We start from the raw sequence: 57,671 nt of genomic DNA, 5'->3' as shown, positions 1-57,671 counted from the left end.
CGTATGTACAGACAGCAGGAGCCCGTATGAAGAAATATGAGATAGACGAAACGGCCACCAAAGATGGCAAGCTGATGGAAAATGATATCGTTCTTTTCCGTTATGCAGATGCTTTGCTGATGAAAAGTGAGGCCAAAGTACGCAATGGCGAGAGCGGAGATACAGAACTGAACGAAGTACGTAGGCGTGTCAATGCCTCTTCCCGTACGGCTACACTGGAGAACATCCTTGCCGAGCGGCAACTCGAACTGGCTTGGGAGGGGTGGAGACGCCAGGACTTGATCCGCTTCGGGGAGTTCACGAGAGCATACAGCAGTCGCCCGCAACTTCCGGATGAAGAAAGTGGATATACCACCGTATTCCCGATTCCGGAGAAAATACGGGTGATGAATACAAAACTGAAGCAGAATCCGGGATATTAGCTCAATTCATAGTAAAATAATGAATAAATGTATAAACAGTATTCATATTATTACTATATTTGTGTGGTAATTAAGTCCGAAGTGTTATGAGTTACAAATCAATTAAAGACGTTGTAACTATGTTGCAAGAAAACGGTTTTGTACTAAAGAGTCAGAAAGGTAGCCATATGAAGTTTGAGAAAGACGACAAAATAGTTATTGTACCGAATCATAACAGCAAAGGCGTTGAGAAAGGCACTTATTACAGCATTTTGAGACAAGCGGGGCTGAAAAAATAGCCCCCTTGTTCTCTTGATTAAATAATAGGAGATGAAAATGAAAACAGTAGAAGTAATTGTGGAATACGCAGGGAAGAACTTGAGTGCTTATATCGAAGGTGCTCCGGTTATCACTGTTGGAAATGACATGAGAGAGATTGAGGAAAATATGAAGGAAGCGATTGAATTATATCTGGAAGATAATCCCAATCCTTGTGAACTATTGTCCGGAGAATTGGAATTGAAGTTTAAGGTTGACGCTGCTACCTTTATAAACTATTACAGTAATATCTTCACCAAAGCAGCCCTGAGCCGGATAACCGGAATTAACGAACGTCAGTTATGGCATTATGCCGCCGGTGTGCATAAACCGCGCAGACAACAACTGGAAAAGATTCAGAAGGGTATTCAAGCTCTGACGAAAGAGTTGTCATCCATTCATTTACTGTAATATCAAGTACGCACTATTGTGAAAATAATAGGCATGGAAAATTAAAAAGCTCCGGCATTCCCTACGAATGCCGGAGCTTTTATTGTATCTGTGTGGCAGGCTATTATCTCTTAAAGAAGAAAGCCTAGTCAAAGAAACTCTTGAACTTTTTGAAGATCTTCTCCTTCACCGACGTGCTCGGTTTGAAGTTATCCGAAGCCTCCATTTTTTCCAGCGTATTCTTTTCCTCCTTATTCAATGTTTCCGGCACATAAATACTGATGTTCACCAGCAAATCACCTGTACCGTATCCATTGACATTCGGCAAACCTTTTCCGCGCAGGCGGAGCACTTTGCCCGGCTGTGTACCCGAGTCGATCTTCACTTTCACCTTGCCGTCGATAGTCGGAATTTCCACAGCACCACCCAGCGCAGCCGTCGGGAAACTCAGCAGCAAGTTATAGATCAGATCATTTTCGTCGCGGATTAAGTCCGGATGCGGTTCTTCCTCAACGAGAATCAGCAAGTCGCCCGGCACGCCATTATGCTTTCCGGCATTACCCTTGCCGCCCATTGAGAGCTGCATACCTTCTGCCACTCCGGCAGGAATCTTCACCGTCACTACCTCTTCGCCGTATACGATACCGTCTCCGGCACACTCCTTACACTTGTTTTTGATGATTTTGCCTTCACCATTACAGGTAGGACAGGTGGCACGGGTCTGCATTGTACCCAGTATCGTCTGCTGGTTGCGGATCACCGAGCCGCTTCCTTTACAGGTCGGACAAGTCTCCGAACCGCCGTCGCCTTCGGCACCCGTACCATGACAGTGACTACACGGCACATATTTCTTCAGTTTGAACTTCTTTTCTACTCCTGTCGAGATTTCTTTCAAAGACATCTTTACCTTGACGCGAAGATCGCTGCCACGATAACGACGCTGCTGTGAACCACCGCCACCGCCAAAACCGCTGAAACCTCCAAAGCCACCTCCGAAACCGCCGCCGCGACCTCCGAAGATGTCACCGAACATGGAGAAGATATCATCCATAGACATACCTTCGCCACCGAAACCACCGAACGGGCCTCCGTTGCCGGCTGCACCGCTCACTCCTGCGTGCCCGAACTGGTCGTAACGCGAACGCTTGTCCGGATTGCTCAGCACGTCATACGCTTCGGCAGCCTCCTTGAATTTTTCTTCCGCTTCCTTGTCACCCGGATTCTTGTCGGGGTGGTATTGGATTGCCTTTTTGCGGTAAGCCTTTTTAATCTCTTCTACTGTGGCGGTTTTTGCCACCTCCAGCACTTCATAATAGTCTCTTTTTTCTGCCATGCTTCCTAACTAACTTTTGTATTTACTCCCCAACTACCACTTTAGCGTGACGAATCACTTTGTCGTTCAGCGTATAACCCGTCTGTACGCAGTCCAGAATCTTACCTTTCTGTTCTTCCGACGGGGCAGGGATCACAGCGATGGCTTCGTGATAATCCGTATCCAGCGGCTGGTCTTTCGTTTCGATGACCTTCACGCCATTCTGTGCCAGGACAGCCATAAACTTATTATAAATCAATTCTACACCTTCCTTCACGGCGCTCACGTCTTTGGCAGTTTCCATCGTTTTGATGGCGCGCTCAAAGTCGTCGATCACCGGCAGAATGCTGCTGATACTTTTTTCGCCACCATTCAGAATCAGTTCCGCCTTCTCCTTGATGGTACGTTTGCGGTAATTGTCAAACTCGGCAGACAGGCGCAGATACTTGTCCTTCTGCTCTTCGATGGCAGTCTGTGCCTCTTCCAGCTCCTTTTCCAACTGCTCCTCATGAGTCAGGGGAGCGGCCTCTTCTGCCTGATCGTTTTGCGGTTGCTCTTCCGCAGTATTCTGAGTTTCTTCCACATTCAGCTCTTCAGCCTTCATTTCTTTTTCTTTTGGATCCATCTTATTATTTATGATTTTATTATTTACGATCTATGATTTAAAATTTTCATCTGCAAAAACTTTGCCAATATGGTCATTTTGCCAAAAACGCTGCAAAGGTAATATATTTATGCCAGATTGACACATTCCGGATAGCTCATAATTCATTTTAAATGCCTACCTTTGCACACTCAAAAAAATAGTAGATAGCAAATAGTAAATAGTAAAATAGTAAATATCAAGATGATTACAGTTTCAAACGTTTCGGTGCAGTTTGGTAAAAGAGTATTGTTTAATGACGTAAACCTGAAATTTACAAGTGGTAACTGTTATGGCATTATCGGTGCGAACGGTGCGGGAAAATCTACATTCCTCCGTACGATCTACGGAGATCTCGACCCTACTACCGGTACGATTGCCCTGGGACCGGGCGAACGCTTGTCGGTATTGAGCCAGGACCACTTCAAATGGGATGCTTACACGGTAATGGATACTGTAATGATGGGACACACCGTGTTGTGGGACATCATGAAGCAACGCGAAGTATTGTATGCCAAAGAAGACTTCACGGACGAAGACGGACTGAAAGTGTCCGAACTGGAAGAGAAATTTGCCGAGCTGGACGGATGGAATGCAGAGAGTGACGCAGCCATGCTGTTGAGCGGTCTGGGCATCAAGGAAGACAAGCATTATACATTGATGGGTGAACTGAGCGGTAAGGAAAAGGTGCGCGTGATGCTTGCGCAAGCATTGTACGGCAACCCCGACAACCTTCTGCTGGACGAGCCTACCAATGACCTGGACATGGAGACAGTGACCTGGCTGGAAGAATATCTTTCCAATTTCGAGCACACCGTGCTGGTGGTAAGCCACGACCGTCACTTCCTCGACTCCGTATGTACGCACACCGTGGACATCGACTACGGAAAGATCAATATGTTTGCCGGTAACTACAGTTTCTGGTATGAATCGAGCCAGCTGGCACTCCGTCAGCAGCAGAACCAGAAGGCGAAGGCTGAGGAGAAGAAGAAAGAACTGGAGGAATTTATCCGCCGTTTCAGTGCCAATGTAGCGAAGAGCAAGCAGACTACAAGCCGCAAGAAGATGCTGGAAAAACTGAACGTAGAAGAAATCAAACCTTCTTCCCGCAAGTATCCGGGCATCATCTTCACTCCCGAACGTGAACCGGGCAACCAGATTCTCGAAGTTTCCGGACTGAGCAAGAAGACGGAAGAAGGCGTAGTGCTTTTCAACGACGTGAACTTCAACGTCGAAAAAGGCGACAAAGTGGTATTCCTTTCACGCAATCCGCGTGCGATGACTGCCTTCTTCGAAATCATCAACGGAAACATGAAGCCGGATGCCGGACAGTTCAACTGGGGGGTGACCATCACAACGGCCTACCTGCCTCTTGACAATACGGACTTCTTCAACACAGACCTCAACCTGGTGGACTGGCTGAGTCAGTTTGGTGAAGGCAACGAAGTGTACATGAAGGGTTTCCTCGGACGTATGCTCTTCTCCGGCGAAGAAGTGCTGAAGAAAGTAAGTGTACTTTCCGGAGGTGAAAAGATGCGTTGTATGATTGCCCGTATGCAGCTCCGCAATGCGAACTGCCTGATTCTGGATACTCCGACCAACCACCTCGATTTGGAATCTATCCAGGCTTTCAACAATAACCTGAAGACGTATAAAGGAAATATCCTCTTCTCGTCTCATGACCACGAGTTCATTCAGACGGTTGCCAACCGCATTATCGAGCTGACACCGAACGGTATCATCGACAAGATGATGGAATATGACGAATACATCACTTCCGACCATATCAAGGAGTTGAGAGCCAAGATGTACGGTGACAAGTAATGTGCTTCATCCGTCAGATACGCTGAATATGCATAGAAGGTAATACTGATATTACCTTACTGTTAAATAAAGGGAAATGCTTGTTGACTGTCGTCACATTGCTTTTCCCTTTCCTTTTCATTGCTTGTCAGCTGTCGTAGTATCCTGTCCGGCATTCACGGCTGGCTCATCACTCACCGCTCAGAGGTCATGATTCGAAAAGCTCTTCATCTACAAGTCAAAATTCCCCTGTTTAGGAATCTGCGGCAACGTCGAATTGGCTTCTCGTTCTTCCGGTGTGTATTCCACCACCTTATATTCCGTTACTCCGTAATTGCCGTTCCGATTTATAAAATGGTTCTTTTCGAGCACCGTCACCAATGTTTTCTGTGTCTGGGGATTGGACTGAGTACGCCCGTTCAGACTCAGGATAGAGAGCAGATAAGAGGCAGGATACCATTTCGCTTGTATCTCTCCGCCTTTAGCCGCACGGAAATAGAAAAACAGGTTTTCTTCTACCGGGTCTTTCTGGCGAAAACTTTCGTTGCGCTTGTTCAAGAAGGTTACCTCCTCCTTTTCGTACCAGTATCGGTAGCCTTGCCGGTAGAGGGCCAGTGCCTGCGCATAGATGCCTTTGTGATTGACCGGACCGCTGTTGTCAATGCTCAAAATGGTATTGATCAGGTAACGTCTGTTTTCGAGGATATCCACCAGGAAGTGCTGGTCGTTGGTGCTGGCTATAAACGAGGCGCGGCGGATGAAGTTATTCATCTGTAGGTCGAACACTTTGCGTTCCGTCACCACGCCTTGTACGATCAGCCGCTTCAGGCTTTGCATTTGCCAGGAAGGAAGGGTGTCGAACTCGTCCAGGTCGATGATGAGACTGGAAGAGAGTTGTAGCAGATGGTCTTTGTTTTCGGGTATAATCATGCCGCAACGGTAGTAGGTGTCCAGTTCCGGTGGGAGAAGTTTCCGGATAAAGGTACTTTTTCCGCTTCCCTGTCCGCCGTGGAGCAGCAGCAACTGCTGGTTCTGCACTTTATCGTCGATGGCGCAGGCCACCATTCCCACCAGCCAGTGGCGGAGGCTGTCTATGAAGAAAGCCGGGTCGGTGGTTTTGACCCTCTGTGCCAGTTGGGCGATATAATCGGTTTTGCCGTTCCAGGTCGGGAGAGAAAAGAAATAGTGGGTGAAGGGATTGAACGGTTTGGCGTAATCAGAGTCTACTAGTGCCTTGAGGCTGTTTTGCGAGCAAGAGATTCCTTTCATTTGTGCGTTGATGTAGAACGTATTGACGTCTTTGGCACGCAGGATGGCGAAGTCGGAAGACGCCTTTTCATCGGTTGTCGTCGGTTTACGACGGAACTCGATCAGCTCTTTCACGATGTTTCTGCGGATTTCGTAATACTCATCCATGAATCTGATCATCTTGCAGATTTTCGGTTCATGGCTTTCCTTTTCTTCCCGGTCCGTCTTCGAAGTATATTGGTAGGCATTGCGCAGGGGCTGTTCGAGATCGAAGTCGGGGATATCGCCGAAGCTGCTGCGTGTCAGGCTGACGGCTTCCTCTTCCGTGATGTGGCGACGGTAGCACTGGTTGCCGAGGCAGTAAAAGAAATTGTCCCGGTTTCCGGTTTCAAGGCGTTCTTTCCGTCGGGTGTATTCCATGGCTTTGCGGAAGTCTAGCTGCACCTGCAGGTCGATCGGAGCCGCGTTTCCCTGTGTGGGGAGGAGCGGAGGCTGTGGGGAGGATTTCCTGCGTTTCTTGTTTTTACATTCTTCTTCGGTCGGCAACGTCACTCGTACGGTCAGCGGCTTTACATTCTCCAGTCGTTCGGGAGAAAGGAAAGCCTCCGGATCGTGTGAGGCGAAGAATCCGCGGCTAAGGTCGCTTCCGCTGGTGTCGACCTTCGTGTGGAGCAGTTCTTCGTACTTCTGGCTTGCCAGGGCGTACATGCGGTGGTGGTAACGTTCCAGTGTGGGGAGGTCGATGGTTCCGAGCGCATTCAGTTCGGCGCGCAATGCTTCCGGTTCTTCACCGGTGAGATAGACGAAGATTTTCAGCCCGTGCATGCGGGGGCTGATGAAATCTCCCAACGTGTCGGGGCAGTCGTTCACCAGTTGGCGGTATCCCGGAATCTTTTCTGCCGGCATGTCATCACAGTCGAGTATGATGATATCCTGATACGTGACGAGGCTGTAAGCCAGTCTTTCCATAGCGTAGGTAGCCGTGACGGTGTAGTAGGGCAGTTGCTTCTTCATCCGGTCTGCTTTCGCTGTGTCTCCCGTTTCCATTGTCTCCCGGAGTCTCCGGATTTTGTCCCGATAAACACTTCCCCGAATAAATTCGAACAACTTCCGGATATCTATACTCCCTGACACAACTGATAACCCCCGGTAGGCGGTTATGGTAATAATTTCCATTTTTTTTGATAAGTTTTAATTGCTGTCGTTATTAACAGGCTGCAAAGGAATAGCTTTTTGTCGGATTAAAGAAACTGTTTTTAGGAAGCTAAAAACAGTTTTTTAACGTAATCTTCGAAATGTTAATCGTTAAGCAGAAGCCTTTTCAGCTTTTGTATCTCATAATCAATTTCTTCTATGCTCAGAGACTCATCCGGGTGATCGTTCTTCCGGAAATTTACTGTCAGAAACAGCAACTGTGCGAAGAATTTGGGACCTTTAATGTTAAATGGAGAGGAGGGGTCGTAGCAGAGGTGGACGATCGGTGTGAGAAATTTCTTTCTGTCAGATGGTTTTACCTCTATTCGGTTGAGGTACATGCTGTTGACATTATCCAGCAGTTGGGTGATGAACGGTGAGATAGCAGGAAATTCTCCCTTTTCGAGTGTTACAGCCTGCTTGTTTTGGTAAATGAAGCCTTCGGAGAAAATGTCTTTTTACTCATGTTTTTAATAATTAGTGCTTATTGTTAAAAGATGTTTCGTTTAAAAATGTCGCAAAGATACAACTTCTTTTTGTGTCTTCATCATCTCTGTTGTTTATTCTTTTTATATACTATTTAATACAGAAAAAAGCGTGTAACGGAGGGGTAAGTCCTACCCCTCCGTTACACGCTTTTTTTCTATAAAAATAAAATACTCTTTCGCGCCTGCGCGTATATAGTAATGTGTAAATCTCCGCATGGGGAGGAAGAGGTGCTTATGGAGTATCCAGGTACCTCACTAAAACAGCCACCTGCCTTTTGCTGTATGCCAGTTCATTCTTTCCTTCCGTGCCGGCATACAGTTCGTGGTAGAGCTCGGGGTTCCGGTGGATCCATTTTCGCATCTTCCTCAATGCGGCTTCGGGATTCAGATGGGGTGCATACAGTTGTGCCAGTTCCGTTTTCAGGTAGACCCGGACTTGAAATTCTTCTTGTGTAGTTTCCATAATCGGTGTTCTTTATATCGGCTATTCGCCTGATTATTATACTGTAAAGGTATGTATTTATTCAGACAAAACAAAGCGGATGAGCGGAATAATCACTTTGAACGGGAAAGAAAAAGATACCGTTGCCTGTCAGTAAAGAACAGTGAGAGTCAGTGAGTCAAAGTACGTGCCGCTGCACATCGCTACGTGTCGCTACGCACTTGTATGTAACCCCGTAGAGGGGCTATTCCCTATCTTTGTCGTGTTCCTGAGAGGAGAAGCCGGAAGACGTCACCGCTACCTTCACCCGGGCAACAGAGAGAAAATAACTGGAAATTCATTCATTAAAAAGAGAAGAAGAAAATTATGTCTGTGACATTTAAAAAGATTTTACGTAAGTCTCCTTTCGACAAAGAAGGTACGGGCAAATTCTATCCGCAGCTGATCACGTGGGGAAAGCCCGCCACTCTGGATACCATTGCCAAACAGATGAAGGAGAAGAGTTCGCTCACGCTGGGCGATATCAAGAGTGTACTAACAAACTTCGTGGAGGTGATGCGCAGTGAGTTGTACAACGGCCATGCCGTGAACATTGAGAATTTTGGAGTATTCAGCCTGTCCGCCACTACGGTGGGGACTGATACCAAGAAGGCTTGTCTGCCGGAGAACATCCACTGGGTCCGTATCAATTTCCGGGCATCCGCCAGTGTACGTCCCAATCTTGCCGCTACCCGTGCGGAAGACCGTCTGGATTTTGTAGACTTGGAACAGCAACTGAAGGCGCTGAATGGTGGTGAAGGCGGAAGTGAGGTTCCCGATCCTAACCCGGGCGGTGGGAGCGGAGGCGACGGCGGTGACGAGGAAGCTCCGGACCCGACTGTCTAGAAGCAACCGATCATGAACCGTACAACAGGTATGAGAAAGATCAGTCTGATCGTGATTCACTGTTCCGCCACCCGTGAAGACAAGGAACTGACAGCTTTTGATCTGGACACGATGCACCGTCGGCGTGGATTCAACGGTACCGGTTATCACTACTATATCCGCAGGGACGGTACAACGCTTCTTACCCGTCCTGTCGAGCGGATCGGTGCGCACGCACGTGGATTTAATGCGGAGAGTATCGGAATTTGCTACGAAGGCGGTCTGGACTGCCGGGGACGCCCGGCGGACACCCGGACGCCGGAGCAACGGGCAGCACTCCGGCTGCTGGTGCATCAGTTGCAAGTGAAATTCCCCGGTTGCCGGGTGTGCGGCCATCGTGACCTGTCACCGGACCGCAACGGGAATGGAGAGATCGAGCCGGAGGAGTGGATCAAGGCATGTCCGTGCTTTGAGGTAAAGGAGGAAAGTTTTCAGGAGTAATCAATCATTTAGTGATGATTGCCTAGTAATCAATCATGTAAAGAGTCGGAAAGGAGGTGTGTAAAGTTATGGCAGTCAAAAGATCCCTCTGGGATACCATTTTGAAAGTAGTCATCGCGGTGGCTTCGGCAGTGCTGGGAGCGCTGGGCGGTAATGCGATGAATCTGTAAGTTCGTAAATCACAGGTGTACAAAACAGGAGGCTAGTTTTATTCATAATAGAACGAAGCGATAGCATTTTGTATAACCTGTGATTTTTATTTAAAAATAAGCTTATTGCAATTAATATAAAAACAGCATATGAAAAATAGTTTTAAATATCATAATTTGAATCAGTATTGTACTGTGTTAACATATACATCGGGACCAACAGAACGAAAGATACGATATTTATTCATGTTTCTTTTTACTTTCCTCTTTCAGCCTATATTTTCGCAGTCAATGCTAAAATATGATACTCCGAGTCCGGGAGTTGGTTCATTGCTACGAGTACAGTCACTGCCGGTTGACTTGCATTCCGGAAGAGCAAATATTGCTATCCCTCTGTATTCCATAGCACTGAAAAATTATTCTTACGATATACAATTGCTATATAATTCGGAAGGCAACAAAGTTGATCTTCCTGTTGGTAATGTAGGCTTAGGTTGGTCCATTACCGGTGGACAAATATACAGAGTTGCTAATGGGATGATTGATGAAGTCTATACATTTAATGAGTATATGGACAGAACTGCTAATACGAACTGGGATCAGGAATCTAATTTAAATAAATATTATAATCCTTTCATTTATAATGAAGATTATCTTCATGAGCCCGACTTGGATGAATTTATAATAAATATAGGAAAAATAAATGCTTCCTTCTTTATGTATAAAGATAAGGAAGGAGAAATACAAACAAGAATCTCATCGCAAAATAGTTCGTACTTTAAGGTAAAGGATGTGAAAGTTGGGAAAATACCTGATGTGTTACTTGCAGATACGGAATGGACTAATGCTCATCTAAACAAAACATATCATCCCAAGTTGTATATCGAATCCAGACCTGTGTTGATTACAGAAATAACAATCGTTGATTCGGAAGGACTTACCTATATCTTTGGTGGAGATATTAATAGTATTGACCTGTCTTGTGCGTATTCTAAAGATCCTGATTATGATAGTCACTATAGTGTATATGGTGATCAGATAGGGAGTCATAGTATGATTTGGGATAGTTTTCACTCCAGTTTACTAGCTACAGCATCCACTTGGCATATCAAGAAAATAATATTACCCAATCAGGAAAATCTCACTTTTAATTATGATAAAGGAAATGTAAACATCGTAGAAAGATTTGATCATCATAATATTTCTACGATTAAATTTTCCGGTGAGAATCTTAAATCCAATACGATTCCCGCTCTTTATAATCTTCCTTCCACTGTTGATCCCCAGTTTTTGCTATTAGTAGATAAGAAATATGATATAGTTTATCCATCTCTGTTAACGGGTATCAAGGCTAGTAATGGGGATGAATTGAAGTTTGTTTCCTCAAAAAGGAACGATTTAGCGACTGACGGTTTCTATGACCAACAGAAATTATTTTTAAAAGATAACTATGGAGCTGTTATTGATAAAATAAAAGAGAAGGCCTATTCCTATAAACTGGATGAAATTAAAGCGACAACAAAAAATATTAAATTCTACTATACAGACCAGCAGAGCGAACGGCTGAAACTTGATTCTTTATTGGTCAACAATACTGAGAAGTATAAATTTCAATATAACACATTGAAATTACCGGCTTTTAATCAGATGTTAACTGACAACTGGGGATATTATAATGGTAAGAAGTATCTTTCTCAGATAAACTCTCAACGTTTTGATGCTCTTTATAATTACAGACAACCGGATTCGACTTATGTGAAAGCTGAAATCCTGGAGGGAATAACCTATCCTACAGGAGGGAGAGTTGGTCTGGAATATGAATTGCATCGTTACTCAAGAATATCTACACAATATCCATTCGGGATAAAACAGGAAAATGGAATGGCGGGTGGAGTGCGGATAAAAAGAGTTATTTTTTCGGATAATAAGGGCTCATCCGAAAAGATAACGAAAGAATATTTGTATCAAAATGAAGATAATTCTTCCAGTGGTATTTTGTCAGTTGTTCCCCGATATGTCACAAATGGTACTGGTACTGTTGATTATGACTTTAAATATACTCATTTGAAGGGCCCGTATTCTTATAGCAATAAGTCTACTACCAACATAAATTGGACTGACGGTTTTCATATTGGATACTCTAGAGTGATAGAAAAACTATTTGATGGTTCAAAGACTGTCTATTCTTTTGCAAACTATGATCGGGTACAAGACGAGCCTTCTACAGCTGACTTTACTTTAGGTATGAATAACGATATGTATAATAAATATACATCGAGAAAACTTGATCGTGGCCTTTTGAGATCTGCAGATTATTACAATGCGTCACAGAAACTGATAAAGAAGGAAGCATATACCTATCATTCGGATTTGTCAGATTACCTTAAAACAATTGAGCGGTACGCACTTATGAATACTCTTCCTATACGGGTCAGTGCCAACAAGATATACACCTATTTCCCTTTCTTACAAAAGAAAGAAACAATTCTTTATACAGATCATGATTCTATACATGAGACGGAAGAATATGAGTACAATAAGTATCGTTTGCTGACATGTACGAGAAAGTATATTAATAATCCGAATGATAACAGTATGTTGGAAGCGAGAACTAAATATATTTCCGACTTGATGGAAGAATATGATAGTGTAACTTCCGGTTCCATTTCCTCCGGCTCTCCATTGAAAGTCTATGATACTATGAGAGCACAAGGATTGTTGTCTTATCCTGTAGAAACTGTTGTTAAGCGGAATGGAAAAGTTACTTCTGCCGAAGTGATGACATATAAGCTGTCTGATCAGTTTGCCGTTCAGGATAAACAGTATAAGTTGGAAAATGATGTGCCGTTAAGCGACTACTCCTCTTTCAAACTGCTGAACTCGGCTCAATATTCTATGGACAATCGATGTGCGCTCGAGATGGAATATCTTGATTATGATTCATACGGTAATCCGGCCAATATAGCAGATAAGGCTGGTGTCAAGACGGCTTATATATGGGGATATAAAGGCTTGTATCCTGTGGCTAAAGTGGTAAATGCCCGAAATACTTTCAAGTCCGTTCCTCAATATAGGGATGAGAGAACGACTAAGTACGTAAACCTGAAATACAGTTCATTGTCGGCTAATGTGAAATCGTATAACTTTTATACATCAAAAGCGGGTGATGTTGAAATAGTCCTTGCCGGAGCGTTAGGATTTAACTGGTATGTATCAGGACATCTTGACAATAAGGCTTTCAATCTGGTTCAGATGAGAAGCTCTGATAACATGGGCAAGCCTTGGACTGACTATCAAAATGCCTATACGTACAGTGCAACATTCTATGTCTCTGCCGGTTATCATACATTTAGTATTCTTAGTACTGATGCGTGTAAGGAATCGTCAGCAAATGTATATGACGGAGATATTCATTTCTCTTATTGGACAAGAAAAAGTATTGCTCCCGAGACAAGTGGTACAGATGATGTATTCTATGAGAACTTTGAAACCACTCATTTACGTCCTGCTTCTTTCGGATATCATAGTAATAATAGTTGTATCGGTCCTTATACGGTGTCTTTAGTGACGAATCCGGAAAGGAAATATGTAATAGATTATCAGGTCTTTAAGAATGGGAAGTGGGAGTATATGAAGCATGATTTTGTCAATGGTCGGGATTCAATAAATGAAGGAGTATACCCTATAGACGATGTACGTGTATATCCTAAGGATGCTTCGATAACTACATATGGCTATTATCCTCTCATAGGATTGAGGAGTGCGACTAATGAAAGGGGAGTAACGGAGTCTTATAGATATGATGACTTTAGCAGGCTGGTATCTGTGATGGATAACGATATGAATGTCGTTAAGGAATATGATTATTTTTATCAGAATCAATCCGTAGAACCTGAATTGACTTATTATAATGAGCAAATCAGAGAAACTTTTACCCGGAATACTTGTGACGCATCTTTAGGAGAAATGGGGGAATCTATCGATTATGTAGTGCCTGCAAAGAAATATAGTTCAACTTTATCACAGGAAGACGCTAATCAGAAAGCCTATATCGATTTGCGGAATAATGGTCAGCAATATGCTAATGAGCATGCAGAATGTAATTCGAATATAATCGTGTCTGTTTATAATCCCATGGAACAGGATTATTATCTGACGTTTGATTGGGGAGTTCAGGGAAGCATCGTTACCGATTATTACGAAATACCACCCAGCCGCAAAATCGCTGATACGGGAGATGTACTCAAAGACTATGAGCCTATTAAGGTTTACGTACCCAGAAGATTCTATAGAGATACTCGGGTTGCACCTCAAGATGATCATTGGGCATATGAGGAGCCTTCTATAAAATCCACTCCTTATGCTTTCGATATCAACTATAACATTGAGTATTATACCGGTCATGAAGATATATACGTTATAGGCGGCTATCCTTTTGCTTATTAATTCTCTTTATTAAAAACAATCAGATATGAAGAATTTTTTATATTGTATGTTTATAATGACATTGCTATCCATTGATAGTAACGCTCAACCGGGTAATTCTATCAGTGAATTACGTAAAAGTGATCTATGGACTGATTTGGGAGAGATTCTTGAACCAGTGATTGTTCGCGAGACTTATGATACCAGAAATGGGACAAACAATTATGGGAATGAGAATAATGATATTTATTTCTCTTTTTCTATATATCGCCCAACCCTCATTGTTTCCCATTTCAATGGATCGAGCTTAGAGGATGTTGAAGCTCATTTGCTGTATTTCCCATTAAGTGAACCTATGGATAATCTTGTTGATGTGGGAGACCCTGTTACATCGGGTAATTATGTAGAAAAGATGGAGGAGAAAATAAAATTACTACCTTACCTGAATCTTCATTTGGAAGAGAATATTGGTCATGGAGTGATTGGATCACTTTTTGTACAAATACTGCAGCCTGGTTATTATATCTTTCAGTGTGAAGGAGCATCAACATTTGGGAATGATTATAATGGAGAAATTACTAGTAATATCTATATTAATCCTTTGGGAACTTCTATGGAAGCACCGATGGAAATAGGGGACTTCTCGGATGATTTTAACTATCATTTCTCTGGTTTGTTTGATTTTGACGATTCGCAGGAATTGTTCTTTTCTGTAAGGTTGAACTATCCAATGGAAATTAATCTCTCTCCGGAACAAACGGTTGAGTCTTTCCATTCAATAGAAATAATGGAAAAATCGGGTGCAATACTGGCAACAAGCGATGGGAGTCAATTGATAAAAAAAGCAATGCTTGATGCAGGAGATTATGTGATACGTTCGTTTATTAAAGCGAAAAGAAATATACAGCTAAATATATCAGGTAGTACAGACATCCTGAAAGGAGATAAAAAAGAAAAACCGATTGATATAGACTCTGTGATATTACCATTAGATTTTCAGGATACATTCAATACGGAATTTTTTACTGATTTCTATCATGGAAATACTACATCAGATGTGTATTACCGTTTGAAAATTAACTCTCCTATGGATATTCTTGTTTCAGTTCCTTCTTCTACTGTTGAAGGAGGTGTAAATGTTTATTTGCTAAATGAGGCTGATTTTCTTAAAGGGACTTTGGATACAAATAATGATAAAAATCTTTATGTTTCAAACTTATCTGCAGGTACATATTATATTGTAGCGGAAGGCAGTAAGAATAATGGTGAGATAGCTCTCCGGGTTCAGGGATATGAGCACTTTGATAATGTACGTTCCCGTGATAAGAATTATGTTGCTACACGTACCTATACGCAGGAAACAGGTATTAGATGGCAGGATAAGACAGACTATTACGATGGTTTGGGACGTTTGGAACAATCTGTCTTGAAATACTCCCAGAGCAAGAATGATATAGTAGCCTATCAGGAATATGATGCCCAGGGACGAAGTTCCAAGCAATGGTTGCCCACTGCATTTCAAGATAATGGAGGAAAGTTCATTCTTCCTGATGTGGTAAAAAGTAAAGTGATAGCTACGTATGGTGATAACGTTCCTTACTCCCGTCCGGTATATGAAGCTTCTCCGCTGAATCGTATTCTCGAACAATACGGTCCCGGACAAGGCTGGCAGGATAATCATCATAGTGTGAAAAATACCTATCTGACCAATATGACAGGTACGGATACATTGAACTGTATCCATTTCACTGCAACGAACGTAAGTGATACTGTCATGCGAATCAGTCGCATTGGTAACTATGCGACAGGGCAACTTTATGTCACCCGTGTGGAAGATGAAGATGGTAATCCGTCTTTCGAATTTAAAGACAAACTGAATCAGCTTGTCTTAACCCGTCAGATCATACAGACCGGAAGAAATAAGGAACTATATGATACCTACTATATATATGACGATTTCGGCAATCGGGTGGCTGTACTTCCTCCGGCAGCTTCTTCCATGTTTGGAAGTGGCAGTTCCACAAGTTGGATGAGTAATACGGATGCGACGCTTCTGCAATATGCCTTTTTATACAAGTACAATAGTCGTAAACTCCAGATAGCCAAGAAACTTCCGGGTTGTAGCTGGTCTTTTTATATCTATGATAAGGGAAAGCGGTTGATTTTTTCTCAGGACGGTAAGCAGCATAGTCGTGGTGAATGGTCGTTCAGCATTCCGGATATGTTCGGACGTGAATGTTTTTCGGGGATTTGCAGGAATGCGTTGAATCCTTTTGCCGATCCGTTACTTTCTTCGGTTGTCGGTGCCTCTTGGTATTCCGGTTCTTCTTCTGCCGGTGGCAGTGGATCGTATAAAGGTTATAGCTTGTCGGGCATCACTTTGACTTCTTCCAGCTTACTTTCAGTCAAGTATTATGATGATTACTCTTTCTTGGGCAGAAACGGATTTCCGGTTTCTACAGATGCCGGTGTTTGTTATGATGTCAATGCAGAGTCGGAAGGTTTTGGCAAACGTCATTCGGCAAGTTCCCGGGATATGCTTACAGGTAATATGATAGCCTGTCTTGATGAAAAAGGGCAGTCCTATCTTTATACTGTGATGTATTATGATGATCACGACAGAGTGATACAACGTAAATCGAATAACCGTTTGAACGGCGGAGTTGAAAAAGATTATATTGCTTATAATTTTATTGGCCAGCCTACAAAGCATAAGCATATCCATTCTGCTGCAGGCAAAGCGACCCAAAGCGAAGTTTACTCATATAGCTATGATTATGCGGACCGGTTGCAAACCACCACTCACTGCTTAAATAATGGACCGGTAATGACTCTTGTCAATAATGAATACGATGAACTGGGGCGCCTGAAACATAACAGGCGGAATGGGCAATCTAATTTGCATACGAATTATGCTTATAATCTCCGTTCGTGGACTGAATCAATCAGTAGTCCTCTGTTCTGTGAGACATTATATTATAATGACACCCGTTCCAACCCAACCAATACCCGTTATTACAACGGTAATATCTCCGGTATGGACTGGAGTGTAAATGGCGATAAAAAGCGTGGTTATGATTTTTCTTATGATAATCTTTCTCGGTTGCTCTATGCGGACTATCTTGAAAATAATATTCGCAATCATAACTTTAACACTTCTTATAACTATGATAAGCAGGGGAATATAGTCTCTCTGATGCGTTCCGGAAATCAGAATACTACCTATGGAATAATTGATAATTTGACTCTAAATTACCGTGGTAATCAGCTAATAAAGGTTGAGGATACTGCATCAGATTCAAATCTTTCGGTATCATCTATGGATTTTAGGAATGGTGCGAAGCAGGATGTGGAATACTTTTATGATGAAAATGGTAATCTGATTAAAGATTTAAATAAAGGTATAGCTGATATTCAATATAATTTATTAAATTTGCCAAGACGGATTACTTTCAATGACACAAACAAATCTACTCATGAGTATGTTTATTCTGCCGATGGAAAGAAGTTATCCGTCATTCATAAATCTTCTGCCGAGAATCGTACCGATTATATAGGTAACATGATTTACGAAAATGGTTCTTTAAAACGTATATTGGTGGATGGTGGCTACATTGAAAATGGCATTTACTATTTCTATTTGCAGGACCATTTGGGTAATAATCGTGTGGTGGCTAAATCGGACGGGACAGTAACTCAAACAAATCATTATTATCCTTTCGGCATGTCGTTTACAGAGAGTACTCACGGAGATAAACAACCTTATAAATATAATAATAAGGAGTTGGATATGAATAATGGCTTGAACAGGTATGATTATGGAGCAAGGATGTACGATCCGGCTTTGGGAAGATGGCATGTGGTTGACCCGATGGCGGAGAAGTATTATTGGGAGAGTCCATATGGATATTGTGGAAATAATTCGATTAATTGGATTGATCCGGATGGACAAATGAAAGTTATTTATAATCCAGATAGAACTTATAAAGAAACGACTCATAATAATTGGTTTCACAATACCTTTATCGGACGAAAAGAGTATATTGATTACGGAGATCAGAAAGTAAATCTCTCTGAATCGGAGTTCTGGCAATGGCAGATCACAGGAAAGTATGACAATGTAGGTTCTGTATCAAGTTTAATAAGTAACTTAGAACTTACTCTTAATGAACCTCCTACAGGATTGATTGATGGAGCTGCTAAGTATGCGGCATCGTCAGTTTATTCTTTAATGAATTCTCCGAAAGTGTGGTTGACGGGTAAGTCATGGGCGGGAACATATGCAACTCCTGATGAGAGAGTAAATGGATTTATTAATGTAGCTACTCAGAGTTTTCCTGCTTCCCGTTTATTGAAACAATTACAGCCGGTTTCATGGCTAAAATTTAAATATGCCAATCCTCACATTCCTACAAAGATTAAGCATTCTGTTTATGATATGGAGATGAGAAGGTTTGATGAAATAAATCGTAATCCCAATGCGTTTAAAAAGATGAATGATGGTATAGATGGCTTTTTGTATATTAATAAAAAGAGAAAAAACGATGAGAGGTATTGATTATCTTGGTACTCTGATTATGTGGCTGGTAGTACTAATTGGTTGGCTGATAAAAGGGGGTAAAACCAATCTTCTAAAAGAGATTGCGAAAATAGATGATTCTGCAAAAAGGAATGTGGGAATAATTTTTGTAATCTTCTTTTTGGGGCCCATATTCTTAGGTGAATGTAGGGGCAATTAGGTTCTCTTTTTCTCTAACTTCGATATGAACGGGAATCTAATTCGTGAATCATATCGGAGTTAGTATGATTTTAATAGTAATTCATTGATAATAATATATGAAAAATATAGAAACAAATAAGTACTTTGCCATAATGTCCGAGAAAGATGATGTGGAATTAATGCGAATTATAACTGTAGAACGTGCGGATTATCAAGCTGATGCTGTGATTGCCGCAGAAGAAGAATTGGAAAGACGGGAAATTTCTCCATCTATGTATCAGGACTTTACAGAAGAAGTAGAAAAACTTATTAAGGTAGAAATAGAAAAGAAAGTGGAAAAACAGCATCTTCCTTTGTCAACATGGGTGAAAGTGATGGCATTTATTTTTCCCTTTCCGTTGTTTTTCATCATAGGATTAGTGCTTATATTATTCGACTATCAAATACGTGGTAAAGAACTCTGTAAATGGATATTCTTTGGATGGGTGTTCTATTTTACTCTTTTGGTGATTATGAAAATATTTCTTTAATATATTTGGGGAGTGTTATTATTAATCAAGAGTAATATTTAGGTGTTCATGAGTACTATGAGCATAGAATAATGAACTGGAGTAAAAACAAGTACCCACTGGAAATGCTATAATGCTCAATTGAATCATCCAACCTTCAAAAAATTACCTAAAGACCAACAAGATGAAATCAGACGGAGAGAATATGAATATTACATCAATCGTAATCATTAAAAGAGTAATCGGTTTTACATGTGTTATTCTATTGTTACTAACAAATGTATATGCCCAAGAAAATGAGATATCGATTGACTTGGAGTTAGTAAGTGTATGGGAGAGTGAGTATCAACCTAGTCCTCAAGGATTGATAAAGGGAGACACTCTTCCAGAAATTATTAATTTTGAATTTATCGTGTATAATCACACCGATAAAGCTCTCATGTTCGGTTCTAATAGTCATCTCTATTATCATCCGGATTGGAATAATTCAGAGTATGGAGAAATTGGTCGTTTTTTAATGATAAATGGTGCGGATACTATTTCATTATATACGAAAATGTCAGGTTTAGGTGCCAATACATTATATGATAATGAAGTTATTTGGGGATCTATAGAGAGCTTTCATGATTTAGAAACTCATCCTGTTTTTAGACCGTTTTTTAATCGGTGGAATTATGTAGGGAAAGATCGAGGCAAAGAGCTTTATAATTACTTAAAGGATTGTCAGTTTTTATATGTTCCGATACCGGCAGATTATCAACGAAGGCTTGATAAATTTGAAGATAAATCAATGATCAATCAGATTACCTATCCTCGTGATACTATTCAGATAAAAAAGAAAGATCCTTTTGAAATTATTGTTAGTGATTCAGAAGAAGAGTATTATATTTATCCTCCGATATCAATAAAACAGGATGAATAGCTCCATCTGATGCTGAAATCTTTATTATGCCCTAAGATAATTAACCCATGATAGTTATTTTATCTTAGGGCATATTCTATTTCAATTCATTTTTATTTCTTATAAATCAACTTACTTGGCACCCCGTTTCCGAAGAGTTCATCGCCTAGCGTTGTAATCTTATCACCTGTAGCGAGCACATAGCGCAGATTATCGCATCCCATGAACGCTCCGAACTCGATAGCCGTCACACTGGCAGGTAGTTCAAGTGTTCCGGCAAGTCGTCCGCAGTTGCTGAATACCCGTTGGCCGATGGTCTTGAGGTTATGTGGCAGCTTGATCTTCAGGAGATACTTCTTCTGAGAGAAAGTAAAGTCGGGGATAGAGGTGGCATTGGTCTTTGAAATGTCGAGAGACACAAGGTTCGGCATATAGTCGCGAAGCAGTTTGAAATCGGCATTATCCAGTTTTCCTTCAATAGTCAGGAAGTTAATATCTCTGGGTTGCAGTCCGGCTTTCATAATCTCATCTTCCAGCTTGCCCATAGCACCCACTTGGATCGTGGCTTCCAGCGGTTCGCCTTCGATAAATGCAAAGTTCTCCCATCTGTTTTTAAAACGGTAGGCGTCGCTGCTGCCCAATGGAACGAAAATAGCCGTCACACTGTCGGCCAGAGCTTCCGGCAACAGGTTAGGAGCTGTCTTCTTGCGTATCTGACAGATTTTCAGGTTGTCACATCCTTTGAAGGCGGCATCTTCGATATTCTTTATCTTTTCGGAAAGAATCACTTTTTCCAGTGTCTGCTTACCTTTGGTCATTCCGTTTACCACATTCGAGAAGGCGTAGGCGGGGACAAAATTGGCCATATAGATGTAGAACTTTCCGTTAGGATACGTTCCGGCCTTGCCGCTGTACATCTTGATTTCGGCATTGGAAATATCGAGCACCTTCAGGCTGGGAAATTCATCGCGGAGATGTCTGAAGTCTTCCGCATTCAGTTTTCCTGTCAGTGTAAGGTGGGTGATGCTGTTGGCTTCCTCTTCGGTCATCATCGAGATCAATGTGCCGGGCTTGCTGACATAATACGTTTTGCTTACTTGTGCGGTTGCTCCCAAAGTACTGGCAACCAATAAAAAACTTATCAGTAGTTGTCTTATTTTCATAATTATGCAGATTTGTTCTGACAAATATAGGAAAAATAGGTAAGACACGATGTTTTTTTATGTTTTATATCTAATTTTGTAGCGTGATTAACAAAAAGTAAAAATGGAGACAGAAGAAATCAGAGAAAAGAAAGAACCGAAAAGACTTCCCGTATGGGCGTGTATCCTGTTGTTTGCACTGGGGCTTTTCGTATGTATGGGACTGTATGGTACAATAGGATTCGGATTATTGTCTCTGATTCTTGGCGATGAGGCGCGACACCCCGGATTGTTGGTGTACACTGTGACGGAAGCCAATATGCTGCTGTCTGTGTTGACTCCGGCTGTGATTCTGCTTTATTTTGAACGCCGCCCCTTTTCTGACTTGGGGCTGACACTGAAAGGGCATGTCCGGGGACTGTGGTATGGACTGCTGGTGGCGATGTTGCTCTACCTGATCGGCTTCGGGCTTTCGCTGGCTATAGGTGAAGTAGAAGTAACAGGCTTTCAGTTCGATCCTTTAAATCTGCTCGGCACTTTTGTGTTCTGCCTGCTGGTGGCCTTGACTGAAGAGATCATGATGCGCGGCTACATACTCGGGCGTCTGCTGCATACCCGGATGAATAAATTCCTGGCTCTTTTCGTTTCTGCACTGCTGTTTGCATTGCTGCATATCTTCAACCCGAATGTGGCTTTTCTGCCGATGCTGAACCTGGTGATTGCAGGTATGTTGATCGGTGCTTCCTATTTATATACACGGAATCTTTGTTTCCCCATTTCCCTCCATCTTTTTTGGAACTGGATTCAAGGCCCGATATTGGGATATCAAGTAAGTGGAAACGATCTGGGAACATCGCTGTTGACGCTGCATCTGCCCGAAGAAAACGTACTGAATGGCGGAGCCTTTGGTTTTGAAGGCTCGCTCATTTGTACAGTACTTATGATAATCTTTACGATTTTAATTGTGTGGTGGGGCGAAAAGCGGGAGGCAATCAGTCTTGCTGTACCCCGATCATGCTAAGCTGAATCCGCTTCCGGTCGGTATCTACATTCATCACTCTGACCATGACGTGCTGGTGGATGGATACGATTTCCGTAGGATCGGATATATATCGCTCGGCTAACTGGGAAAGATGTACAAGCCCGTTTTCCTTGATACCTATATCGACGAAAGCTCCGAAATTCGTAATGTTGCCTACGATGCCCGGCAGGATCATGCCTTCGCGCAAGTCTGCGATGGTGCGCACGTTCTTGTCGAATTCAAATACCTTGATCGTTTTACGCGGGTCGCGTCCCGGTTTGTCGAGCTCCTGCATGATGTCCTGTAAAGTCGGCAGGCCCACAGTCGGCGTGATATAGTCCGATATCTTGATTTTCTGGCGTAGTTCCTTATTCGCAATCAGTTCGTTGGCGGTACATTTCAGGTCTTTCGACATTTGCTCTACGATGTGGTAGCTTTCCGGATGCACTGCTGTGTTGTCCAGCGGATTCTTTGCTCCGGGGATACGGAGGAATCCGGCACACTGTTCGAAGGCTTTGGCACCCATGCGGGGGACTTTCATCAATTCCTTACGCGAATTGAAAGCTCCGTTCTCGGCGCGGTAGTTGACAATATTTTGCGCCAGCTGCGGACCCAGTCCGGAAATGTATGTCAGCAGATGGCTGCTTGCGGTATTCAGATTCACACCTACCAGATTCACACAGTTTTCTACAGTCTGGTCGAGGGCTTTTTTCAATTTCGTCTGGTCTACGTCATGCTGGTATTGTCCGACGCCGATGGATTTGGGATCGATCTTTACCAGTTCTGCCAACGGGTCCATCAGCCGGCGACCGATAGAGACTGCTCCACGCACCGTTACGTCATAATCGGGAAATTCATCACGGGCGATCTTGGATGCCGAATAAATGGAAGCTCCCTGTTCGCTGACCACGAAGACCGGAATTTGCCGGTCGAAAGTCTGGTGATTGATGAAGTCTTCCGTCTCGCGGCTGGCTGTTCCGTTGCCGATAGAGATGGCTTCAATCTCATAGGCTTCTATCATTTTGCGGAGCTTGGAAGCCGCTTCGCCGGTTTTATTGACCGGAGGGTGGGGATAGATGTTTTCATTGTGCAACAAATTGCCCTGCGCATCCAGACAGACTACTTTACAGCCTGTGCGGAAGCCGGGATCGATAGCGAGTACCCGTTTCTGTCCGAGCGGAGGAGAGAGGAGCAATTGGCGGAGATTCTCCGTAAACACACGGATAGCTTCGTCATCAGCCTTTTCTTTGGACTGTGCAGCAAACTCTGTTTCAATGGAAGGTTTGAGCAGACGCTTGTAGGCATCGGCAGTGGCTTCGCTTACCTGACGGCTGCATTCATTGTTGCCATGTACGAACTGGCGGTCGAGGCGTTCCAGACAGGCTTCGTCATCCGGACTGATGGATACTTTCAGCAATCCTTCGGATTCTGCGCGGCGAATGGCGAGGAGACGATGGGAGGTGCAGCGTTTCAGTGATTCGGAGAAATCGAAATAATCACGGTATTTGGCGGCTTCTTCTTCCTTGCCTTTCACTACTTTGGCAGTGATCGTTGCCTGACGGGCGAATTGGTTACGTATGGCATTACGGGCGCGTTCGTCCTCATTCACTTGCTCAGCGATGATGTCACGGGCGCCTTTCAGTGCATCTTCTGTGTCCTTAACTTCACCTTTGACGAAGGCGGAGGCTTTGGCGCTGAGATTGTTCTCTCTTTGCAGCATCAGGATCATGGCAAGCGGTTCCAGCCCTTTCTGTCGGGCTGCTTCGGCACGGGTCTTCCGTTTGGGCTTGTAGGGCAGGTAGATGTCCTCCAGCTCCGTAGGATTCCAGGTGTCGTTGATACGCTTTTCGAGTTCGGGAGTGAGTTTGCCTTGCTCGTTGATGGTATTAAGAATCGTTTCCTTCCGTTTGGCTATGTCGCACAACTTGTCATGTTGCTCCTTGATGTTCTCTATCTGTACTTCGTCCAGTCCGCCTGTGGCTTCTTTACGGTAACGGCTGATGAAAGGGATGGTGGCACCTTCTCCCAATAAATGGAGAGTACTGCTGATTTGTCTTTCCGGTATTCCCAGTAATCCGGAAATCATTTGGTGAAATAGTTCCATATACAATTTTTTTGCGAATGAATGAGCGACAAAAATACACATAAATCTGTTATAGCCGACAAGTTTTAGTATATTTGCAGCCTAAAATGAGATAGTAACACTTCAAAACTTACAAGTATGATGAGATATATAGGATACCTGTTTATCTGTTTGCTATGGCTTTTTCAGGCCACAGAGTTATTTGCTGTCTCTAATGATAAAAAGCCGATCTTAATTATCTGTTCTTATAATCCCGCTGCGCATCAAACTTCAGTAACGATTTCCGACTACATGGAAGAATATAGTAAACTGGGAGGAAAACGTGATATTGTCATTGAAAACATGAACTGCAAAAGTTTCTCCGAAGCCCCGCTTTGGAGCGGCATGATGACGCAGATTCTTTCTAAATACCAGGGAGAAAAGCATCCGGCACAAATCATTCTGCTGGGACAGGAAGCCTGGGCAGCGTATCTGTCTCAACGGGATTCCATACAGGTGAAGGTACCGGTGATGTGTAGCCTTGCCAGTAGCAACATCGTCATACTGCCTAAGGATACGGTTGCCGGACTGGACACATGGATGCCGGAATCGGTCGATCTGTTTGCCGATCAAATGGATATACCGGAATTGAAGTCGGGATTTATCAACCAATATAATATAGAAGATAATGTCCGTATGATCAAGGCGTTTTATCCGAATACGGAACATATCGCCTTTATTTCGGACAATACTTACGGTGGTGTCACGATGCAGGCACTGGTGCGGAAGGAAATGAAGAAGTTTCCCGAACTTGACCTGATCTTGATGGATGGCCGTCGGCATACAATTTATACGATTGTAGAAGAGTTGCGCCATTTGCCGGAGAATACGGTGATTATGGTAGGTACTTGGCGGGTAGACATGAACGAGGGTTATTTCATGCGGAATGCGACTTATGCCATGATGGAGGCTACTCCGACCATTCCCGCTTTTACTCCGTCCTCTGTGAGTCTGGGATACTGGGCCATCGGCGGAGTGTTGCCCGACTACAGGAAACTGGGAAAAGACATGGCATTGTCATCTGTGCAGATAGATCAATATCCGGAGGATGACCGGCAACATCTTTCCGTTATCGGTTGCAAAGCCGTACTCGACAGCCGGAAAGTGAAGGAGTGGAGCTTGAATCCGCAGGTTCTTCCTTTTGATGTGCAGATTATCAATCAGTCGGTTTCATTTTATCAGCAATATACTTATCAGATTTGGTCGGCATGTGCGCTATTTGTCATTCTGGTGCTGGGCCTGTGTATCTCGCTCTTCTATTATTTCCGTACCAAGCGTCTGAGGGATGAACTGCTGAAATCCGAAAAAGACCTGCGGGTGGCAAAAGACAGGGCGGAAGAATCGAACCGTCTCAAAAGTGCTTTCCTCGCTAATATGAGTCATGAGATACGTACTCCTTTAAACTCGATTGTGGGTTTCTCGGATGTGCTCGCTGTAGGCGGCAGCACGGAGGAGGAGCAACAGACTTATTATCAGATCATCAAGACGAACTCGGATTTGTTGCTTCGCCTGATTAATGATATTCTGGATCTCTCACGTCTGGAGGCGAATAGGGTGACTTTGACTTGGGAAGAGTGTGATGTGGTGCAGGTATGCAGGCAGGTGGTAGCATCGGTCAGTGTTTCGCGGCAGTCCGGCAATCAGTTTCTGTTTGCCAGCGATTACGAGTCATTCGATATGGTGACGGATATACAGCGTATGCAGCAGGTGATTATCAACCTGATGTCTAATGCGGATAAGTTCACCAAAAAAGGAAAGATCACACTGGAATTCTCGGTGAATAAGGCGACAGGTATGGCCGTGTTTTCGGTGACGGATACGGGGTGTGGCATCCCGAAGGAGAAACAGAAACTGGTATTCGAACGTTTCGAGAAACTGAACGAATATGCCCAGGGAACAGGTCTGGGATTGTCTATCTGTAAATTGATTGTCCACAAATGGAAAGGTGATATATGGATCGACTCCGAATATACGGGAGGAGCACGGTTCATGTTCTCACATCCGCTTAAAATAGAAAAAGAATGAAACGATTTGCATGTATCTACGTATGGCTTCTTTGCCTCGTGCTCTCTGTTGCGGCACAGGAGAAAATTGTGAAGCTGAAAATTGTACAGACAAGTGATGTACATGGTAATTATTATCCTTATAATTTTATTACCCGTAAGGATTGGCAGGGCAGTCTGGCGCGAATATATGCTTTTGTGCAGAAAGAGCGCGAACAGTATAAGGAAAATCTTATCTTGCTCGACAACGGCGATATACTGCAAGGGCAACCTACCGCCTATTACTATAATTATATAGATACGGTTTCTCCTCATCTCTGCGCGGAAATGATGAACTATATGAAGTATGATGCCGGAAATATGGGAAATCATGATGTGGAAACCGGGCGTGCCGTATTCGACCGCTGGATAAATACCTGTGACTTTCCGGTGTTAGGAGCTAACATCATCGATACATCGACCGGAGAACCTCATCTCCCTCCTTATAAGGTGATGGAGCGTGACGGAGTGAAAATCGTCATTTTGGGAATGATCACTCCTGCTATCCCTGCATGGCTCTCCGAGAATCTGTGGAAGGGGCTGCGCTTTGACGATATGGAGGAGACAGCACGCAAATGGATGAAGATCATCCGTGAAAAAGAGAATCCGGACTTGATGATCGGTTTGTTTCATGCGGGGCAGGAAGCTTTCAAAATGTCCGGTAAGTACAATGAAAACGCTTCTCTGAATGTTGCAAAGAATGTTCCCGGTTTTGACATTGTACTGATGGGGCACGATCATGCACGTGAATGTAAGAAGGTAATGAATGTGGCAGGAGATTCAGTACTGGTTATCGACCCGGCAAGCAACGGAATCGTTTTGTCCAATATCGACGTAACCTTAAAGTTGAAAGACGGAAAGGTGCGCAGCAAAGATATCCGGGGAGTATTGTCCGCGACAAAAGATTACGGAATCAGTGAGGATTTTATGAAGCATTTTGCTCCCCAATACGACACTGTCCGCAACTTTGTTTCTAAAAAGATCGGTACATTCACCGAGAGCATCTCGACCCGTCCGTCTTTCTTCGGGCCGTCTGCTTTTATCGACCTGATTCATACCTTGCAGCTTGATATCACCGGCGCGGAGATTTCTTTTGCTGCACCGCTTTCATTCGATGCGAAGATTAATAAAGGGGATGTGTATGTCAGCGATATGTTCAATCTGTATAAGTATGAGAATATGTTGTATATGATGACCTTATCCGGGAAAGAAATCAAGGATTATCTGGAAATGTCTTATTTCATGTGGACCAACCGGATGAAGTTTCCGGACGATCATTTGCTTTGGTTCAAAGAGAAACGCCGCGAAGGTGCGGAAGACAGAGCTTCTTTCCAGAATTTCAGTTTCAATTTTGATTCGGCATCGGGTATTATCTATACTGTGGACGTCTCCAAGCCGCAAGGAGAGAAGATAACCATTATCAGCATGGCGGACGGCAGCCCTTTCCTTATGGATAAGATTTATAAAGTGGCTTTGAACTCTTATCGGGGCAATGGCGGCGGTGAATTACTGACTAGAGGTGCAGGTATTCCACAGGAGAAACTGAAAGAACGTATTATCTTCTCTACGGATAAGGACCTTCGTTTTTATCTGATGAATTATATAGAAAAGAAAGGTGCGATGGACCCGAAGGCGCTGAATCAGTGGAAATTCATTCCGGAGAAGTGGACTGTTCCGGCTGCCAAACGCGATTATGAGTTTTTGTTCGGAGATAGTCAATAAGTGGGGAAAAGTGTTCTATTTGACTGATAATATCTGACCTTAGGTTGAATGTCTGATTATTACTGGTATCTTTGTCGCAAATAAAAAGAGAAAGTATGGATATTCAAGGTGTTCCTAAGATAGGTATTTCTTCGGTAGTTCATTCTAAGCATATAGATCCTAACAGTATTGATGTTGTCGATAATGATATAGCGCTTTTCGATACGGAAAGCGTTACTTCCCTTTATAATGGTCCCAGTAAACTGGAAGTGGTAAGCATCGGACTTTGTCTGGAAGGCTCCACCCGTTTCAATATCAGTTTGCGTGAGTTTGAGCTGATTCCGGGAAGAATGGTTATTGCGTTGCCCAACCAGATCATCGAGCATCGTCAGTTTAGTGCTAACTTTAGGGGGATTTTCTTTGCTGTATCAAAGAATCTGCTGGAATCATTGCCCAAAGTCGGAAATGTGCTCTCATTCTTTTTCTTTCTGAAAGATTATCCTTGCTTTGATCTCAACCTGCACGAACAGGAAATGATTAAAGAGTATCATGCTTTCATCAGGAAGAGATTGAGGAATAAGGAAGATATGTATCGCAGGGAGGTAGTAATGGGATTGATGCAGGGGTTCTTCTTTGAACTTTGCAACATATTCAACAGTTATGCACCGGATTCTTCTGCCGTTGTCAAAAGTAAAAGCCGTAAGGAATACATATTTGAACGCTTCTATGAATCTTTGATTCAGTCTTATCAGTCGGAGCGTAGCGTGAAGTTTTATGCCGATCAATTATGCCTGACGCCGAAACATCTGTCCGGTGTTGTGAAGGAAATCAGCGGAAAGACAGTAGGGGAGTGGATTGATGAATTAGTGATTCTGGAAGCAAAGGCACTCCTGAATTCTTCGAGCATGAACATACAAGAGATAGCTGACCGGCTAAACTTTGCCAACCAGTCATTCTTCGGTAAGTACTTCAAGCATTACACCGGCATGTCTCCCAAAGAATACCGGAAAAGCAGATAGCTGAGAAATGGTGAATGACTACGGCAGCGATAACGGGAGATTTTCATCGCTGGGACCGGCATTCTACAGGACACCTGAGCGTACGCGGCTCAATGTTTCCGGTGTCATCAGCAAGTAGGAAGCGATATCTGCCAGGGGAGCCCGCTTGATGATTTCCGGATGGGTCTCGAGCAACAGGTTATAACGTTCGCGGGCGGATTCGAAACGCCAGGAGTCAGCCTTGGTTTGCGATACAATCAGGGAATATTCCAGTATTTTCCGGTAGAACATGTTGATTTCCCAGTTTTGTTTTGCCAACTGCAGCATCTTGTCATAAGGACACAGGTAAATGATAGCAGGTTCCAGCGTCTCTATAATCAACCGTGTAGGAACCTGTTTTAGTAAGCTTTCGATACACATCACGATACATCCCTCGTATGAAAAGTGTTCGGTGACATCTTTCCCGTTTTTATAGTAATATTGCCGGAGCATCCCTTTCCCGACAAAAACTAATTCATGGGCTACTTCTCCTTCATTGAGTGCAATCACTCCTTTGGGAAATTCTTCACGTATCAGGATGCTTTCTATCTGCCGGCGTCCCTCTATACTCATCTCAGGGAAGCGGGAATTTACGACGGCATTTACTGTTTCTCTTAGTAGTGTATCCATGTCATTAATAGTCTTGTTATGTGCAAAAGTACTAAAAACGGTTGATATAAATCGGGTTGATTCAAAAAAGATGTATCTTTGTCTCCAAAATAAGGATGTGTATGATGATGAATAAGATAATAGGATTGGCAGTTCTACTGCTTTGTATGTCAGGTTGTGTCAGAGATAATGATGCTATATATTACCCCGTAGGCGATGTGGATATTGAAAGAGGAGGTCCGGCACTGGAAGTCGGAGAGGGGGATGTCTTGGTGGTGCGAAGCTATAATGAAGAAGATTATGTATTGGATACGATAGCTCAATACCCGAATGACCCGACTTTGGGTAAACTGACGTTTATGATTGATCTGAAAAACCAACAGAAGGATCAGAATGTTGCCAGTTTTAACGGAGCTGGTAAATCAAAACTGACCATGAGCCTTGGATATAAGGATGGCAATTATCCTGCGGAAAGCCAGGTTCCTATATACACTTCGCAGGATATCACCGCTAAATATGCAATCAAACTTCGTCTGAAAGGAGAACTGACTGTATCCGGTGATGAATGGATGATAGATTATGTATATGCCCAACTGGCTAGCCTGTTCCAGCCTTATCCTCCGACAAGCTTTCCTGAAGTCTTTATGTGCAAGGGAGGGATGAAACTGGGAACTTTCGACTCCTTCCGCAGAACCTGTACTTTTGATATCGTTTATGATCGTTCCGACCTCTCTTTTAGTCAGTTATACTTCAATTTATTTATCAATTTAGCCGGTCAGAAGCGGGAAAACAGGGTCAAACTGCGGATTGATAAGGAATCTTACTTCGAACTGTATGAGCAGAGTGAAGAACTGTAACTAGATAGGCGTTTCTTCAATTATAGACAGGTTTCTACGTGAAAGATGGCAGTTTTGACTGGATATAACATTCTTTTACAGAAAAAACTTTGAATGTTCAAATAATTATTAAATTTTATAATGTCCTAATACTACACTAATAAGCATCACTTTCTTTTTTAAATTACGCTTATTTTACCTCTTCTACTTCATATCCATCCTCTGCTTTCTTGCATTTGAAAACGCAGTAATCCGGATTACTTAAAGCATTATCAAGGCTTTGGGGCAGAACGATCTCTTTCGTCTGTTTGTCGATTGCTATCAATGCGTAATATATACCTTCTTCTTTACATTGCTCAATCAATACCTTTTTCAATTCTTCTACGTTATATTCCATTTTTTGAGATATGAACACAATAAAAAAGCCTCTTACTTCGATGTAAGAGGCTAACTAAAATTGAGTAGTGGGTACGAGAATCGAACTCGTATTACATGCGTGAGAGGCATGTGTCCTAACCGTTAGACGAACCCACCGTTTGTTGATGAATTTAAAAAGAGCCAAGTCTATAAAACTTAGCTCTTTTTATTTAGAGAATTTTGCGGAAGCTGGGGGATTCGAACCCCCGGTACGGTTACCCGTACGTCAGTTTAGCAAACTGGTGGTTTCAGCCACTCACCCAAACTTCCTTGAACCCGCATTCTCTCTCAAATGCGGTGCAAATATAGGGGGAACTTTTGGACTACGCAAATCTTTTAGCAAGATTTTTTTTACCTGTTTTATGATTAAAGAGATAACTTGCTATGTTTCAAATGTTAAACGGATTATTTTTTTTGAAAATATTTTTTCTCGCTATTTATAGGGGAGAGTGGTTACCTTTTTAATTATTAGATAGGGGGCGTTGTACCATCAGAACATTTACATTAACATTCGTTATTTTGGGGAATGAAGTATGATTTATGGGGGATGATAACAGGAAATAAGTGAATGACAAAAGGCATTGGCCAATCAGATATTTTGTGGATGATTTCGTATCTTGGAGGATTTATAAAAAAAAGAGCATAAAAAAAGGCTATCTATCCCAGACAGCCAATCTTTTTGTTAACCTTAAATCTAATACTATGAAAAACACATTGCAAATATACGGAGTTTTACGATATCTGCAAATAAATCAGGTAAAACGGGGCGATTTATAACATTGATTAAATAATTAAATCTTTGATTCAATCTTTATTAAGGTTTCAGAGGGCGGTAGAGTGTCTTTTTAATCTGTATTTTGATAAATCAGGTTATTTATTTCAATTGTTTTTTGGGGGGCACGGTGGTTGCTTTGGAGGGCTATGGAATTCATAGATATCCTGTGTGTTGGGGGATTTACCTCTTCCATTAGGTGAATTCCCCTAAATAAGTAGGAATTTTCAATTTCATAAGGAAAATTCATTCTATACTTTTGTGATATCGAAAGATAAATGATAGGATTAATAAAGGAACCATTAAAAATAAAGGAATATGAAAACGAACGCATTTAGATACTTAGGACTGGCTTTAATGGCTGTATTAACGTTGAGTCTGACTTCTTGTGAAGTAGAAATCGATAGTTTTTATGATGATGATAATATCGGTGGTGGTTACTACAATCGTTCTGCTGATTTATGTAGCCGTACATGGGTAAGCTTTTATCGGGATATGGACGGTAACCGTTGCCGTCAGGAACTCGACTTTTATTTGGACCGGACAGGTGTTGATTTTATACGGGTTGAATATCCTAATGGACGTGTGGAAACCTTTGAATATAATTTCCGCTGGAACTGGGAGAATTATGCACAGACTTCCATTCGTATGGATTACGGTCGCAATGATGTATCCTATCTGGATGATGTATATATCGGCGGAAATAGGTTGAGCGGTTATCTGGACGGTCGGAATAACTTCGTGGAATATACAGGTCGGTGAGAGATGCAGCCGGTAGGTGGAAAGGCCGGCAGATGGAAAGAAAATGATTACACAAAAGATAGCAGGTAGAAAGATCCCGGATAACAACAGGTAGAAAGATTACTCAAGGAATAGGTTGAAAAGGTAAAAGGCGATAGGTAGAGGTGACAGGTAAGAAGATTATGGATAACAGATAAATAATTTAAGGGATAACATATAAGATTTCAGGATATTAATAATTTAGAGAAGGGATAGGGCGCGAAATGAAAGCTTAAAAGTTTTGAATGGGACTAAATAGTTTTTATCTTTGCGCCCTATTAGTATGCTTAATTCATGGAGTGGTTATATAATCTGTTTCTCGAACATTCTGCCTTACAGGCTGTTGTGGTACTTTCGCTGATTTCTGCGATTGGACTGGGGCTGGGAAGAGTGCATTTCTGGGGAGTATCCCTGGGGGTCACTTTTGTTTTTTTTGCAGGTATCCTTGCCGGACACTTCGGGCTTTCGGTTGATCCACAGATGCTGAATTATGCGGAAAGTTTCGGTCTGGTTATTTTTGTGTATTCTCTCGGACTACAGGTAGGGCCCGGTTTCTTCAGTTCTTTCCGAAAGGGAGGAGTGACGCTGAATATGTTGGCGTTGGCAGTAGTCTTGCTGGGTACTTTGCTGACTGTTGTTGCCAGTTATGCGACAGGCGTGTCGCTTCCTGATATGGTGGGTATCCTTTGCGGAGCCACGACCAATACTCCTGCGTTGGGAGCTGCACAGCAGACATTGAAGCAAATGGGCATAGAAAGCAGTACTCCGGCTTTAGGATGTGCGGTTGCTTATCCGATGGGAGTTGTCGGTGTGATTCTTGCTGTATTGCTGATCCGTAAATTCCTGGTTCATAAGGAAGACTTGGAAATCAAAGAAAAGGACGATGCCAATAAAACTTTTATCGCAGCCTTTCAGGTACATAACCCTGCCATTTTTGATAAAAGCATCAAGGATATAGCCCACATGAGCTATCCGAAGTTTGTCATTTCCCGTTTGTGGCGTGACGGTCATGTCAGTATTCCTACTTCCGATAAGGTGTTGAAGGAAGGCGACCGTCTGCTGGTGATTACAGCAGAGAAGAACGTGATGGCTCTGACGGTACTTTTCGGCGAACAGGAAAACACGGACTGGAATAAGGAAGATATAGACTGGAACGCGATCGACAGCGAATTGATCTCCCAGCGTATTGTCGTAACCCGCCCCGAACTGAATGGAAAGAAGCTTGGCTCATTGAGGCTGAGAAACCATTATGGAATCAATATCAGCCGTGTTTACCGTTCGGGAGTACAACTGCTTGCTACTCCGGAACTGGTTCTCCAGCTGGGTGACCGCCTGACAGTAGTAGGTGAGGCGGCAGCTATTCAGAATGTAGAAAAAGTATTGGGAAATGCGGTGAAAAGTCTGAAAGAACCTAATCTCGTTGTCATATTCATAGGTATCGTACTGGGATTGGCGTTGGGAGCGATTCCGTTCTCTATTCCGGGAATCAGTACCCCTGTGAAGCTAGGCCTGGCAGGTGGACCGATCATCGTAGGTATTCTTTTGGGAACTTTCGGCCCACGAATACACATGATTACTTATACTACCCGCAGCGCGAATCTGATGTTGCGTGCCTTGGGGCTTTCCATGTATCTGGCCTGCCTGGGGTTGGATGCCGGTGCCCATTTCTTCGATACTGTCTTCCGTCCGGAAGGACTGCTCTGGATTGCTCTGGGAGCTGGCCTGACAATTATTCCGACAGTTCTGGTCGGCTTCATCGCCTTTAAGATAATGAAGATAGATTTTGGAAGTGTATCCGGAATGTTGTGTGGCAGTATGGCAAATCCGATGGCCCTGAATTATGCGAACGATACGATACCGGGTGATAATCCCTCCGTCGCTTATGCTACGGTGTATCCGTTGTGTATGTTTCTGCGGGTGATCATAGCGCAGGTGCTGCTGATGTTTTTATTAGGTTGACGGTGAACATTAAGGGCTGGAAATTGTAATAAGTAGATGATAAATCGTTATATTTATAGCGAAAAACGATAAGTCGATAAAAGCATATTGTAAATAGTTAAATTGTACATATAATGACTGCTCAAAGTAATATAACTCCCGAAAGCATAGTTGGCGATCTCCGCTACTTGCAGTTGCTTTCCCGGAGTTTTCCTACTATTGCCGATGCAAGTACGGAAATTATTAATCTGGAGGCTATCCTGAATCTGCCTAAAGGAACGGAGCATTTCTTGACAGACATACACGGTGAATACGAAGCCTTTCAGCATGTGTTGAAGAATGCTTCGGGTGCGGTAAAACGCAAAGTGAACGAGATTTTCGGCAATACCCTGCGTGAGGCGGAGAAGAAAGAACTCTGTACGCTGATCTATTATCCGGAAGAGAAAATTCAGTTGGTAAAGGCCCGTGAGAAGGACTTGGATGACTGGTATCTGATTACTCTGAATCAGTTGGTAAAGGTTTGTCAGAACGTATCTTCCAAATATACCCGCTCCAAAGTCCGCAAATCCCTGCCCTCAGAGTTTTCCTATATCATTCAGGAGTTGCTGCATGAGTCGACTGTCGAGCCCAACAAGCATGCTTATATCAATGTCATTATCAGCACCATTATCTCTACCAGGCGGGCGGATGACTTTATCATAGCCATGTGTAATCTGATTCAGCGGCTGACGATTGATTCTCTTCATATCGTAGGCGATATATACGACCGTGGTCCCGGAGCACACATCATCATGGATACTTTGTGCAATTATCATAACTTCGACATTCAATGGGGCAACCATGATATTCTGTGGATGGGAGCCGCTTCCGGCAATGATAGTTGCATAGCCAATGTGATACGTATGTCCATGCGTTATGGCAATCTGGGTACTCTTGAAGACGGTTATGGAATCAATCTGCTGCCTTTGGCAACTTTCGCCATGGATACTTATGCAGATGATCCGTGTACTATTTTTATGCCGAAGATGAATTTCGCCGACGGCAATTACAATGAGAAGACTTTGCGCCTGATAACACAGATGCATAAGGCGATCACTATCATCCAGTTCAAGCTGGAAGCCGAAATTATAGACCGCCGTCCGGAGTTTGGAATGAGCAACCGGAAGTTGTTGGAAAAGATAGACTTTGAACGCGGAGTTTTTGTGTACGAAGGCAAAGAATATGCGTTGCGTGACACAAATTTCCCGACTGTAGATCCTGCCGATCCTTATCGTCTGACTGAAGAAGAACGGGAACTTGTGGACAAGATTCACTATTCGTTTATGAATAGTGAGAAGCTGAAGAAGCACATGCGCTGTCTGTTTACGTATGGTGGAATGTATCTGGTTTCCAATTCCAATCTTCTCTATCACGCTTCCGTGCCTTTGAATGAAGATGGCAGTTTCAAGCATGTCAAGATACGGGGCAAGGAATATTGGGGACGTAAGTTGCTCGATAAAGCCGATCAACTGATTCGTACCGCATACTTTGATGAAGAAGGAGAGGATGATAAAGAATTTGCTATGGACTACATCTGGTATATGTGGTGCGGTCCGGAAGCTCCGTTGTTTGATAAGGACAAGATGGCGACTTTTGAACGCTATTTTCTGGAAGACAAAGAGATGCAGAAGGAGAAAAAAGGATATTATTACTCTCTTCGCAATCGTGAAGATATCTGTGATAAGATATTGGATGAATTTGGAGCATTGGGACCTCATTCGCATATCATCAACGGTCATGTGCCTGTAAAGACTATTCAGGGGGAACAGCCGATGAAAGCAAATGGCAAACTGTTCGTTATTGACGGAGGTTTCTCTAAAGCCTATCAGCCCGAAACAGGGATTGCGGGATATACTCTTGTTTATCATTCCCACGGTATGCAGTTGGTGCAGCACGAGCCGTTCCAGTCAAGGCAGAAAGCTATTGAGGAAGGATTGGATATCAAATCTACTAACTTTGTGCTGGAATTCAATTCGCAACGGATGATGGTGAAGGATACGGACAAGGGAAAGGAACTTGTGACGCAGATTCAGGATTTGAAGAAGTTGCTTGTTGCCTATCGCATCGGCTTGATTAAAGAGAAAGTGTAAATAAGTATTAAGTAATAAGTATTAGGTATTAACCGTAGCTGCCATTTAGAGACGTATCTGTCTGTCATTCAGAATCCTCATCACTTTAGCAAAGTGAAACAATTCGATAATGACGAGCATAAGTATCTGTCGTTTTGAACTTGTCGAAGGATTTCCTCTTCTGTAGTCATAAAGAAGAGACTCTTCCTCCTTACAGTCGTCTGAATGACAGATAAATATGTCTCTAAATAACAGCTACGGTTAATACTTATTACTTATTAATCAGCCTTAGAAGAGGACAATACCTGCTTCTATGATTGCTCCTTTATCAAAATTACCGGATTTATTGTAATACCGTGTCAGTCCATAACCGCCAGTCGCAAAGATACTGAACTTCTTGCTGAACTGATATTCCAGATTAGCTCGTGCCTGTAATGCATAAAGCCGTCTGGGAATCACTTCATCTTTATTGGAACACGTCTCTATATGCTGATATCCGAGGTCACCACTGATAGACAACCCTTTGTAAACGGGTACCGCCAGTCCGGCACGATAAGACGTACTGATGGAAAACTTATCATTCAGATTCTGATCAAACGATCCTACTCCCAGAATCGTATAAAACAGTTGGTTCTTGAACCGTACTCCTATATTGGCAGCTGTATTATTTCCGCCATATACCATCATCTGTACCCTTGTATCAGGGTTTGCATTCACAAGACCGAGCTGGAATCCCTTCATGTCTTCCCTGTAATAATTGACCAGACCGATCTGAAGGCCATGAGCCTTCGTTGCATAATTGCATAAACCGACCTGCACACCATTCAGACTTTTAGCGGTGATATTGGCGATGCCGGCAATCTGCAAGCCGTTCATGTTTTCGCCTACCACATTCAGGAGCCCGGAAGTCATCATACCGTTGAAGCTCTGCCCTGTGATATTCGACACTCCGGAGAACTGGAATCCCGAAGCCATATTTCCCGTTACATTCATCAGACCGCTTATCATTACTCCCGAATTATTGTCGCCACCGATGCCGGTAAGTCCCGAAATAATGACCCCCTTTGAACCGTCCCCCGTGATATTCACCAGTCCGGCGGCAGAGAGTCCGACCGCATTATCTCCGCTGATATTGCTGACACCCGCTATCTGAACACCGCGCATCGTACCACCGGCAAGATTGGCCAATCCCGTGATCTGCACTCCATTCATATCTCCATGAATGACACTTCCCAAAGCATTGATGCCGACACCGTTGAGACGGTTCAGTGTAGATAGCAGACCGATGTTTACATAAGTCGTCTGAGTGCTGTCATACGGCTGTGTACAGATATCTTTCCAGAAAGAGAGGTTGATGCCCGCACTCTTGTTCTGTGCCGGCAAACAAACGGCAGCCATCAGAACAGCTGCCGTGAATATTGTCTTTATTATCTTCATCTTTATTATAACTCTTTTTTTCAGTTTAGGTTCACAGAGTACATTCCCTTATTTCCGCACTTTTTTTATCCTTTCGCTTCCTGATACAGATAGCGTTTGATACTCTTCTTCGGAGTCTTTTCAAACTCTTCGGGATAAATCTTCATTTTGAGGATCTGGCTGTATGCCGGTAACATGGCATTCAGTGTCACACGGTTTTCTTCCATTACCCGTTCGATATCCTCATTCTTCAGACCGTGTGCAAACGCTTCGTCAAAGTCCGGATAAACCAGTCCGACGAGTTTCTCGTTCTGCTGTACGATGATGCTTTCCGATACATAAGGCAAGTTGTTCAGCTTGTCTTCGATTTCTTCCGGATAGATATTCTGTCCGCTGGCACTCAGCAGCAGGTTTTTGCTGCGTCCCTTGATGGTGATATTGCCTTCGGCGTCCATCAAAGCAAGGTCGCCTGTGTGCAGCCAGCCGTCTTTGTCGATCACGGCTTCTGTCGCTTCTTCGTTCTTGTAGTATCCGAGCATTACGTTAGGGCCTTTGCAGACGATTTCGCCGACGATATTCTCGGGATCGGAAGACAGTACCCGTACATCCATGCGTGGCGCAGCCTTTCCGCACGAACCCGGTTTGAATCTTTTCCAGTCTTCGTAGCAGATGATCGGCCCACATTCTGTCATACCGTAGCCCACGGTGTAGGGGAAGTCTATCATTTTCAGGAATTGCTCTACCTCTTGGTTGAAAGCTGCTCCACCAACGATAATCTCCGCAAAGTTACCGCCAAACGCTTTGATCATTTCTTCGCGTATGGTTGCCTTTATCTTGTCGTTGATGATGGGGACTTTCAGTAAGATTTTCATGGTCGGTGTCTCCAGTTTCGGGAGCACACTCTTCTTGATGATTTTTTCAATGATGAGCGGAACGGCCACGATGAGATTCGGCTTCACTTCTTCGAATGCCTGGAAGATAATCTTCGGACTCGGCATGCGGGTAAGGAAATAAATGTGGCCACCGACGGAGAATTCGTAGAGGAATTCGAAAGCCAGTCCGTACATGTGTGCCATAGGCAGCATAGAGACGATCTTGTCTCCGGCTTTCAGTTCGAGTACTTCGTAAGCGAACTTGGTGTTCGACCAGAGGCTGCGGTAGGGGAGCATGACTCCTTTCGAGTAGCTCGTTGTGCCGGAGGTGTAGTTGATTACTGCCAGCTCTTCGGGCTCGTCTTTATGGTATTCGATGTGTTCCTTGCGGAAGTTCTTCGGATATTTCTTGCCGAACATTTCGTTCAGATGTTCGCGGGCATGTGTCAGCCGTTCGCTGCGCGATACCAATAAGGTGAAGTCGTTCATCATCAGGATACCTTCCAGCAGAGGCATTGCCGATTCGTTCAGGTTTTCCCAGACCATGTCTCCGACAAATAGTAATTTGGCCTCGGAATGGTTGACGATGTTGTGCACATTGTCCGCTTTGAACTCGTGAAGGATGGGGACGATGACTGCTCCATACGTTAGTGTGGCGAGGAAGGTGACTCCCCAATGGGAACTGTTTCGTCCGCACACGGCGATTTTGTCTCCCTTGCGGATTCCGCTTTCTTCGAAGATGATATGGAGTTTTTCGATTTTTCGAGCAACGTCTTTATACTGAAGGGTGGCCCCCTTGTAATCTGTCAGGGCGTCCAGGTCCCAATTGTTCTTGATACTATTCTCAATGTAAGCTATAAAACTCTGTTCCATTGTTTTTTGCACATTTGGTATTAAATTGTGCAAATATAGTAATTAAATTAAGAATGAAGAATTAAGAATGAAGAATTTTTGGAAATGGGGAGTCTTGGAGTAATAAGGAACAAAGATGAGGAAGTTAAGGAGAAGAGGAACGGGGATAAGCGCAAAAGGGGTGTGCCACGCCTTTGGCACAAGTGTGCCGCACCGATGGCATAACCGTGCCAAGCCGGTGGCACAAGCGTTTCCGGCGTGTGGCACGATTGTTTCCGGCGTATGGCACAGTTGTACTCACTGGAAGGCAGGGGAGTTATCAATGCTTGTTAGTGTCGTTCACAATGCATGATATGATGATTCACAATGCATGTTACGGACATTACCAATGCATGATGTGAGTCTGATAGTAGATCTATTTCAAGTACCATTCGTACATTTTCCGTACCCCTTCCTCAATTTCAATTTGGTGGTGCCATCCCAGGGAGTGGAGTTTGGAAGGATCGGTCAGTTTGCGCAGGGTGCCGTCCGGTTTGCTGCTGTCGAAGGTTAGCTTGCCTTGATAACCTACCGTTTCTACGATTCGTTCGGCAAGTTGGCGGATGGTGATTTCCTTTCCGGTTCCGATGTTGATATGGCAGTTGCGGATATCCTTGTCACCTTCCTTATAGGTATCCTTGAAGTCCACATGTTCCATTACGAATACACTGGCGTCGGCCATTTCTTCGCTCCACAAAAATTCGCGCAGGGGAGTGCCGGTGCCCCACAATGTTACTTCCGTGTCACTGATGCCGTACTTGCGAAGGATATTCAGTATGTCCTCTTTCGGGCTGTCGCCGTTGATGCCTTCTACGGGACGTCGGTTCATATCCTTGCGGACAGCTTCCCAATCTCCTTCCTTCAGACAATGCGCAAGGTGAATCTTGCGGATCATGGCAGGCAGAACATGGCTGCGTTCCAAGTCGAAGTTATCATTCGGACCGTACAGATTGGTCGGCATGACAGCGATATAATTCGTGCCGTATTGCAGGTTGAAACTTTCGCACATTTTCAGACCGGCAATTTTGGCGATGGCGTATGGCTCATTCGTATATTCCAGTGGTGAAGTCAGCAGGACTTCCTCTTTCATCGGTTGTCCGGCATCGCGCGGATAGATGCAGGTGCTGCCGAGAAACAGTAACTTCTTGACGTTATGGCGGAAACTTTCACCGATAACGTTCTGCTGTATTTGCAGGTTCTTATAAATAAAGTCGGCACGGTAAATGCTGTTGGCCATGATACCGCCCACAAAAGCAGCGGCCAGAAATACATACTCCGGTTGTTCTTCGTCGAAAAAACGGCGGACAGCCACACCATCCAGCAAATCCAGCTCTTTATGCGTGCGTCCGATCAGGTTGGTATATCCTTTGTCCTGCAAATTCTTCCAGATAGCAGACCCCACCAGTCCGTGATGTCCTGCTACATATATTTTAGCATTCTTTTCCATGATTGAGTAATGATATATATGAACACGGATTACGCTGATTAAAACGATCTTCATTTTAGATGTAAGATGCGCATAATCGGAGTAATCCGTGTCTGATTCGGGTTGTATTAGTGCTTGGTAGCAATCATTCTTCTTACTTTTTCCATGTCATGGCGAACCATGATGCTTACCAGTTCTTCGAACGAGGTTTTGCACGGATTCCATCCCAGCAGTGTTCTGGCTTTGGTCGGGTCTCCTAACAGTTGTTCCACTTCTGCCGGACGGAAATACTTGGGATCAACCTCTACCAATACTTTCCCGGTAGCCACGTCGATACCCTTTTCATCCACACCTTCGCCTTCCCAGCGCAGTTCGATGCCCGCTTCCTTGAATGCCAGTGTGGCAAATTCGCGTACGGTGTGCATTTCTCCGGTGGCTATTACGAAATCTTCCGGCACGTCATGCTGGAGAATCAGCCACATACATTCCACATAATCTTTCGCATACCCCCAGTCGCGACGGGCATCCAGATTACCCAGATATAACTTGTCCTGCTCTCCTTGCGCGATGCGTGCGGCAGCGAGGGATATCTTGCGGGTAACGAACGTTTCGCCACGGCGTTCACTTTCGTGATTGAACAAGATACCGTTAACGGCAAACATACCGTAGCTTTCGCGATAGTTTTTCGTGATCCAGAAACCATATTGCTTGGCTACTCCGTAAGGAGAACGGGGATAGAACGGAGTGGTTTCCTTCTGCGGAACTTCCTGCACCTTGCCGAAAAGTTCGGAGGTGGAAGCCTGATAGATGCGCGTTTTCTTTTCCAGTCCCAAGATGCGTACGGCTTCGAGCATGCGCAGCGTACCGATGGCGTCCGCTTCGGCTGTATATTCGGGCACGTCGAATGAAACCTTTACGTGACTCTGTGCGGCCAGATTGTAGATCTCATCCGGTTGTACCTGCTGTATGATGCGGATCAGTGAACTGGAGTCCGTCATGTCGCCGTAGTGAAGGTTGATGGTACGTTTTTGTTTCATGTCGCGCACCCATTCGTCAAAGTACAAATGTTCGATACGTCCCGTATTGAATGAAGAAGAACGACGGAGAATACCGTGTACTTCGTAACCTTTTTGCAAGAGAAATTCGGCAAGATAAGAACCATCCTGTCCGGTGATGCCTGATATAAGGGCTGTTTTCATATGCTATTAATTCTTTTATTTGAAAATATGGGGACAAATTTCGTTATTTTATGCTGTATATGCAAACCAAGTCCGTTTTATTTTCCCGCTCCTTTTCCCATCACTTTGTCTATGATGAGCGCGATGGCTCCGTCGCCCGTCACGTTGCAGGCGGTTCCGAAGCTGTCCATTGCGATGTATAGCGCAATCATCAGTGCCTGTGCCGATTCGTCGAAGCCCAGCATCGATTGCAGGATACCGAGTGCTGCCATGATGGCTCCTCCCGGAACGCCCGGTGCGGCTACCATCGTGATGCCCAGCATAAAGATGAATCCGGCAAACAGCGGGAAGTCGAACGGCATTCCCTGCATCATCATCAGTGCCAGTGCGCAGGCTACGATTTTCAGTGTGCTGCCCGACAGATGGATAGTGGCGCAGAGCGGAATCACGAACCCCGCAATATCGGCGGATACTCCATTCTTCTTCGTCTGTTCCAGCGTCACCGGAATGGTGGCGGCAGATGATTGTGTGCCTAATGCGGTGAAGTATGCCGGCATCATCTTACCCAATAGCCGGAACGGATTTTTATGGACAAAGATCGCTGCAATGGAATACTGAAAGACGAGCAGGAAAATATGTAACAGAAAGATGACTCCGATAATCTTGATGAATACCATCAGGATGGCATATACTTGTCCGGAATGAGTCATGTTCAGAAAAATGCCGAAGATGTAAAGCGGCAGCAAGGGCAGGATGACGGCGCTGATCATACGCACGATGATTTCCTGAAAATCCCGCGCTACATTTTTCAGCGAATCGCTGTTCAGTGCAGCCAGCCCCAATCCCAGTGTGAAAGCCAGAATCAATGCGGTCATGACATTCATCAGCGGAGGGATGGATACGGAGAAGTAGGGGAGGATACCATGCGCTTCGCTGACCTCTTCGAGCGGTGCGCCCACTTCGATGAGCGAGGGGAAGACGGCCATGCCTGTGAAGTAGGACAGGAAGCCCGAGAAGAGCGTTGCGCCGTAGGCGATAAGGGCGGTGACTAGCAACATCTTTCCCGCACCTTTCCCGATGTCGGCAATGGCTATGGTGACCAGTCCGAGGATGATAAGCGGGATGGAGAAGTTAAGAAATTCGCTGAAAATTCCGTTGAACGTAACGAATATTCGCACCAATGGGGCCGGAAAAATTGTACCGATGGCAATACCCAAGATGATAGCAATAATAATGCGTGGCAGCAGGCCGATCTTAATCTTCTTCATTCTGATATTTATTTGTTTGACTACAAAAATAGTATTTTAATCTAAAATTAGCGAACAAATGTGCTTTTCAAGTGTTTCTTACATAAACAATATTTTAAAATATATAAGATATGGCAAATCAGAATAAAACAGATATCGGGTTGATCGGTCTGGCAGTGATGGGCGAGAACCTTGCCTTGAATATGGAAAGCAAGGGGTGGCACGTCTCTGTTTACAATCGTACCGTCCCCGGAGTGGAAGAAGGAGTAGTAGACCGCTTTATGAATGGTCGGGCTAAAGGTAAAAACATTGAAGGTTTTACAGATATAAAGGCTTTTGTGGAATCAATAGCCACCCCTCGCAAAATTATGATGATGGTACGTGCCGGCAGTCCGGTAGACGAACTGATGGATCAGCTTTTCCCTTTGCTTTCTCCCGGAGATATTTTGATCGACGGTGGTAATTCAAATTACGAAGATACCAATCGCCGTGTAAAATTAGCAGAATCGAAAGGCTTCCTGTTTGTAGGAAGCGGGGTGTCGGGCGGAGAGGAAGGTGCTCTGAACGGTGCTTCCATCATGCCCGGAGGATCGGAGAAAGCATGGTCGGAAGTGAAGCCTGTTTTGCAGAGCATCGCAGCGAAAGCGCCGGACGGAACTCCTTGTTGCCAATGGGTAGGACCAGCCGGATCGGGACATTTTGTGAAGATGATTCACAACGGTATCGAATACGGTGATATGCAGCTGATCGCTGAGGCTTACTGGGTGATGAAGAATCTGATCGATTTGACGAATGAGGAGATGGCGGACGTGTTTGCCCGCTGGAATGAAGGAAAGCTCCGCAGTTATCTGATTGAGATTACTTCTAATATTTTGCGTCATAAGGATAAATCCGGCGGATATCTTATCGATAAGATTCTCGATGCTGCCGGACAGAAAGGGACAGGCAAGTGGTCTGTTATCAACGCGATGGAACTGGGTATGCCGCTGGGGCTGATTGCTACGGCGGTGTTCGAACGCAGTCTCTCGGCACAGAAAGATTTGCGTCATCTTGCTTCCAATCAGTTCATGTGTAAACATACATTGCCTATATATAATAAGGCGGATTTGGTGGAGGAGATCTTTTCTGCACTTTATGCTTCCAAACTTGTTTCATACGCGCAGGGCTTTGCTGTGTTGCAGCGTGCTTCTGATGCTTTCGGGTGGAATCTGGATTTGGCTTCCATTGCCCGTATGTGGCGTGGAGGATGTATCATCCGCAGTATTTTCCTGAACGATATCGCTGCTGCTTTTGAAGCGGCGGATAAGCCGAAGCATTTGTTGCTGACTCCATACTTCCGTGAGGAGATCAAGACTCTGCTTCCCGGATGGAAGAATCTGGTAGCGGAGGCTATGAAGGAGGAATTGCCTGTTCCGGCATTCTCTTCTGCTCTGAATTATTTCTATTCGCTGACTTCTGAAGATCTTCCTGCCAATCTGGTGCAGGCGCAGCGCGATTACTTCGGTGCGCATACGTTTGAACGGAAGGATGAGTTGCGCGGACAGTTCTTTCATGAGAATTGGACGGGACATGGAGGGGATACGAAGTCGGGGACTTATAATGTATAGTGTACTTTTCTTTTGCCTTGATGCAAAAGAAAGGTACCAAAAGAAAAAATCAAGGCTGCACCTGCGGAGCTACTCCTCCGCTTGACGCTCCTTCGGTGAGGCCGGGAGACCGTTCGGATGTTAGTAGTGGGTGATTGTGTGTTAGGCTGGTCGGTTGAGGTGATGGATAGATAAAGGTAAAAAGTTAAAAATACGACGATGGATAAATTTGCAATGATTATTTTTGGTGCTTCGGGCGACTTGACGAAACGCAAGCTAATGCCCGCATTGTACTCTCTGTATCGGGATAAACGGCTGACAGGGAGCTTTACTGTTCTGGGAATTGGGCGGACTGTCTATTCTGATGAAGATTACCGTTCATATATATCGGGAGAGCTGCAGCAGTTTGTAAAGGCTGAAGAGCAGGATTTGGAGATGATGTCTTCTTTTGTTTCTCATCTGCATTATTTGCCGATGGACCCGGCGAAGGTGGAGGGGTATTCTCAATTGCGGGAGCGGTTGGTGGAACTTACGAAGGAGGTTGATCCCGATAATTTGTTGTTCTATCTGGCTACTCCGCCTTCATTGTATGGGGTGGTACCTTTGCATTTGAAGGCTGCCGGGTTGAATACTCCGCATTCCCGTATTATTGTGGAGAAGCCGTTTGGATACGATCTTGAGTCGGCGCGTGAGTTGAATAAGATTTATTCTTCTGTGTTTGCCGAGCATCAGATTTATCGTATCGATCATTTTCTGGGGAAGGAGACGGCACAGAATGTGCTTGCTTTCCGTTTTGCCAATGGTATATTTGAGCCTTTATGGAATCGCAATTATATAGATTATGTGGAGATTACTGCTGTAGAGAATCTGGGCATTGAGCAGCGCGGAGGTTTTTACGAGACGGCGGGAGCCTTGCGGGATATGGTGCAGAATCATCTTATTCAGCTGGTGGCTCTTACAGCTATGGAACCGCCGGCAGTGTTCAACGCAGATAATTTCCGGAATGAGGTAGTGAAGGTTTATGAGTCATTGACTCCGCTTACGGAGACGGACTTGAATGAACATATCGTTCGCGGACAATATACGGCTTCGGGCAATAAGAAAGGTTATCGTGAAGAAAAGGGCGTAGCTCCCGATTCGCGCACGGAGACTTATATTGCGATGAAGCTAGGTATCAGCAACTGGCGTTGGAGTGGAGTACCGTTCTACATCCGCACCGGTAAGCAGATGCCGACGAAGGTGACGGAGATTGTCGTTCACTTCCGCGAGACGCCCCATCAGATGTTCCGCTGTTCCGGTGGCAACTGTCCGAGGGCCAATAAGTTGATCCTTCGTTTGCAACCCAACGAAGGTATTGTGCTGAAGATCGGAATGAAGGTTCCGGGTGCAGGTTTCGAAGTCCGTCAGGTGACGATGGATTTCAGTTACGCACAGTTGGGCGGTGTGCCGAGCGGCGACGCTTATGCCCGTCTGATTGACGACTGCATTCAGGGCGATCCGACCTTGTTTACTCGAAGTGACGCTGTAGAGGCTTCCTGGAATTTCTTTGATCCGGTCTTACGTTATTGGAAAGAGAATCCGGACGCGCCTTTGTACGGTTATCCGGCAGGTACGTGGGGGCCTCTCGAAAGTGAAGCTATGATGCACGAGCATGGGGCAGACTGGACCAACCCGTGTAAGAATTTAACAAATACAGATCAATATTGCGAACTATGAAACTATCTGTTTTCCCGTCGTCTATGGAAACGGCCCGTTCATTGATATTTCACCTGGTGGATATCATGAATGCTGAACCGGATAAAACGTTCAACATAGCGGTGAGTGGCGGCAGTACTCCCGCGCTGATGTTTGATTTATGGGCAAATGAATACGCTGATATCACTCCTTGGGGGCGTATGAAACTATATTGGGTGGATGAACGCTGTGTTCCTCCCGAAGATTCCGATAGTAATTATGGAATGATGCGTTCCCTGCTTTTGGGGATAGTGCCCATTCCTTACGAAAATGTATTCCGCATTCGCGGAGAAGAGAAGCCGGTAAAAGAGGCTGCCCGCTATTCCGAACTTGTCGACCGGCAGGTACCTAAAAAGAATGGCTGGCCCGAATTTGACATTGTGTTGTTGGGAGCCGGAGAAGACGGGCATACTTCCTCTATCTTCCCCGGACAAGAGGCTTTGCTTTCTTCTGACCAGATTTATGTGACCAGCATTCATCCCCGCAACGGACAGAAACGTATTGCAATGACCGGATTTCCGATTCTTACTGCCCGTCTGGTTATTTTTCTGATTACCGGAAAAGCCAAGGCGGAAGTGGTGGAAGAAATCTGTCACTCGGGAGATACGGGGCCGGCAGCTTATATAGCCCACCATGCGGAGAATGTGGAATTGTTTATGGATGCCGGAGCCGCGATGTATGTCCGGAACGGCTGAAAAGAGAAAAAACAACAGAAGAGAGACAATATAAAGACAAAGTAATAATATATAAGGAGAGAGAGTAACATTAGCGAAGAGAGAAGCTCACGGAGTCGAAACCGGGGGCTTCTTGTCTATGTAACCTATGCGGTCTCTTTTTCTTTCATCAAATTATAGAAGAGTAAGAGTATGAATCCATTTCAAAATTCGTTCGGCGGCCATATCCCACAGGATGTAGCCGGAAAACAGGGAGAGAATGTTATATTTATAGTGTATGGCTTGACTGATTCCCCCGATGCTGCTGATAAGGTAAAAGATGTATGTGCCAATTTCCCGGCGATGATCCGTAGTATGCGCAATCGTTTTCCCGACTTGCAATTCAGTTGCACGATGGGATTCGGAGCTGATGCGTGGACACGGCTTTTCCCCGACAAGGGCAAACCGAAAGAGCTGAGTACTTTCTCCGAAATAAAGGGGGAGAAGTATACCGCTGTTTCTACTCCCGGCGATCTGTTGTTCCATATCCGGGCGAAACAGATGGGGCTGTGTTTTGAGTTTGCTTCCATTCTTGACGAAAAGCTCAAAGGAGCCGTGGTGCCTATTGATGAGACTCACGGATTCCGCTATATGGATGGTAAGGCGATTATCGGCTTTGTGGATGGAACGGAGAATCCGGCTGTCGATGAGAACCCGTATCATTTTGCGGTGATTGGCGAGGAGGATGCGGACTTTGCAGGAGGCAGTTATGTGTTTGTGCAGAAGTATATTCATGATATGGTGGCGTGGAATGCGCTTCCGGTAGAACAACAGGAAAAGGTGATCGGTCGCCATAAGTTCAACGATGTGGAGCTGTCGGATGAAGAGAAGCCGGTGAATGCACATAATGCTGTGACTAATATTGGTGATGATTTGAAGATTGTACGTGCCAATATGCCGTTTGCCAATACCTCGAAAGGGGAGTATAGTACCTATTTTATAGGGTATGCAAGTACGTTCAGCACTACTCGCCGGATGCTGGAGAATATGTTTATCGGTAGTCCGGCAGGCAATACCGACCGTTTGCTCGATTTCAGTACAGCGATAACGGGGACGCTTTTCTTTGCGCCATCGTATGATTTGCTGGGTGAATTGGGAGAGTAAAAAGGGCCTGCGAACCGACTTAAAAGGCGGTGCGGGCGAAACAGATAAAAACATAGTGGGGAATTCGGAAAAGATAATGATACTTTCCGAATTTCCCACTACGTTTTTTAAAGACAGAATATTGTTTTTCTTCCTGTTTTATCCCGATCTTAATGAAATAAGGGGTAAAAAGTGAGAGGAGTGAGAGAGGAATTACAACATTCGTATTTTTTTTTTGAGAGATATAGAGTAAAGAGTAGGAATGAAAAAAAATATAAAAGTTACGAATCCTCTCTCACTCCTCTCACTTTTACAAGACCAATTTATCTTTTTTACATTCTTTGTATGATTGTCGGGTCATTGGAGGACTTCTTTAAGAAATCATTTCTGATAACGTACGCATCCATCTTTTCTGTATCGAAAGGCTTTAGGAAAGAAGCTATTTCCGCTTTACTCAATGGAGCATCAAGCCATTTCTCTTCATCCTCTTTGGCGAGGATGGCAGGCATCCGGTGCTTGGTGTTATCGATATAACCGGTGAGCGAATTGGTATCAGTGGTGATAATGGAGAAAGTTTCGTGTTCTTCTCCCGTATCCTTGTCCAGCCAGCGGTCGTAGATACCAGCCATAGAGAAGATGGGTTCATCTTTCAGATATATATAATAAGGTATCTTATTGGCTCCTTCATGCCTCCATTCAAAGTAGCCGGTACTGGGCACTATGCACCGTTTTTTCATGATCGGCTCTCGGAAAGACGGTTTCTCGAAGATGGTGTCTGCACGGGCATTAAGTGTCATCTTTCTTATTTCTGTCGCATCCTCTTCGGTTCTTACCCAAAAGGGGATTAGTCCCCAGTTGAAAACCTGTACTTCATCCGAAGAAGTAATGATGGGATATTTGGGGAAGGTGAACGCATTCACATGATACTGTTCGTCAAGAATACTCTGGTAAATCCCGACTACATCCGATTTGCGTCCGTAACGGGCGGCAACTTTGATGGCTTTGGCTGACATTGAGTTGTGGAAACACATATTATTTGCAATTAATGTTTGTAATGGATCAGTCTGAAAACCCTGTTTGAACTGCATACTGTACGGAAAAGAATATATTTAGGCACGGATTACACGGATTAACACGGTTTTAGTGCTATGATTACGTAAAACAACCGTGTTAATCCGTGTAATCCGTGCCTAATCCTCAATTTATAATTTAGTTCATTTCCGTACAGAAAGAAGCAAACTGAAAACAACCGGGGGTTCGGATTGATCCTTTTTAATTTGATTGTTTGTTTATTTATTACTGATGTATATTATCTATAAACAAACAGAGGCAGGTCTTTGATCGCAGAAAGGAGTATATTAAGAGATAATAGAATATAAAAGTACTTTATATGTAATCAATTTTTATATAATTTTTCTTTGATTTAGTGCTATAGTCCACTATGTTCTATAAATATAGAAATAAAAAAGTGCTTCCTTGTTCGTCCGCCGACGAGGAAGCACTCAACACAAAAACTAAACTAGACTTAACTAAACTATTCTATTCTTGGAATTTCACAATCCCTTTCTGTTCGTTGCAAAGTTACATATAAAACCGATTTCTGACAAACTATAATCGACAAAATTCACTTTTTTGCCGATAAATTTGGCATTCATCAACTTCTTTCGTCCAAAAAAGCCTGGAAAACCTGTTTGTAGCTATCACTAATGGGGATATACGTTTTGTCAAAGACAATACGGCCACGGTCGATCACCCGTATTTTGTCCTTCTGAACAATGAATGAGCGATGTACACGGATGAATCGGCTTGAAGGCAAAAGCTCTTCCATAGCCTTCATGCTCATAAGTGACAAGATAGGTTTGGCATCCTCTTCTGTATAGATTTTGATGTAGTCTTTCAATCCTTCGATATACATGATCTTTTTCAGTTCTACTTGCACCAGCTTGTAGTCACTTTTTACAAAGATACTGTCTATCTCTTCCGGTTTCTGCACCAGTTCAAACCATTGCAGGGCTTTATTTGCCGCTTGCAGGAAATCGACATACGAGATAGGTTTCAGCAGATAATCGAGTGCATTGACGCGATACCCGTCGATTGCATACTGACCGAATGCGGTCGTAAATACGATACGCGTGCGGGGATCTACCATCTTCGAGAACTCCAGTCCGTTAAGTTCCGGCATCTGAATGTCAAGGAAAAGAAGATCGACCTCTTCGCCCGGTAACTCCTTCATTGCCTGCACCGCACTGGAATACTTTCCTGTAAGCTGCAGAAACGGTGTCTTGTTTACATAACTTTCTAATAGGCCAAGAGCCAAGGGCTCATCATCTACAATGGCACAACGTAATATCATAATTCTCTCTATTTTATTGCTTAAATCTGATGTTTCTTATTCAGCATCCAATACTTAATATTTAATACCTGTCTCTCACACGGATACTCAATCTCGATTTGTACTCCTTGCCGTCTTCCGAAATTCCTTTCTGCCAAGTATATTGGCCGGGATAAAGAATCTCCAGTCGTCGGCTCACCTGTTCCAGTCCTATACCCGAACCGCTCTTGTCCGTTATGTTTTTGGGGTGATTGCTGTTACTTATTTCGCAGATCACTTCCGTGTCATTTTCTGCAAGATGGATATGGATGAAACTCCGTTCTGTAGGCGATATACCGTGTTTGAAAGCATTTTCGATCAAGGAGATAAAGATCAGCGGTGCGATAAGCGTCTGACTGTCCGGCTGGATGTCGATCTGCGTTGTCATCTGTACATTGGCGGACAGACGGATGCGCATCAGCTCGATATAGTTGCGGATAAAGTCAGTCTCCTTGCCCAGAGGGACATAAGTCTGCTGATTATCATACAGTACATAACGGAGCAGCTTACTTAGTTCCTGCACAGCCTGTTGTGCTTTGTCCGTATCGAAAGCAATCAATGCATAGATATTGTTCAATGTGTTGAGCAGAAAATGCGGATTCAGTTGGTTCCGCAGATTCTTCAGCTCTGCTTCCGAACGACTCCGTTCTGCCTCCTTGCGGGCTGCTTCCGCTTGCGTCCATCGGGCACTCATACGTATTGCGGCACTCAGTCCGATGGTGAAAACGAGGCTCAGCATATCTCTGACAAAGAACAGCCATCCCGGAGGAACTCCCGACCGGTGCTTGGGAACAAAGGAAGGGTCGAATGTCAGACTCCGCCAAAGATGCAGCATCAGACCGATGGCACACAACAGGAGAATATTGTAGGTAATATACCTCTTGTTCTGGCTCTGGAAAAGATACCGGGGAACCAGCAGGAAATAATTGACGTAGAACACGATCATAAAGGACAGCGGTACGGCAGAATGACGTACGTATGCCATCCAGTTGATGTTTCCGTTTTCGCGCTCTACGAAGAAGAACGGAAAACCGAACATAATCCCCCAGCCGATCACATGTATCAGTGCTTCCAGGGGACGACGTGCGGATGTAAGGGTTTGTTTCATAAAGACAAAGATAGTTTTTTATTCGTATCTGATAGCCTCTATCGGGTCTAAATCTGCAGCTTTCTTTGCAGGATACCATCCGAAGAAGACTCCGGTGACAGTACAGACGGCAAAAGAAAGGAAGACACTCCAAGGCTGGATGAAGATAGGCCAGTGTGCCACACTCTTGACTATCCAGCTGGCACCGCAGCCGATGACGACTCCGATAAGGCCTCCCGTGATGCTGATCAGGATCGCCTCGATGAGGAACTGACTCAGAATATCAACGCCACGTGCGCCGACGGACATACGCAGACCGATTTCGCGGGTACGTTCGGTGACGGATACGTACATGATATTCATGATACCGATACCACCTACCACCAGAGAAATTCCGGCAATGCAGGCGAGCAGGGTTGTCATCAGATCAGTGGTAGAGTTTAGCATCGTGCTCAACTCCTGTTGCGTACGGATGGTGAAATCGTCTTCGTCCGAGGCTTTCAGTTTATGGTTGCGCCGCAGGATTTCCGTGATTTCATCCGTAGCATACTCCGTCATGTCTTCGGTGAGGGCAGAAGCAAAGACACCCTGAAGATAGGTGACGGCAAGTAAGCGTTTCATAACGGTGGTATAAGGAGCCAGTACGATATTGTCCTGATCCTGTCCCATAGAGTTGTACCCTTTTGCTTTGAGTACGCCTACTACCCGAAACGGTATTTTATTGAAACGGATAATTTTCCCTATCGGGTCGCCTCCATCCGGAAAGAGGTTGTCCACAATCGTCTTACCGATCACGCAGACCTTAGCCGAACTCTGTATGTCGGCTTCTGTAAACATGTCTCCGGTTTCTACGCTCAGCTGGCGGATTTCCAGATACTCCAGTCCGACACCGCTGACAGATGATGGGTAGTTGTTGTTACCCGCAATGAGCTGTCCCGATGAAGAAACGTTGGGGCTGATGGCAGACAGGAAATTGGTCTCATCACGCAAGGCTTCATAATCGGTCAGCTTCAACGTCTGCATGGCCGAAGGGTCTTGCCGGACACCACCCCGTCTGTCGGCTCCCGGATGGATCATGATCATGTTCGATCCCATCTCCGATATCTGTTGCTGGATGCTTCGTTTCGATCCCTGACCGATAGCGAGCATCGTGATGACGGAAGCGACACCGATAATGATACCAAGCATGGTGAGGAAAGCGCGTAGCTTGTTGTTTGCCAATGCCCGGAGAGCTATCTTAAATAAGTTGGTTCCATTCATAAACTATTGTTGCTTATTACTTAATACTTTTATTTTCAATCCTCGTCGCTCTTGGGCAATGCGGCCAGTGCTTCGGCTGCGGACAGAATATGTGAATTGACAGTATCTTCAATGACATGTCCGTCGCGCAGGCGGATATTCCGGCTGCTATATTGCGCGATTTCAGGATTGTGCGTTACGAATATAATGGTACGTCCTTCTGCATGAAGTTTCTGGAACAGGACAAGTATCTCGAAAGATGTACGTGTGTCAAGGTTTCCGGTTGCTTCGTCGGCAAGGATTACCGCAGGATTGTTGACCAGTGCACGGGCGATGGCTACACGCTGCATCTGTCCGCCGGACATCTGGTTGGATTTATGTTCCAGCCGGTCGCCCAGCCCCACAGCCTGCAACGCTTCGATGGCACGCCGGCGACGTTCGGCAGCGCTCACTGATGAATTATACATCAGCGGCAACTCAACGTTTTCTACAGCCGTCGTTTTTGGGAGCAGGTTGTAGCTCTGGAAGACGAAGCCGATTTTCCGGTTTCTCAGTACGGCACGTTGAGGCTTGCTCATCGTACGTACAGAGATGCCATCGAGCAGATATTCTCCGCTGGTAGGAGTGTCCAGGCAGCCCAATGTGTTGAGCAGCGTGGACTTTCCCGAGCCGGAAGTACCCATAATGGTCACATACTCGCCTTCGTTGATGGTGAATGAAACGCCCCGTAACGCATGGACGGTTTCTTCTCCCACCTGAAAGTCTCGTTTGATATTTTGAAGTTCAATTACTTTTTTCATACTTGGCTACTTGTTGCTTTTCTTTTTATTGTTTCCCGGAGGGCCCGGCATGAACGGACTTCTTTCTCCGCTTCCCTGATTTGGCTCAGCCTCTGCATTTTCGCCCGGCATGGCACCTATGGTAGCTTCCGTTACAACTTTGGTTCCTTCGGCAACGCCGCTGATGATTTCTGTAGAAACACCGTTGCTGATTCCGATTTCTACCGGATGAGCCGTGAAGGTGGTTCCTTCGCGTGTCCATACCTTATGCTCACCTTCGCAGTCTTTCACAATGTCGTTTTTGCCGATCAACGGTTCTTCGGGAGTGAAACGTAATGCTCTGCTGGGAACAGACAATACATCTTTTTTATCGAGAATATAGATTGTGACGTTAGCTGTCAGACGCGGTTTCAGTTTCAAGTCCGGATTCGGAGCAGAGATCACCACTTCGTAAGTGACTACCGTGCTGGTGCTTGAACTTGTACTGCTGCTACTGCTTGCGTCTCCCAGACGAATCTGTGTCACGACTCCGCTGAACACATCGTTCGGATAAGCATCGACAGTAAAGCTGGCGCGTTGGCCTTCTTCGATACCGCCTATATCCGCTTCATCCACGTCTGCCACTACTTGCATTTGAGTCAGGTCGGCTGCAATGGTAAAGAGGGTAGGAGTTTCGAATCCGGAAGCTACCGTCTGTCCGGCTTCTACATCACGGCTGATGACTACCCCGTCAATCGGTGAAGTAATAGTAGCATAAGACAGGTTCCGTTCTGCTTTAGCCAAAGACGCTTTGCTGCTGTCGAAAGCACTCATGGCTTTCTGATAATTATAGAGAGCCTGTTCGTAGTCAGTATCACTGATCAACGATTTATCGTGCAATCCTTTGCTGCGTTCGTAGTTCTTTTTCTGATACTCGTATTCGGCTTTGGCACCATCGTAAGTTGCCTGTTGAGAAGCCAGTTCACTCTGTAGAGTGATACGGTCCATTTCAGCAATCAGCTGTCCTTTGGTTACTACCGAATTATAATCTACATAAATCTGGTCAATGATACCGGATACCTGCGTACCGACTTCTACTTCTGTCACCGGTTCGATTGTTCCGGTTGCAGTCACCGAATTGGAGATATCGCCTTTACTGACAGTAGCGCTGGCATAAGTCACCTTGTGCTTTGCCGGAGAACCTGTAAAGAACCAGATTCCTCCGCCTGCTACTACGGCAACTGCCACAGCGATCAGGATAATCTTTTTCGTTTTCATTCTATATTTTGTTTTTACTTATTTATATTCTGCTTTTTATAAGGAAGAAGGCTTATAGTGCCAGTTTGTCCCCCTGATAGAATTTGAGCAACTGGGTATTCAGTATCGCCATATATTTAGCCTGGAGCTGCTCCTGCTGTGCTTGCAGCAGGTTGTTCTTTTCCGTTAACAGCTCTACTGTGTTCTTCATACCCAAGTCGAACTGTTCGCTGATCAGGTCGTAGCTGATCTGCGTACTTTTCAGTTTCTCATTCGCTGCCGCATAACGCTGTTGTGCGCTGTTTGCATCCAGCCAAAGTCCTTCGATCGTTTTATACAGCGTTTTCTGTTCGTCAAGTAGCGACAGCAGGCTCGTCTCACGCTGTAATTTAGCTTTCTGTACGGCGCTCTTAGTCTGCCGGTTGTTAAATATAGGAACGCTGACGGAGACACCGATGGAGTTGTTCCATCCGTTCTTTACCTGTTCTCCGAAGGTGAAGTCGCTGCCGCTGGTATGGTTGGTCCCGATTCCGGCGCTAAGGCTGATGGTGGGAAGGTAGCCCGCTTTGGCGATGTCGATACCCAGTTCCGATGCTTCCACATTAATCTTGCTCGCTTCAATCTCGGGACGAAGAGTGAGCGCACTCATATATACATCTTTTTTAGCAGGCAACGGCAACAGTACATTCTCGTCGGACAGGACGGGGAGATAGATGTTCATTTCATTCTCCCCATCGAGTTCGAGCAATTGTTTTAGTTGTAATTTGTAGTCCTGAAGAGTGGCTTGCGCTGTTACTAATTGATAACGGTCGGTGCTGACCTGAGCTTCCAACTGTGCAAAATCACTTTTAGCAATGCTTCCGGCATTCAGAAGTTCCTGTCCGCGATCACGCTGCGCAATGGAAACTTGCAGCGTGTTTTCGTTGACCTTGACAGATTCCGCTGCATAAAGAATCTGTATATAAATCTGGGCAATAGATTCCTGAATACTATTCTCTGATGTTTCTACATCCAGATTTGCGACCTGATTGTTCAGCCTTTCCTGCTTGATGGTGTTCAGTCGCTTGCTGCCATTGTAAATGGTCCACGAAGCATTCAGACCGTAATTGCCATTGTAACTGGTCTTGCTGGTTGTCTCAATCACTTCACTGCCGCTGACTGTTTTGCTCGATTCCTGATACGGACGGTTCACCATATTCTGGCTTGTGGAGAATGACAGACTGGGGAACAAGGCAGCTTTTGCCGTCTTCACGTCAATCTGTGTACTTTCCGCATTGACCCGGTTTTTACGAATCGTAATGTTCTGTTGCAACGCATAGTCGATGCACGACTGTAAATCCCATTGAGCGGGGAGATTCACCTCACTCCGGACATTGTCCTGCACAGAAGATTCTTGGGCGGATATACCGGGCAGCAAACCCGCTCCAAGAAATGCTATCACTGTCAATCTTCTTACATTTATCATATTCATATATTTCTATTGATTTACTGGAACGAAGGTACGTACATCTTATATTAGCTGCAAAAGTGATAGACAGATGGCGCTTTTTCGCCGTTAAATGTTTTTTTTCTGTCGATAGGCAGGTTTTCTGAGAAAAAACATACAAATCGCGCAACATTTTGCCTTACTTGTTTGTTTTAATTATAAAAAATGTATATTTGTACTCATTACAAATTATAGAGTCCGCTTATGAAGAATACACTACTTACGATCTGGAACTTTTATCTGGAAGGTTTCCGTAGTATGACATTAGGTCGTACCTTGTGGCTTATTATCTTAGTGAAATTATTCATTATGTTCTTCATCCTCAAAATTTTCTTCTTTCCCGACTTTCTCGGTGACCATCCCACGGATGCCGACAAGGGAACGTATGTGGGAAATGAGCTGATACAGCGTGCCCTTCCGGAGAAAACTACTGATTTTTAACTCTTAAACTACATAAGATTATGATTGAAAGTATTGACACCTCGCTGATCGAT

The 57,671-nt window shown here is 44.3% G+C and carries 46 protein-coding genes and 2 tRNA genes (2 of these 48 cut by a window edge); 25 read left to right on the top strand and 23 right to left on the bottom strand.

Annotated features, from left to right (window positions below; all coding sequences use genetic code 11):
- The 3 genes from BLW31_RS04520 to BLW31_RS04510 form a co-directional block, all read left to right on the top strand.
- On the top strand, positions 1-422 hold the 3' portion of the coding sequence (locus tag BLW31_RS04520) for a RagB/SusD family nutrient uptake outer membrane protein (protein WP_010537739.1). The gene continues 1,210 nt to the left of window position 1, outside the view; only the last 422 of its 1,632 coding nucleotides appear in the window; the start codon falls outside the window, past its left edge; its stop codon occupies positions 420-422.
- A gap of 86 nt (positions 423-508) precedes the next feature.
- Positions 509-700 carry a type II toxin-antitoxin system HicA family toxin gene (locus tag BLW31_RS04515; protein ID WP_008766001.1) on the top strand — a complete coding sequence of 64 codons (192 nt, stop codon included), beginning with the start codon at positions 509-511 and terminating at the stop codon, positions 698-700.
- 37 nt (positions 701-737) lie between these two features.
- Complete coding sequence (locus tag BLW31_RS04510) at positions 738-1,130, top strand: antitoxin HicB (RefSeq protein WP_029425517.1); 393 nt, start codon at positions 738-740, stop codon at positions 1,128-1,130.
- A gap of 124 nt (positions 1,131-1,254) precedes the next feature.
- Here BLW31_RS04510 and dnaJ read toward each other — a convergent pair whose 3' ends face one another.
- Positions 1,255-2,442: a molecular chaperone DnaJ gene (dnaJ, locus tag BLW31_RS04505; protein WP_010537741.1), complete on the bottom strand. Its 1,188-nt coding sequence runs from the start codon at positions 2,440-2,442 to the stop codon at positions 1,255-1,257.
- Between the two features lie 22 nt (positions 2,443-2,464).
- Positions 2,465-3,046, bottom strand: a complete 582-nt coding sequence (locus BLW31_RS04500) for a nucleotide exchange factor GrpE (protein WP_010537742.1) — start codon at positions 3,044-3,046, stop codon at positions 2,465-2,467.
- 222 nt (positions 3,047-3,268) lie between these two features.
- Here BLW31_RS04500 and BLW31_RS04495 point away from each other — a divergent pair, with 222 nt between their 5' ends.
- The gene (locus BLW31_RS04495; protein WP_010537743.1) at positions 3,269-4,888 is read left to right on the top strand and encodes an ABC-F family ATP-binding cassette domain-containing protein; all 1,620 of its coding nucleotides are present in this window, start codon (positions 3,269-3,271) and stop codon (positions 4,886-4,888) included.
- 210 nt (positions 4,889-5,098) lie between these two features.
- Here the strand turns inward: BLW31_RS04495 and BLW31_RS04490 are convergent, their stop codons facing one another.
- The 3 genes from BLW31_RS04490 to BLW31_RS04480 all read right to left on the bottom strand — a co-directional run bounded on the left by BLW31_RS04490 (position 5,099) and on the right by BLW31_RS04480 (position 8,260).
- The gene (locus tag BLW31_RS04490) at positions 5,099-7,291 is read right to left on the bottom strand and encodes a VapE domain-containing protein (RefSeq protein WP_010537744.1); all 2,193 of its coding nucleotides are present in this window, start codon (positions 7,289-7,291) and stop codon (positions 5,099-5,101) included.
- A 122-nt stretch (positions 7,292-7,413) separates the two neighbouring features.
- Entirely contained in the window at positions 7,414-7,650 is a 237-nt protein-coding gene (locus BLW31_RS24350; protein ID WP_155520396.1) for a hypothetical protein, read from the bottom strand.
- Between the two features lie 379 nt (positions 7,651-8,029).
- Positions 8,030-8,260, bottom strand: a complete 231-nt coding sequence (locus BLW31_RS04480) for a DUF4248 domain-containing protein (RefSeq protein WP_010537746.1) — start codon at positions 8,258-8,260, stop codon at positions 8,030-8,032.
- 345 nt (positions 8,261-8,605) lie between these two features.
- Here BLW31_RS04480 and BLW31_RS04475 point away from each other — a divergent pair, with 345 nt between their 5' ends.
- The 7 genes from BLW31_RS04475 to BLW31_RS04445 all read left to right on the top strand — a co-directional run bounded on the left by BLW31_RS04475 (position 8,606) and on the right by BLW31_RS04445 (position 20,329).
- On the top strand, positions 8,606-9,124 hold the full coding sequence (locus BLW31_RS04475; protein WP_010537747.1) for an HU family DNA-binding protein: 519 nt from the start codon (positions 8,606-8,608) through the stop codon (positions 9,122-9,124).
- 30 nt (positions 9,125-9,154) lie between these two features.
- On the top strand, positions 9,155-9,604 hold the full coding sequence (locus tag BLW31_RS04470) for an N-acetylmuramoyl-L-alanine amidase (RefSeq protein WP_029425518.1): 450 nt from the start codon (positions 9,155-9,157) through the stop codon (positions 9,602-9,604).
- Positions 9,605-9,672: 68 nt separating this feature from the next.
- A complete protein-coding gene (locus BLW31_RS24345; protein WP_010537749.1) occupies positions 9,673-9,774 on the top strand; it encodes a smalltalk protein in 102 nt (33 codons plus the stop codon).
- Between the two features lie 270 nt (positions 9,775-10,044).
- Positions 10,045-14,199, top strand: a complete 4,155-nt coding sequence (locus tag BLW31_RS04465) for a DUF5977 domain-containing protein (RefSeq protein WP_029425519.1) — start codon at positions 10,045-10,047, stop codon at positions 14,197-14,199.
- A 25-nt stretch (positions 14,200-14,224) separates the two neighbouring features.
- Positions 14,225-18,736 carry a DUF6443 domain-containing protein gene (locus tag BLW31_RS24665; protein WP_050544926.1) on the top strand — a complete coding sequence of 1,504 codons (4,512 nt, stop codon included), beginning with the start codon at positions 14,225-14,227 and terminating at the stop codon, positions 18,734-18,736.
- 278 nt (positions 18,737-19,014) lie between these two features.
- On the top strand, positions 19,015-19,428 hold the full coding sequence (locus tag BLW31_RS04450; RefSeq protein WP_010537753.1) for a hypothetical protein: 414 nt from the start codon (positions 19,015-19,017) through the stop codon (positions 19,426-19,428).
- A gap of 163 nt (positions 19,429-19,591) precedes the next feature.
- Positions 19,592-20,329 (top strand): hypothetical protein, encoded by a 738-nt coding sequence (locus BLW31_RS04445; RefSeq protein WP_010537754.1) that lies wholly within the window; start codon positions 19,592-19,594, stop codon positions 20,327-20,329.
- A gap of 92 nt (positions 20,330-20,421) precedes the next feature.
- Here the strand turns inward: BLW31_RS04445 and BLW31_RS04440 are convergent, their stop codons facing one another.
- Complete coding sequence (locus tag BLW31_RS04440) at positions 20,422-21,471, bottom strand: leucine-rich repeat domain-containing protein (RefSeq protein WP_010537755.1); 1,050 nt, start codon at positions 21,469-21,471, stop codon at positions 20,422-20,424.
- A gap of 103 nt (positions 21,472-21,574) precedes the next feature.
- Between BLW31_RS04440 and BLW31_RS04435 the strand changes: the two genes are divergently transcribed.
- Complete coding sequence (locus BLW31_RS04435) at positions 21,575-22,471, top strand: CPBP family intramembrane glutamic endopeptidase (protein ID WP_010537756.1); 897 nt, start codon at positions 21,575-21,577, stop codon at positions 22,469-22,471.
- Here the strand turns inward: BLW31_RS04435 and BLW31_RS04430 are convergent.
- Entirely contained in the window at positions 22,443-24,575 is a 2,133-nt protein-coding gene (locus tag BLW31_RS04430) for a Tex family protein (RefSeq protein WP_010537757.1), read from the bottom strand. The genes BLW31_RS04435 and BLW31_RS04430 overlap by 29 nt on opposite strands.
- A gap of 117 nt (positions 24,576-24,692) precedes the next feature.
- Here BLW31_RS04430 and BLW31_RS04425 point away from each other — a divergent pair, with 117 nt between their 5' ends.
- The 3 genes from BLW31_RS04425 to BLW31_RS04415 all read left to right on the top strand — a co-directional run bounded on the left by BLW31_RS04425 (position 24,693) and on the right by BLW31_RS04415 (position 29,355).
- Positions 24,693-26,618: a sensor histidine kinase gene (locus tag BLW31_RS04425; RefSeq protein ID WP_010537758.1), complete on the top strand. Its 1,926-nt coding sequence runs from the start codon at positions 24,693-24,695 to the stop codon at positions 26,616-26,618.
- A complete protein-coding gene (locus BLW31_RS04420; protein WP_010537759.1) occupies positions 26,615-28,357 on the top strand; it encodes a bifunctional metallophosphatase/5'-nucleotidase in 1,743 nt (580 codons plus the stop codon). Before BLW31_RS04425 ends, BLW31_RS04420 begins: the two co-directional genes overlap by 4 nt.
- Before the next feature lie 95 nt (positions 28,358-28,452).
- A complete protein-coding gene (locus BLW31_RS04415) occupies positions 28,453-29,355 on the top strand; it encodes a helix-turn-helix domain-containing protein (protein ID WP_010537760.1) in 903 nt (300 codons plus the stop codon).
- A 63-nt stretch (positions 29,356-29,418) separates the two neighbouring features.
- Here the strand turns inward: BLW31_RS04415 and BLW31_RS04410 are convergent, their stop codons facing one another.
- The gene (locus BLW31_RS04410) at positions 29,419-30,003 is read right to left on the bottom strand and encodes a Crp/Fnr family transcriptional regulator (RefSeq protein WP_010537761.1); all 585 of its coding nucleotides are present in this window, start codon (positions 30,001-30,003) and stop codon (positions 29,419-29,421) included.
- Positions 30,004-30,104: 101 nt separating this feature from the next.
- Between BLW31_RS04410 and BLW31_RS04405 the strand changes: the two genes are divergently transcribed.
- Positions 30,105-30,839, top strand: a complete 735-nt coding sequence (locus BLW31_RS04405) for a DUF3845 domain-containing protein (RefSeq protein ID WP_010537762.1) — start codon at positions 30,105-30,107, stop codon at positions 30,837-30,839.
- 169 nt (positions 30,840-31,008) lie between these two features.
- Here the strand turns inward: BLW31_RS04405 and BLW31_RS04400 are convergent, their stop codons facing one another.
- The 3 genes from BLW31_RS04400 to BLW31_RS04390 form a co-directional block, all read right to left on the bottom strand.
- Positions 31,009-31,215 (bottom strand): hypothetical protein, encoded by a 207-nt coding sequence (locus BLW31_RS04400; RefSeq protein ID WP_010537763.1) that lies wholly within the window; start codon positions 31,213-31,215, stop codon positions 31,009-31,011.
- 65 nt (positions 31,216-31,280) lie between these two features.
- Positions 31,281-31,352, bottom strand: a tRNA-Glu gene (locus BLW31_RS04395).
- A 66-nt stretch (positions 31,353-31,418) separates the two neighbouring features.
- Positions 31,419-31,505, bottom strand: a tRNA-Ser gene (locus tag BLW31_RS04390).
- 820 nt (positions 31,506-32,325) lie between these two features.
- Between BLW31_RS04390 and BLW31_RS24340 the strand changes: the two genes are divergently transcribed.
- From BLW31_RS24340 to BLW31_RS04370, 3 genes are all read left to right on the top strand, one after another.
- Positions 32,326-32,769, top strand: coding sequence for a hypothetical protein (locus BLW31_RS24340; RefSeq protein WP_010537764.1), 444 nt, complete (start codon positions 32,326-32,328; stop codon positions 32,767-32,769).
- A 312-nt stretch (positions 32,770-33,081) separates the two neighbouring features.
- Positions 33,082-34,746: a putative transporter gene (locus BLW31_RS04375; protein WP_010537765.1), complete on the top strand. Its 1,665-nt coding sequence runs from the start codon at positions 33,082-33,084 to the stop codon at positions 34,744-34,746.
- 113 nt (positions 34,747-34,859) lie between these two features.
- The gene (locus BLW31_RS04370) at positions 34,860-36,854 is read left to right on the top strand and encodes a fructose-bisphosphatase class III (protein WP_010537766.1); all 1,995 of its coding nucleotides are present in this window, start codon (positions 34,860-34,862) and stop codon (positions 36,852-36,854) included.
- Positions 36,855-37,121: 267 nt separating this feature from the next.
- Here the strand turns inward: BLW31_RS04370 and BLW31_RS04365 are convergent, their stop codons facing one another.
- From BLW31_RS04365 to BLW31_RS04345, 5 genes are all read right to left on the bottom strand, one after another.
- Complete coding sequence (locus BLW31_RS04365; protein ID WP_010537767.1) at positions 37,122-38,270, bottom strand: LA_2272 family surface repeat-containing protein; 1,149 nt, start codon at positions 38,268-38,270, stop codon at positions 37,122-37,124.
- A gap of 65 nt (positions 38,271-38,335) precedes the next feature.
- Entirely contained in the window at positions 38,336-39,994 is a 1,659-nt protein-coding gene (locus BLW31_RS04360; RefSeq protein ID WP_010537768.1) for an AMP-binding protein, read from the bottom strand.
- Between the two features lie 394 nt (positions 39,995-40,388).
- A complete protein-coding gene (locus tag BLW31_RS04355) occupies positions 40,389-41,459 on the bottom strand; it encodes a GDP-L-fucose synthase family protein (RefSeq protein WP_010537769.1) in 1,071 nt (356 codons plus the stop codon).
- 107 nt (positions 41,460-41,566) lie between these two features.
- Positions 41,567-42,637 carry a GDP-mannose 4,6-dehydratase gene (gmd, locus tag BLW31_RS04350; protein WP_010537770.1) on the bottom strand — a complete coding sequence of 357 codons (1,071 nt, stop codon included), beginning with the start codon at positions 42,635-42,637 and terminating at the stop codon, positions 41,567-41,569.
- Positions 42,638-42,714: 77 nt separating this feature from the next.
- Entirely contained in the window at positions 42,715-43,884 is a 1,170-nt protein-coding gene (locus BLW31_RS04345) for a dicarboxylate/amino acid:cation symporter (protein WP_010537771.1), read from the bottom strand.
- A gap of 110 nt (positions 43,885-43,994) precedes the next feature.
- Between BLW31_RS04345 and gnd the strand changes: the two genes are divergently transcribed.
- The 4 genes from gnd to BLW31_RS04325 all read left to right on the top strand — a co-directional run bounded on the left by gnd (position 43,995) and on the right by BLW31_RS04325 (position 49,000).
- Positions 43,995-45,470: a decarboxylating NADP(+)-dependent phosphogluconate dehydrogenase gene (gene gnd / locus BLW31_RS04340; protein WP_010537772.1), complete on the top strand. Its 1,476-nt coding sequence runs from the start codon at positions 43,995-43,997 to the stop codon at positions 45,468-45,470.
- Between the two features lie 198 nt (positions 45,471-45,668).
- Positions 45,669-47,165 carry a glucose-6-phosphate dehydrogenase gene (zwf, locus tag BLW31_RS04335; RefSeq protein ID WP_010537773.1) on the top strand — a complete coding sequence of 499 codons (1,497 nt, stop codon included), beginning with the start codon at positions 45,669-45,671 and terminating at the stop codon, positions 47,163-47,165.
- Positions 47,162-47,878, top strand: a complete 717-nt coding sequence (pgl, locus tag BLW31_RS04330; RefSeq protein ID WP_022301948.1) for a 6-phosphogluconolactonase — start codon at positions 47,162-47,164, stop codon at positions 47,876-47,878. Before zwf ends, pgl begins: the two co-directional genes overlap by 4 nt.
- 171 nt (positions 47,879-48,049) lie before the next feature.
- Positions 48,050-49,000: a Dyp-type peroxidase gene (locus BLW31_RS04325; protein WP_010537775.1), complete on the top strand. Its 951-nt coding sequence runs from the start codon at positions 48,050-48,052 to the stop codon at positions 48,998-49,000.
- Positions 49,001-49,311: 311 nt separating this feature from the next.
- On the opposite strand, the gene BLW31_RS04315 is transcribed toward BLW31_RS04325, so the two are convergent.
- The 7 genes from BLW31_RS04315 to BLW31_RS04285 all read right to left on the bottom strand — a co-directional run bounded on the left by BLW31_RS04315 (position 49,312) and on the right by BLW31_RS04285 (position 57,162).
- Entirely contained in the window at positions 49,312-50,010 is a 699-nt protein-coding gene (locus tag BLW31_RS04315; RefSeq protein WP_029425521.1) for an SOS response-associated peptidase, read from the bottom strand.
- Positions 50,011-50,633: 623 nt separating this feature from the next.
- Entirely contained in the window at positions 50,634-51,332 is a 699-nt protein-coding gene (locus tag BLW31_RS04310) for a LytR/AlgR family response regulator transcription factor (protein ID WP_010537778.1), read from the bottom strand.
- A 61-nt stretch (positions 51,333-51,393) separates the two neighbouring features.
- The gene (locus BLW31_RS04305; protein ID WP_010537779.1) at positions 51,394-52,458 is read right to left on the bottom strand and encodes a sensor histidine kinase; all 1,065 of its coding nucleotides are present in this window, start codon (positions 52,456-52,458) and stop codon (positions 51,394-51,396) included.
- 18 nt (positions 52,459-52,476) lie between these two features.
- Positions 52,477-53,697, bottom strand: coding sequence for an ABC transporter permease (locus tag BLW31_RS04300; RefSeq protein ID WP_010537780.1), 1,221 nt, complete (start codon positions 53,695-53,697; stop codon positions 52,477-52,479).
- A gap of 35 nt (positions 53,698-53,732) precedes the next feature.
- Positions 53,733-54,476 (bottom strand): ABC transporter ATP-binding protein, encoded by a 744-nt coding sequence (locus BLW31_RS04295; protein WP_010537781.1) that lies wholly within the window; start codon positions 54,474-54,476, stop codon positions 53,733-53,735.
- Positions 54,477-54,482: 6 nt separating this feature from the next.
- Positions 54,483-55,712, bottom strand: a complete 1,230-nt coding sequence (locus tag BLW31_RS04290) for an efflux RND transporter periplasmic adaptor subunit (RefSeq protein ID WP_010537782.1) — start codon at positions 55,710-55,712, stop codon at positions 54,483-54,485.
- Positions 55,713-55,764: 52 nt separating this feature from the next.
- Positions 55,765-57,162 (bottom strand): TolC family protein, encoded by a 1,398-nt coding sequence (locus BLW31_RS04285; protein ID WP_010537783.1) that lies wholly within the window; start codon positions 57,160-57,162, stop codon positions 55,765-55,767.
- 219 nt (positions 57,163-57,381) lie between these two features.
- On the opposite strand from BLW31_RS04285, the gene BLW31_RS04275 reads away from it, so the two are divergent.
- On the top strand, positions 57,382-57,618 hold the full coding sequence (locus BLW31_RS04275) for a DUF4492 domain-containing protein (protein ID WP_010537784.1): 237 nt from the start codon (positions 57,382-57,384) through the stop codon (positions 57,616-57,618).
- Positions 57,619-57,638: 20 nt separating this feature from the next.
- On the top strand, positions 57,639-57,671 hold the start of the coding sequence (locus tag BLW31_RS04270; RefSeq protein WP_010537785.1) for a cytochrome ubiquinol oxidase subunit I. Its footprint extends 1,530 nt past the window's final position; 33 of the gene's 1,563 nt are visible here — the first part of the coding sequence; its start codon is at positions 57,639-57,641; the stop codon falls past the right edge of the window.

Source organism: Bacteroides faecis MAJ27, assembly GCF_900106755.1.
GTDB classification, from domain to species: Bacteria; Bacteroidota; Bacteroidia; order Bacteroidales; family Bacteroidaceae; genus Bacteroides; species Bacteroides faecis.
The sequence above is the reverse complement of the archived record's forward strand: the minus strand, read 5'-3'. Positions and strand labels throughout refer to the sequence as shown.

Bases quoted from the DNA above. Each gene is read 5' to 3' on its own strand.
- BLW31_RS04515 (WP_008766001.1), top strand. From the start codon at position 509: ATGAGTTACAAATCAATTAAAGACGTTGTAACTATGTTGCAAGAAAAC.
- BLW31_RS04510 (WP_029425517.1), top strand. From the start codon at position 738: ATGAAAACAGTAGAAGTAATTGTGGAATACGCAGGGAAGAACTTGAGT.
- dnaJ (WP_010537741.1), bottom strand. From the start codon at position 2,442: ATGGCAGAAAAAAGAGACTATTATGAAGTGCTGGAGGTGGCAAAAACC.
- BLW31_RS04500 (WP_010537742.1), bottom strand. From the start codon at position 3,046: ATGGATCCAAAAGAAAAAGAAATGAAGGCTGAAGAGCTGAATGTGGAA.
- BLW31_RS04495 (WP_010537743.1), top strand. From the start codon at position 3,269: ATGATTACAGTTTCAAACGTTTCGGTGCAGTTTGGTAAAAGAGTATTG.
- BLW31_RS04490 (WP_010537744.1), bottom strand. From the start codon at position 7,291: ATGGAAATTATTACCATAACCGCCTACCGGGGGTTATCAGTTGTGTCA.
- BLW31_RS24350 (WP_155520396.1), bottom strand. From the start codon at position 7,650: ATGTACCTCAACCGAATAGAGGTAAAACCATCTGACAGAAAGAAATTT.
- BLW31_RS04480 (WP_010537746.1), bottom strand. From the start codon at position 8,260: ATGGAAACTACACAAGAAGAATTTCAAGTCCGGGTCTACCTGAAAACG.
- BLW31_RS04475 (WP_010537747.1), top strand. From the start codon at position 8,606: ATGTCTGTGACATTTAAAAAGATTTTACGTAAGTCTCCTTTCGACAAA.
- BLW31_RS04470 (WP_029425518.1), top strand. From the start codon at position 9,155: ATGAGAAAGATCAGTCTGATCGTGATTCACTGTTCCGCCACCCGTGAA.
- BLW31_RS24345 (WP_010537749.1), top strand. From the start codon at position 9,673: ATGGCAGTCAAAAGATCCCTCTGGGATACCATTTTGAAAGTAGTCATC.
- BLW31_RS04465 (WP_029425519.1), top strand. From the start codon at position 10,045: ATGCTAAAATATGATACTCCGAGTCCGGGAGTTGGTTCATTGCTACGA.
- BLW31_RS24665 (WP_050544926.1), top strand. From the start codon at position 14,225: ATGAAGAATTTTTTATATTGTATGTTTATAATGACATTGCTATCCATT.
- BLW31_RS04450 (WP_010537753.1), top strand. From the start codon at position 19,015: ATGAAAAATATAGAAACAAATAAGTACTTTGCCATAATGTCCGAGAAA.
- BLW31_RS04445 (WP_010537754.1), top strand. From the start codon at position 19,592: ATGAAATCAGACGGAGAGAATATGAATATTACATCAATCGTAATCATT.
- BLW31_RS04440 (WP_010537755.1), bottom strand. From the start codon at position 21,471: ATGAAAATAAGACAACTACTGATAAGTTTTTTATTGGTTGCCAGTACT.
- BLW31_RS04435 (WP_010537756.1), top strand. From the start codon at position 21,575: ATGGAGACAGAAGAAATCAGAGAAAAGAAAGAACCGAAAAGACTTCCC.
- BLW31_RS04430 (WP_010537757.1), bottom strand. From the start codon at position 24,575: ATGGAACTATTTCACCAAATGATTTCCGGATTACTGGGAATACCGGAA.
- BLW31_RS04425 (WP_010537758.1), top strand. From the start codon at position 24,693: ATGATGAGATATATAGGATACCTGTTTATCTGTTTGCTATGGCTTTTT.
- BLW31_RS04420 (WP_010537759.1), top strand. From the start codon at position 26,615: ATGAAACGATTTGCATGTATCTACGTATGGCTTCTTTGCCTCGTGCTC.
- BLW31_RS04415 (WP_010537760.1), top strand. From the start codon at position 28,453: ATGGATATTCAAGGTGTTCCTAAGATAGGTATTTCTTCGGTAGTTCAT.
- BLW31_RS04410 (WP_010537761.1), bottom strand. From the start codon at position 30,003: ATGGATACACTACTAAGAGAAACAGTAAATGCCGTCGTAAATTCCCGC.
- BLW31_RS04405 (WP_010537762.1), top strand. From the start codon at position 30,105: ATGATGATGAATAAGATAATAGGATTGGCAGTTCTACTGCTTTGTATG.
- BLW31_RS04400 (WP_010537763.1), bottom strand. From the start codon at position 31,215: ATGGAATATAACGTAGAAGAATTGAAAAAGGTATTGATTGAGCAATGT.
- BLW31_RS24340 (WP_010537764.1), top strand. From the start codon at position 32,326: ATGAAAACGAACGCATTTAGATACTTAGGACTGGCTTTAATGGCTGTA.
- BLW31_RS04375 (WP_010537765.1), top strand. From the start codon at position 33,082: ATGGAGTGGTTATATAATCTGTTTCTCGAACATTCTGCCTTACAGGCT.
- BLW31_RS04370 (WP_010537766.1), top strand. From the start codon at position 34,860: ATGACTGCTCAAAGTAATATAACTCCCGAAAGCATAGTTGGCGATCTC.
- BLW31_RS04365 (WP_010537767.1), bottom strand. From the start codon at position 38,270: ATGAAGATAATAAAGACAATATTCACGGCAGCTGTTCTGATGGCTGCC.
- BLW31_RS04360 (WP_010537768.1), bottom strand. From the start codon at position 39,994: ATGGAACAGAGTTTTATAGCTTACATTGAGAATAGTATCAAGAACAAT.
- BLW31_RS04355 (WP_010537769.1), bottom strand. From the start codon at position 41,459: ATGGAAAAGAATGCTAAAATATATGTAGCAGGACATCACGGACTGGTG.
- gmd (WP_010537770.1), bottom strand. From the start codon at position 42,637: ATGAAAACAGCCCTTATATCAGGCATCACCGGACAGGATGGTTCTTAT.
- BLW31_RS04345 (WP_010537771.1), bottom strand. From the start codon at position 43,884: ATGAAGAAGATTAAGATCGGCCTGCTGCCACGCATTATTATTGCTATC.
- gnd (WP_010537772.1), top strand. From the start codon at position 43,995: ATGGCAAATCAGAATAAAACAGATATCGGGTTGATCGGTCTGGCAGTG.
- zwf (WP_010537773.1), top strand. From the start codon at position 45,669: ATGGATAAATTTGCAATGATTATTTTTGGTGCTTCGGGCGACTTGACG.
- pgl (WP_022301948.1), top strand. From the start codon at position 47,162: ATGAAACTATCTGTTTTCCCGTCGTCTATGGAAACGGCCCGTTCATTG.
- BLW31_RS04325 (WP_010537775.1), top strand. From the start codon at position 48,050: ATGAATCCATTTCAAAATTCGTTCGGCGGCCATATCCCACAGGATGTA.
- BLW31_RS04315 (WP_029425521.1), bottom strand. From the start codon at position 50,010: ATGTGTTTCCACAACTCAATGTCAGCCAAAGCCATCAAAGTTGCCGCC.
- BLW31_RS04310 (WP_010537778.1), bottom strand. From the start codon at position 51,332: ATGATATTACGTTGTGCCATTGTAGATGATGAGCCCTTGGCTCTTGGC.
- BLW31_RS04305 (WP_010537779.1), bottom strand. From the start codon at position 52,458: ATGAAACAAACCCTTACATCCGCACGTCGTCCCCTGGAAGCACTGATA.
- BLW31_RS04300 (WP_010537780.1), bottom strand. From the start codon at position 53,697: ATGAATGGAACCAACTTATTTAAGATAGCTCTCCGGGCATTGGCAAAC.
- BLW31_RS04295 (WP_010537781.1), bottom strand. From the start codon at position 54,476: ATGAAAAAAGTAATTGAACTTCAAAATATCAAACGAGACTTTCAGGTG.
- BLW31_RS04290 (WP_010537782.1), bottom strand. From the start codon at position 55,712: ATGAAAACGAAAAAGATTATCCTGATCGCTGTGGCAGTTGCCGTAGTA.
- BLW31_RS04285 (WP_010537783.1), bottom strand. From the start codon at position 57,162: ATGAATATGATAAATGTAAGAAGATTGACAGTGATAGCATTTCTTGGA.
- BLW31_RS04275 (WP_010537784.1), top strand. From the start codon at position 57,382: ATGAAGAATACACTACTTACGATCTGGAACTTTTATCTGGAAGGTTTC.